Source organism: Thermosipho sp. 1244, assembly GCF_018588215.1.
Taxonomy (GTDB): Bacteria; Thermotogota; Thermotogae; order Thermotogales; family Fervidobacteriaceae; genus Thermosipho; species Thermosipho affectus.
Genome location: NZ_LNGA01000023.1, coordinates 226,665 through 284,335, shown reverse-complemented (window position 1 = coordinate 284,335; position 57,671 = coordinate 226,665). Strand labels below are relative to the sequence as shown.

Annotated in this window: 67 protein-coding genes (1 of these 67 only partly in view); 48 read left to right on the top strand and 19 right to left on the bottom strand. The window is 31.4% G+C overall.

The features are described from left to right. From AS157_RS06555 to nuoF (AS157_RS06500), 12 genes are all read left to right on the top strand, one after another. On the top strand, nt 1-638 hold the 3' portion of the coding sequence (locus tag AS157_RS06555) for an elongator complex protein 3 (RefSeq protein ID WP_077289639.1). 313 nt of this gene lie to the left of the window's left edge; the window shows 638 of its 951 coding nt (coding positions 314-951); its start codon lies off the left edge, out of view; it ends in the stop codon at nt 636-638. Then, on the top strand, nt 631-1,272 hold the full coding sequence (locus tag AS157_RS06550) for an IF-2B domain-containing protein (RefSeq protein WP_077289637.1): 642 nt from the start codon (nt 631-633) through the stop codon (nt 1,270-1,272). The genes AS157_RS06555 and AS157_RS06550 overlap by 8 nt, the downstream gene beginning before the upstream one ends. Beyond that, the gene (locus AS157_RS06545; protein WP_077289635.1) at nt 1,269-1,769 is read left to right on the top strand and encodes a hypothetical protein; all 501 of its coding nucleotides are present in this window, start codon (nt 1,269-1,271) and stop codon (nt 1,767-1,769) included. Before AS157_RS06550 ends, AS157_RS06545 begins: the two co-directional genes overlap by 4 nt. A gap of 5 nt (nt 1,770-1,774) precedes the next feature. Next, the gene (gltX, locus tag AS157_RS06540; protein WP_077289633.1) at nt 1,775-3,157 is read left to right on the top strand and encodes a glutamate--tRNA ligase; all 1,383 of its coding nucleotides are present in this window, start codon (nt 1,775-1,777) and stop codon (nt 3,155-3,157) included. Next, nucleotides 3,147-4,751 (top strand): penicillin-binding transpeptidase domain-containing protein, encoded by a 1,605-nt coding sequence (locus AS157_RS06535; RefSeq protein WP_077289631.1) that lies wholly within the window; start codon nt 3,147-3,149, stop codon nt 4,749-4,751. Before gltX ends, AS157_RS06535 begins: the two co-directional genes overlap by 11 nt. Further along, complete coding sequence (locus AS157_RS06530; RefSeq protein WP_077289629.1) at nt 4,744-5,511, top strand: inositol monophosphatase family protein; 768 nt, start codon at nt 4,744-4,746, stop codon at nt 5,509-5,511. The genes AS157_RS06535 and AS157_RS06530 overlap by 8 nt, the downstream gene beginning before the upstream one ends. After that, nucleotides 5,508-6,413 carry a glutamate formimidoyltransferase gene (ftcD, locus tag AS157_RS06525; RefSeq protein WP_077289627.1) on the top strand — a complete coding sequence of 302 codons (906 nt, stop codon included), beginning with the start codon at nt 5,508-5,510 and terminating at the stop codon, nt 6,411-6,413. The genes AS157_RS06530 and ftcD overlap by 4 nt, the downstream gene beginning before the upstream one ends. 171 nt (nt 6,414-6,584) lie before the next feature. Continuing rightward, nucleotides 6,585-7,079, top strand: a complete 495-nt coding sequence (locus AS157_RS06520) for an NADH-quinone oxidoreductase subunit NuoE family protein (protein WP_197023249.1) — start codon at nt 6,585-6,587, stop codon at nt 7,077-7,079. After that, nucleotides 7,079-7,456, top strand: a complete 378-nt coding sequence (locus AS157_RS06515; protein WP_077289626.1) for a (2Fe-2S) ferredoxin domain-containing protein — start codon at nt 7,079-7,081, stop codon at nt 7,454-7,456. The genes AS157_RS06520 and AS157_RS06515 overlap by 1 nt, the downstream gene beginning before the upstream one ends. Before the next feature lie 15 nt (nt 7,457-7,471). Next, nucleotides 7,472-9,280, top strand: a complete 1,809-nt coding sequence (gene nuoF, locus AS157_RS06510; protein WP_077289624.1) for an NADH-quinone oxidoreductase subunit NuoF — start codon at nt 7,472-7,474, stop codon at nt 9,278-9,280. 20 nt (nt 9,281-9,300) lie between these two features. Beyond that, a complete protein-coding gene (locus AS157_RS06505) occupies nt 9,301-9,783 on the top strand; it encodes an NADH-quinone oxidoreductase subunit NuoE family protein (protein ID WP_077289622.1) in 483 nt (160 codons plus the stop codon). Then, entirely contained in the window at nt 9,780-11,390 is a 1,611-nt protein-coding gene (gene nuoF, locus AS157_RS06500) for an NADH-quinone oxidoreductase subunit NuoF (RefSeq protein ID WP_077289620.1), read from the top strand. Before AS157_RS06505 ends, nuoF (AS157_RS06500) begins: the two co-directional genes overlap by 4 nt. Before the next feature lie 89 nt (nt 11,391-11,479). Here nuoF (AS157_RS06500) and AS157_RS06495 read toward each other — a convergent pair whose 3' ends face one another. The 4 genes from AS157_RS06495 to AS157_RS06480 form a co-directional block, all read right to left on the bottom strand. Then, complete coding sequence (locus AS157_RS06495) at nt 11,480-11,851, bottom strand: S1 RNA-binding domain-containing protein (protein WP_075666203.1); 372 nt, start codon at nt 11,849-11,851, stop codon at nt 11,480-11,482. 63 nt (nt 11,852-11,914) lie between these two features. Then, the gene (gene rpmE, locus AS157_RS06490; RefSeq protein WP_075666202.1) at nt 11,915-12,124 is read right to left on the bottom strand and encodes a 50S ribosomal protein L31; all 210 of its coding nucleotides are present in this window, start codon (nt 12,122-12,124) and stop codon (nt 11,915-11,917) included. Nucleotides 12,125-12,198: 74 nt separating this feature from the next. Beyond that, nucleotides 12,199-12,753 (bottom strand): TetR/AcrR family transcriptional regulator, encoded by a 555-nt coding sequence (locus tag AS157_RS06485; RefSeq protein WP_077198475.1) that lies wholly within the window; start codon nt 12,751-12,753, stop codon nt 12,199-12,201. Nucleotides 12,754-12,795: 42 nt separating this feature from the next. Next, nucleotides 12,796-14,244, bottom strand: coding sequence for a radical SAM/SPASM domain-containing protein (locus AS157_RS06480; protein WP_214494999.1), 1,449 nt, complete (start codon nt 14,242-14,244; stop codon nt 12,796-12,798). Nucleotides 14,245-14,385: 141 nt separating this feature from the next. Here AS157_RS06480 and AS157_RS06475 point away from each other — a divergent pair, with 141 nt between their 5' ends. Both AS157_RS06475 and AS157_RS06470 read left to right on the top strand, forming a co-directional pair. Then, nucleotides 14,386-14,640, top strand: coding sequence for a type II toxin-antitoxin system Phd/YefM family antitoxin (locus AS157_RS06475; RefSeq protein ID WP_231450360.1), 255 nt, complete (start codon nt 14,386-14,388; stop codon nt 14,638-14,640). An 11-nt stretch (nt 14,641-14,651) separates the two neighbouring features. Then, nucleotides 14,652-15,755 (top strand): ABC transporter ATP-binding protein, encoded by a 1,104-nt coding sequence (locus AS157_RS06470; RefSeq protein WP_077289617.1) that lies wholly within the window; start codon nt 14,652-14,654, stop codon nt 15,753-15,755. A 23-nt stretch (nt 15,756-15,778) separates the two neighbouring features. Here the strand turns inward: AS157_RS06470 and rny are convergent, their stop codons facing one another. From rny to AS157_RS06420, 10 genes are read right to left on the bottom strand one after another with little or no spacing between them, the layout of a single operon-like run. Beyond that, nucleotides 15,779-17,311 (bottom strand): ribonuclease Y, encoded by a 1,533-nt coding sequence (gene rny / locus AS157_RS06465; RefSeq protein WP_075666197.1) that lies wholly within the window; start codon nt 17,309-17,311, stop codon nt 15,779-15,781. 1 nt (nt 17,312) lies between these two features. Next, on the bottom strand, nt 17,313-17,702 hold the full coding sequence (locus tag AS157_RS09725; RefSeq protein ID WP_077289615.1) for a regulatory protein RecX: 390 nt from the start codon (nt 17,700-17,702) through the stop codon (nt 17,313-17,315). Then, on the bottom strand, nt 17,680-18,729 hold the full coding sequence (gene recA / locus AS157_RS06455) for a recombinase RecA (protein WP_077289613.1): 1,050 nt from the start codon (nt 18,727-18,729) through the stop codon (nt 17,680-17,682). Before recA ends, AS157_RS09725 begins: the two co-directional genes overlap by 23 nt. After that, nucleotides 18,722-19,291 carry an RNA 2',3'-cyclic phosphodiesterase gene (gene thpR, locus AS157_RS06450; RefSeq protein WP_077289611.1) on the bottom strand — a complete coding sequence of 190 codons (570 nt, stop codon included), beginning with the start codon at nt 19,289-19,291 and terminating at the stop codon, nt 18,722-18,724. The genes recA and thpR overlap by 8 nt, the downstream gene beginning before the upstream one ends. A gap of 6 nt (nt 19,292-19,297) precedes the next feature. Then, nucleotides 19,298-19,819, bottom strand: coding sequence for a CDP-diacylglycerol--glycerol-3-phosphate 3-phosphatidyltransferase (gene pgsA, locus AS157_RS06445; protein WP_077289609.1), 522 nt, complete (start codon nt 19,817-19,819; stop codon nt 19,298-19,300). A 4-nt stretch (nt 19,820-19,823) separates the two neighbouring features. Then, nucleotides 19,824-21,107: a 30S ribosomal protein S12 methylthiotransferase RimO gene (gene rimO, locus AS157_RS06440; RefSeq protein ID WP_077289608.1), complete on the bottom strand. Its 1,284-nt coding sequence runs from the start codon at nt 21,105-21,107 to the stop codon at nt 19,824-19,826. Between the two features lie 4 nt (nt 21,108-21,111). Beyond that, complete coding sequence (locus AS157_RS06435) at nt 21,112-21,651, bottom strand: DUF4416 family protein (protein ID WP_077289606.1); 540 nt, start codon at nt 21,649-21,651, stop codon at nt 21,112-21,114. Then, nucleotides 21,639-22,166 (bottom strand): hypothetical protein, encoded by a 528-nt coding sequence (locus AS157_RS06430; protein WP_077289604.1) that lies wholly within the window; start codon nt 22,164-22,166, stop codon nt 21,639-21,641. Before AS157_RS06430 ends, AS157_RS06435 begins: the two co-directional genes overlap by 13 nt. A 7-nt stretch (nt 22,167-22,173) precedes the next feature. Beyond that, nucleotides 22,174-24,255: an efflux RND transporter permease subunit gene (locus tag AS157_RS06425; protein ID WP_250880072.1), complete on the bottom strand. Its 2,082-nt coding sequence runs from the start codon at nt 24,253-24,255 to the stop codon at nt 22,174-22,176. After that, a complete protein-coding gene (locus tag AS157_RS06420; protein WP_077289602.1) occupies nt 24,256-25,182 on the bottom strand; it encodes a DNA polymerase III subunit delta in 927 nt (308 codons plus the stop codon). Between the two features lie 63 nt (nt 25,183-25,245). Here AS157_RS06420 and AS157_RS06415 point away from each other — a divergent pair, with 63 nt between their 5' ends. The 21 genes from AS157_RS06415 to AS157_RS06315 all read left to right on the top strand — a co-directional run bounded on the left by AS157_RS06415 (nt 25,246) and on the right by AS157_RS06315 (nt 44,643). Then, a complete protein-coding gene (locus AS157_RS06415) occupies nt 25,246-26,226 on the top strand; it encodes a CheR family methyltransferase (RefSeq protein WP_077289600.1) in 981 nt (326 codons plus the stop codon). Nucleotides 26,227-26,231: 5 nt separating this feature from the next. Then, entirely contained in the window at nt 26,232-26,915 is a 684-nt protein-coding gene (locus tag AS157_RS06410) for a hypothetical protein (RefSeq protein ID WP_077289598.1), read from the top strand. A 4-nt stretch (nt 26,916-26,919) separates the two neighbouring features. Next, nucleotides 26,920-28,683, top strand: a complete 1,764-nt coding sequence (locus tag AS157_RS06405) for an ATP-binding response regulator (RefSeq protein WP_077289596.1) — start codon at nt 26,920-26,922, stop codon at nt 28,681-28,683. Then, the gene (locus AS157_RS06400; protein WP_077289594.1) at nt 28,676-29,227 is read left to right on the top strand and encodes a chemotaxis protein CheB; all 552 of its coding nucleotides are present in this window, start codon (nt 28,676-28,678) and stop codon (nt 29,225-29,227) included. The genes AS157_RS06405 and AS157_RS06400 overlap by 8 nt, the downstream gene beginning before the upstream one ends. 24 nt (nt 29,228-29,251) lie before the next feature. Next, the gene (locus AS157_RS06395; RefSeq protein ID WP_077289593.1) at nt 29,252-30,511 is read left to right on the top strand and encodes a chemotaxis protein; all 1,260 of its coding nucleotides are present in this window, start codon (nt 29,252-29,254) and stop codon (nt 30,509-30,511) included. A gap of 1 nt (nt 30,512) precedes the next feature. Further along, nucleotides 30,513-31,370 carry a radical SAM protein gene (locus tag AS157_RS06390; protein WP_077289592.1) on the top strand — a complete coding sequence of 286 codons (858 nt, stop codon included), beginning with the start codon at nt 30,513-30,515 and terminating at the stop codon, nt 31,368-31,370. After that, nucleotides 31,364-32,125, top strand: coding sequence for a radical SAM protein (locus tag AS157_RS06385; protein ID WP_077289591.1), 762 nt, complete (start codon nt 31,364-31,366; stop codon nt 32,123-32,125). The genes AS157_RS06390 and AS157_RS06385 overlap by 7 nt, the downstream gene beginning before the upstream one ends. Next, on the top strand, nt 32,122-33,051 hold the full coding sequence (locus tag AS157_RS06380; RefSeq protein ID WP_077289590.1) for an ROK family protein: 930 nt from the start codon (nt 32,122-32,124) through the stop codon (nt 33,049-33,051). Before AS157_RS06385 ends, AS157_RS06380 begins: the two co-directional genes overlap by 4 nt. After that, entirely contained in the window at nt 33,029-33,856 is an 828-nt protein-coding gene (locus tag AS157_RS06375) for a carbohydrate kinase family protein (protein WP_077289589.1), read from the top strand. Before AS157_RS06380 ends, AS157_RS06375 begins: the two co-directional genes overlap by 23 nt. 13 nt (nt 33,857-33,869) lie before the next feature. Then, nucleotides 33,870-34,706, top strand: coding sequence for a sulfide/dihydroorotate dehydrogenase-like FAD/NAD-binding protein (locus tag AS157_RS06370; protein WP_077289588.1), 837 nt, complete (start codon nt 33,870-33,872; stop codon nt 34,704-34,706). Beyond that, a complete protein-coding gene (gltA, locus tag AS157_RS06365; RefSeq protein ID WP_077289587.1) occupies nt 34,697-36,073 on the top strand; it encodes an NADPH-dependent glutamate synthase in 1,377 nt (458 codons plus the stop codon). The genes AS157_RS06370 and gltA overlap by 10 nt, the downstream gene beginning before the upstream one ends. A 143-nt stretch (nt 36,074-36,216) precedes the next feature. Then, on the top strand, nt 36,217-36,867 hold the full coding sequence (locus AS157_RS06360; protein WP_077289586.1) for a CoA transferase subunit A: 651 nt from the start codon (nt 36,217-36,219) through the stop codon (nt 36,865-36,867). Further along, on the top strand, nt 36,864-37,508 hold the full coding sequence (locus tag AS157_RS06355) for a 3-oxoacid CoA-transferase subunit B (protein WP_077289585.1): 645 nt from the start codon (nt 36,864-36,866) through the stop codon (nt 37,506-37,508). The genes AS157_RS06360 and AS157_RS06355 overlap by 4 nt, the downstream gene beginning before the upstream one ends. Nucleotides 37,509-37,527: 19 nt before the next feature. Next, nucleotides 37,528-38,730 (top strand): acetyl-CoA C-acetyltransferase, encoded by a 1,203-nt coding sequence (locus AS157_RS06350; protein WP_077289584.1) that lies wholly within the window; start codon nt 37,528-37,530, stop codon nt 38,728-38,730. Nucleotides 38,731-38,837: 107 nt separating this feature from the next. Further along, nucleotides 38,838-39,206, top strand: coding sequence for a GntR family transcriptional regulator (locus tag AS157_RS06345; protein ID WP_077289583.1), 369 nt, complete (start codon nt 38,838-38,840; stop codon nt 39,204-39,206). Further along, on the top strand, nt 39,184-39,969 hold the full coding sequence (locus AS157_RS06340; RefSeq protein ID WP_352039429.1) for an ABC transporter ATP-binding protein: 786 nt from the start codon (nt 39,184-39,186) through the stop codon (nt 39,967-39,969). Before AS157_RS06345 ends, AS157_RS06340 begins: the two co-directional genes overlap by 23 nt. Next, complete coding sequence (locus tag AS157_RS06335; protein WP_077289582.1) at nt 39,966-40,709, top strand: ABC transporter permease subunit; 744 nt, start codon at nt 39,966-39,968, stop codon at nt 40,707-40,709. Before AS157_RS06340 ends, AS157_RS06335 begins: the two co-directional genes overlap by 4 nt. Before the next feature lie 2 nt (nt 40,710-40,711). Then, nucleotides 40,712-41,911 (top strand): esterase EstD, encoded by a 1,200-nt coding sequence (estD, locus tag AS157_RS06330; protein ID WP_077289581.1) that lies wholly within the window; start codon nt 40,712-40,714, stop codon nt 41,909-41,911. Nucleotides 41,912-41,925: 14 nt separating this feature from the next. Beyond that, the gene (locus AS157_RS06325) at nt 41,926-42,258 is read left to right on the top strand and encodes a YbjQ family protein (RefSeq protein ID WP_077289580.1); all 333 of its coding nucleotides are present in this window, start codon (nt 41,926-41,928) and stop codon (nt 42,256-42,258) included. A 149-nt stretch (nt 42,259-42,407) separates the two neighbouring features. Next, a complete protein-coding gene (gene dnaK / locus AS157_RS06320; RefSeq protein ID WP_077289579.1) occupies nt 42,408-44,198 on the top strand; it encodes a molecular chaperone DnaK in 1,791 nt (596 codons plus the stop codon). A gap of 16 nt (nt 44,199-44,214) precedes the next feature. Beyond that, the gene (locus AS157_RS06315) at nt 44,215-44,643 is read left to right on the top strand and encodes an Hsp20/alpha crystallin family protein (protein ID WP_077289578.1); all 429 of its coding nucleotides are present in this window, start codon (nt 44,215-44,217) and stop codon (nt 44,641-44,643) included. A 31-nt stretch (nt 44,644-44,674) separates the two neighbouring features. On the opposite strand, the gene fliE is transcribed toward AS157_RS06315, so the two are convergent. Genes fliE through AS157_RS06290 form a run of 5 tightly spaced genes read right to left on the bottom strand, consistent with a single transcriptional unit; the run spans nt 44,675 to nt 47,321 of the window. Further along, nucleotides 44,675-44,962 (bottom strand): flagellar hook-basal body complex protein FliE, encoded by a 288-nt coding sequence (gene fliE / locus AS157_RS06310; RefSeq protein ID WP_077289577.1) that lies wholly within the window; start codon nt 44,960-44,962, stop codon nt 44,675-44,677. Between the two features lie 5 nt (nt 44,963-44,967). Further along, nucleotides 44,968-45,381, bottom strand: coding sequence for a flagellar basal body rod protein FlgC (gene flgC / locus AS157_RS06305; RefSeq protein WP_077198458.1), 414 nt, complete (start codon nt 45,379-45,381; stop codon nt 44,968-44,970). A gap of 11 nt (nt 45,382-45,392) precedes the next feature. Next, on the bottom strand, nt 45,393-45,776 hold the full coding sequence (gene flgB / locus AS157_RS06300) for a flagellar basal body rod protein FlgB (RefSeq protein ID WP_077289576.1): 384 nt from the start codon (nt 45,774-45,776) through the stop codon (nt 45,393-45,395). A 25-nt stretch (nt 45,777-45,801) separates the two neighbouring features. Continuing rightward, nucleotides 45,802-46,635 (bottom strand): DMT family transporter, encoded by an 834-nt coding sequence (locus AS157_RS06295; RefSeq protein WP_077289575.1) that lies wholly within the window; start codon nt 46,633-46,635, stop codon nt 45,802-45,804. Next, on the bottom strand, nt 46,632-47,321 hold the full coding sequence (locus AS157_RS06290) for a metallophosphoesterase family protein (protein ID WP_077289574.1): 690 nt from the start codon (nt 47,319-47,321) through the stop codon (nt 46,632-46,634). The genes AS157_RS06295 and AS157_RS06290 overlap by 4 nt, the downstream gene beginning before the upstream one ends. Nucleotides 47,322-47,381: 60 nt before the next feature. Here AS157_RS06290 and AS157_RS06285 point away from each other — a divergent pair, with 60 nt between their 5' ends. From AS157_RS06285 to meaB, 13 genes are all read left to right on the top strand, one after another. Beyond that, a complete protein-coding gene (locus AS157_RS06285) occupies nt 47,382-47,660 on the top strand; it encodes a hypothetical protein (protein WP_077289573.1) in 279 nt (92 codons plus the stop codon). 4 nt (nt 47,661-47,664) lie between these two features. After that, complete coding sequence (locus AS157_RS06280) at nt 47,665-48,318, top strand: HesA/MoeB/ThiF family protein (protein ID WP_077289572.1); 654 nt, start codon at nt 47,665-47,667, stop codon at nt 48,316-48,318. Between the two features lie 32 nt (nt 48,319-48,350). Beyond that, nucleotides 48,351-49,394 carry a YfbR-like 5'-deoxynucleotidase gene (locus tag AS157_RS06275; protein ID WP_077289571.1) on the top strand — a complete coding sequence of 348 codons (1,044 nt, stop codon included), beginning with the start codon at nt 48,351-48,353 and terminating at the stop codon, nt 49,392-49,394. A 12-nt stretch (nt 49,395-49,406) separates the two neighbouring features. Next, nucleotides 49,407-50,024: a septum site-determining protein MinC gene (minC, locus tag AS157_RS06270; protein ID WP_077289570.1), complete on the top strand. Its 618-nt coding sequence runs from the start codon at nt 49,407-49,409 to the stop codon at nt 50,022-50,024. Continuing rightward, nucleotides 50,021-52,588 (top strand): preprotein translocase subunit SecA, encoded by a 2,568-nt coding sequence (secA, locus tag AS157_RS06265; protein ID WP_077289569.1) that lies wholly within the window; start codon nt 50,021-50,023, stop codon nt 52,586-52,588. The genes minC and secA overlap by 4 nt, the downstream gene beginning before the upstream one ends. Nucleotides 52,589-52,592: 4 nt before the next feature. Next, the gene (locus tag AS157_RS06260; RefSeq protein WP_077289568.1) at nt 52,593-53,309 is read left to right on the top strand and encodes a hypothetical protein; all 717 of its coding nucleotides are present in this window, start codon (nt 52,593-52,595) and stop codon (nt 53,307-53,309) included. Continuing rightward, the gene (locus AS157_RS06255) at nt 53,296-53,613 is read left to right on the top strand and encodes a cyclic nucleotide-binding domain-containing protein (RefSeq protein WP_077289567.1); all 318 of its coding nucleotides are present in this window, start codon (nt 53,296-53,298) and stop codon (nt 53,611-53,613) included. The genes AS157_RS06260 and AS157_RS06255 overlap by 14 nt, the downstream gene beginning before the upstream one ends. A gap of 64 nt (nt 53,614-53,677) precedes the next feature. Further along, nucleotides 53,678-54,085, top strand: coding sequence for a methylmalonyl-CoA epimerase (gene mce, locus AS157_RS06250; RefSeq protein ID WP_077289566.1), 408 nt, complete (start codon nt 53,678-53,680; stop codon nt 54,083-54,085). A gap of 14 nt (nt 54,086-54,099) precedes the next feature. Next, entirely contained in the window at nt 54,100-55,638 is a 1,539-nt protein-coding gene (locus AS157_RS06245; protein ID WP_077289565.1) for an acyl-CoA carboxylase subunit beta, read from the top strand. 10 nt (nt 55,639-55,648) lie between these two features. Next, complete coding sequence (locus tag AS157_RS06240; protein WP_214494997.1) at nt 55,649-55,972, top strand: OadG family protein; 324 nt, start codon at nt 55,649-55,651, stop codon at nt 55,970-55,972. Continuing rightward, nucleotides 55,945-56,352, top strand: a complete 408-nt coding sequence (locus AS157_RS06235) for a biotin/lipoyl-containing protein (protein ID WP_077289563.1) — start codon at nt 55,945-55,947, stop codon at nt 56,350-56,352. The genes AS157_RS06240 and AS157_RS06235 overlap by 28 nt, the downstream gene beginning before the upstream one ends. A 10-nt stretch (nt 56,353-56,362) precedes the next feature. Continuing rightward, on the top strand, nt 56,363-56,764 hold the full coding sequence (locus AS157_RS06230) for a cobalamin B12-binding domain-containing protein (RefSeq protein WP_077289562.1): 402 nt from the start codon (nt 56,363-56,365) through the stop codon (nt 56,762-56,764). Then, nucleotides 56,761-57,639 carry a methylmalonyl Co-A mutase-associated GTPase MeaB gene (meaB, locus tag AS157_RS06225; RefSeq protein WP_075666153.1) on the top strand — a complete coding sequence of 293 codons (879 nt, stop codon included), beginning with the start codon at nt 56,761-56,763 and terminating at the stop codon, nt 57,637-57,639. The genes AS157_RS06230 and meaB overlap by 4 nt, the downstream gene beginning before the upstream one ends. Nucleotides 57,640-57,671: the final 32 nt, after the last annotated feature.

Sequence of the window (57,671 nt, the reverse complement as noted above, 5' to 3'; positions counted from 1 at the left end):
AAATTGGAATTCAAAGCATGTTCAATGATGTTTTAGATGCTTCAAACAGGGGACATACTGTGGAAGACAACGAAAGGTCTATACACCTTTTAATGGAGCGAAATTTTAAGGTTTCTGCACATTTAATGATCGGGCTCCCGAAAGATTCAAAAGAAAAATCTATATTGTCTTTGATGAAACTACTTAAACTGGGAGTAAACATTTTTAGAATACATCCCACTCTAATTTTTAAAAATACTGAATTAGAGAAAATGTACGAAAAAAATTTGTATACTCCATTAACTTTAAAAGAGGCACTGGATATATCTTCTGAAATGTTACTTTTAATTTATTCAAACAATGCAAATGTAATTAGGATGGGATATTTTGTTCCTGAACATTCAAAAAACCAAATTGTAGCAGGACCATATCATCCGTCATTTGGAGATATGGTAAAAGCAAAGGCAATTTACAAAATAATTACAAGGTTAAATATTAGAAAAGTACATTTTCCCAAAAAATATGAAAGCTGGTTTTTTTCATATGGAAACAAACAATTAAACGTGGAAAAAATTAGAGATAACGTATTGTTATTTGATGATATAGACCTTGCAAGAGCTTCTTTTTACGCTTTTAGAAAGGGGCAATTTAATGGATGAACTACTAAAAAATGCCGGATCAGTTGAAATTGGATTCTGGATTTTAGAAAAGATGGAAGAAGATAAATATATTTTAGACAAAATTTCACATTTGAAAAAAGAAATGGGAGTTATAAAATGGATTAAAAAGATGGTACAAAATGGTTACACAATAAAAGAAATTAAAAAGATTTTAAAAAGTTCCTTTAATAGTACCATATCTTATGCCCAAAAATTTTTAAACTTTGATGCTAGGGTAGTTACGATAAGCAACAGTAAAACATTGGAAGTTTACTTTAAAACCCATCCAAAAAATTTGGAAATAGTAGTTCCCGTATCTAATCCCGGTGGCGAGGGTAAAATACTATATGATAAACTAAAATCAACCTGCAATGTAAAATTAATCAATGATTTTGAAGTAGAAAAATACATTAAAGATGCAGACTATATAGTAACAGGTGCTGACTCGGTATGTGAAAACGGAGTAATAAATAAAATAGGTTCAAAAACATTGGCTATATTATCAAAATATTATGATAAACCATTTTTTGTTATAGCTGATAAAACAAAATTTTTCGATTCAAAAATAGAAAATAAAATTTTTGAATTAATTCCTTTTAAACTAATAACAGCTATAATAAGTGGTGAAACATGATTTTCTTTAATAAAAAGAAGAAGAATATAAATTTTTCCATATGCTATATAAAGAACTTAGAGAGTTTTAAAAAAATACCAAAATCTTTGAAATATTCAGATGAAGTCTTTTTTATTATTTCAAAAGATATTTCTGAAAACATTTTTAAGAAAATAAAAAAGATGATGAAGTTTAAAAATTACTCCATTATATACAACAACTACGTTAAATTGTCAAAGAATATATATCAAATAAAGGAATTAAACGTAAAAAGATTGAGAAATTTGGAAAACAAGAGGAATATTCTCTTTTCCAATAGCTATATGCTTGCATGGAAAATCGCACAGATGTTTCCTTTCTATACAATAGCTGTAGAAAATAATTTTTTATATTTTTGTACACCAATTCCGTTAACAAAAGATGCTTCAGGTTTTCTATTAAAAAAAGAATTAGAAAAAGATTTTATTTTCAACGTCAAACTTGATTTTAAAATTCTAAAAGATATTCTGGGAGGATGATCATATTGTTCAGGCTAAGATTTGCACCAAGTCCAACAGGCTATCTACACGTAGGTGGTGCTAGAACTGCACTTTTTAACTGGCTTTTTGCAAGAAAAAACAAAGGAAAATTTATACTCCGTATTGAAGACACAGATACAGAACGTTCCACAAAAGAATATGAAGAAAAAATCTTAAATGCTTTAAAATGGTTGGAGATAGATTGGGACGAAGGACCAGATATTGGAGGAAACTTTGGACCATATAGACAAAGTGAACGGCTAGATATATACAATAACTTTGCTCAAAAGTTAATAGATAAAAAGTTGGCATACTACGCCGTATATTCTGACAATAAAGAAATATTCACATCGTACGAATTTCCAAAAAAATTTAAAGACTATTCTATAGTTGTAAAATTTAAAGCACCAAAAGAAGGAAAAACAAAATTTCAGGATCTCTTAAAAGGCGAAATGAGTTTTGAAAATAACCTATTTGAAGATTTTATAATAATAAAATCAAATGGATATCCAACTTATAACTTTGCAGTCGTTGTGGATGACCATTTAATGGAAATTTCCCATGTATTTAGAGGAGAAGATCACCTTTCAAATACACCCAGACAAATTATGATCTACAACGCATTTGAATGGACTCCTCCAGTATTTATGCATATCCCACTTATACTTGGAAATGATAAAACTCCATTAAGTAAAAGACACGGTGGCACATCAGTTAATTACTTTAAAGAAATAGGTATTTTAAATAATGCTTTATTAAACTACCTTGCAATATTGGGTTGGAAAACAGAAGAAGAAATATTTGATATAACAGATAAAATAAAAGCTTTTGATCCGTTTAATATATCCAATAAATCAGTAGTTTTCAACTATAAAAAATTAGAGTGGATCAACGGTCAACACCTAAGAAGGTTACCAATAGAAAAGGTGATTGAAAAATTTAAGGAATATCTAAGCCTAATAAATGTGAAAATAGATTTAGATAGTATGTATGCAAAAAAAGTTATATCCATTTGTAGGGAAAAGGTTAATACACTAGAACAATTATTTGACATATCATACCCTTTCTTTGACGATAATTACACTTATGATGAAAAATATATAGATAAGTTCTTAAAAAAACCAGAAGCAGAAATAATACTTGTATATGCCATTGAATCCTTTGAAAAATTAGACAATTTTGATATATCATCTATTGAAAATACTTTAAGAGATATATCAAAAAATACAAATTTATCCACAAAAAAAGTCTTTCAAACAATTAGAGGTGCTTTATTGGGGAAACTTGTCACACCGGGTTTATTTGAATCAATTGAAGTTTTAGGAAAAGAAAAAACACTTATTAGGCTTAAAAAAACCCAGTTATTAAGGGGGAAACATGAGGTATAAATCTACTCTAGTAATTTTTTTAATAATGTTTAGCATTTTGGTGTTTTATCTTACAAAAATTCAAATACTTGAATCAAAAAATCACAGAGCATTTTTAAATTCCTTGTTAACACAAACTATTTTAACAAAGGGATTAAGAGGAACTATTTATGATAGAAACGGTATAAAACTTGCTTGGAGTGAAAAAATCCCTTTTTTAATTTATTCTAAAAATATGGAGATGGATAAATTAAAAAATATTTTGACAGAAAAACAATTATCAGAGTTAATTAGTAGTGGGAAAGTAAAACTTGAAAATCATCAAATCTACGGTATTGAAAAACTCGGGTATTATATCCAATACAAAGAAATCAGAAGGTACTTACCAGAAGTATTACATATAATAGGATATTTAAATTCCAATGGAAAGGGAAGTTTTGGACTTGAAAAAACGTACAATAACATACTTGATGGAAAATTAGGAAGTGAATTAGTTTTTTCAACTCCAAGCGGAAAAATAAAACAACGAATCATACAAAGAATCCCAGAAAATGGGCAGGACTTACATACTACTATTGATTTTAATCTTCAAAAGTTCATTTACTCTAAATTGAAGGAAATCGACATACCTGCTTCTGTCATTGTAGAAGATACAAAAACAGGCGAAATTTTATCCATGGTTTCATATCCTGGAATTGAAGAAGAATTCTACAGTATTGATACATATACCTGGCGAAAAATAATAAATGATCCAAAAAATCCACTCTTAAATCGCTCTACAATGGGATTATATTCCCCAGGTTCTTCTATAAAACCTCTCATTGCTGCTGCGTATCTTTTAAGTGAAAGCACACCGGCTACTGTAAATTGTAAAGGAAGATTCGAGTACAAATCAAGTTCTGGAAAAACCATTGCAATATTTAATGATTGGCTTTTAAGTGGCCATGGTGAAACAGATCTTATTAAAGCTCTTCGTGTTTCTTGCAATGTATACTTTTATAACATTGCATTAAAATTGGGAATTGATAAAATTAAAAATGTAGCTGATATTTTTAAAATAGATAAGAAAACAGGTATTGATATTGAAGAAAAAGAAGGAATTTTTCCCTCTAGAGAATGGAAACAAAAAAAGTTGAAAGAAATATGGTATCCAGGTGATACCATATTAACGGGGATAGGTCAAGGATATATATTACTTACTCCATTACAACTATTAAATTTTTACACAACAATAGCCAATAATGGAAAAACACCTATTCCACATATAGCAAAGTCACAAACAACTTATTCGAATATAAATCTTCCAAAAGAAATATGGGCAACAATCAAAGAAGGGCTTTTGGAAGTTACATCACATAGTGGTTCAATCCAAGATAGGGGTACAGCATATAATAGTTTTAAAGATGCAAAATACAAAGTTGCCGGAAAAACGGGAACAGCGGAAGTGGGTAAAAATAAAAAATCTCATTCCTGGTTTGTAGGGTTTGGTCCTTTTGAGTCTCCAAAGTATTCTATTGTAGTGCTTTTTGAAAATGGTGGAAGTGGTGCTGAAATGGCTGCACCCTTTGCAAGAAAGATATTTGATTATCTATTGGGAGATGAGTATAATGAATAGATTAAATTTAGCAGTTGAAATTTCAAAAACAGTTGGCTTTTATCTTATGCAATTTTTCGGAAAAGCAAAAAATATTGAAGAAAAAGAAAATTTCCAGGATCTTGTAACAGAACACGATAAAAAAGCACAAGAAATGATAATACAGGAAATAAAAAAGTATTTTCCAGACGATAATATTTTAGCAGAAGAAAACAACACAAAAGATATGGGGAAAAATCAGTGGGTAATTGATCCAATTGATGGAACTTTAAATTACATCCATGGTCTTCCAAATTTTTGCATATCAATTGCATATTATGAAAACAAATCACCACTAATTGGTGTAGTATATAATCCATTTACTGAAGAACTGTTCTTATCAATTAAAAATCATGGAGCGTATTTAAACCACTCAAAACTTGAAATAAATGATATAAATGATCTTAAATTTGCCATTGGAAGTGTTGGATTCTCCAGAAAATTTACAGGAAAATTTATTGAAAAAGTTGAAAATAAAGTTCAAAGAATTAGAATTCTCGGAAGTGCCGCTCTTTCTGCATGTTACGTTGCGGCAAACAAATTTGATTTTTTCATTGCAAAACGTGCAAATCCATGGGATATAGCCGCTGCATATTTGATTGTAAAGGAAGCTGGGGGAGAAATTATAAATTTTCAAGATAATACACCCGAAATTTTTGAAAGAGAAAGTTATATATTTTCAAAGCCATCAATCTTAGAGGATATAAAAAACATCACTAATGAAATAGGAGGGGGAGTATGAAATTAATCGAAAGTGTACCAAACTTTAGCGAAGGAAGGGATATAGAAAAAATCAGAATGATAATCGAAGAAGCGGAAAAATACAAAAAAGTCAAAGTCCTCGATTGGTCCATGGATCATGATCACAATAGATCTGTTGTTACGCTTGTAGGTGAACCAGATGAAATAGAAAACGCATTATTCGACATGGTAAAAAAAGCTACCGAGCTTATTGACCTTAGAATTCACAAAGGTGAACACCCACGAATGGGTGCAACGGACGTTATCCCTTTTATTCCAGTTATGAATACAAAAATGGAAGAATGTATCGAAATTTCCAAAAAATTAGGAGAAAGAATTGGAAAAGAATTAAACATTCCTGTGTATCTTTACGAAAAATCAGCTACTTCACCTGAAAGAGAAAACTTGTCAAAAATTAGAAAGGGAGAATTTGAAGGATTTTTTGAAAAAATCAAAAATCAAAATTGGAAGCCAGATTTTGGCCCCGACAAAGTACATCCTACCGCAGGTGTAGTTGCAGTAGGTGCAAGAGAGTACTTAATTGCATTCAACGTCAATTTGGGAACAAATGATATAGAAGTAGCAAATAAAATAGCAAAAGCTGTTAGACATATAAGTGGTGGTTTTAGATATGTAAAGGCAATGGGCGTGGAATTAAAAGAAAAAGGAATTGTTCAAGTTTCCATGAATTTGACAAATTACAAAAAATCTCCAATTTTTAGAGTGTTTGAGGCAATAAAACGAGAAGCACAAAGATATGGTGTTCCTGTATTAAATTCAGAAATTATTGGAATGATTCCGCTAAGAGCTGCAATTGAAACTATGAACTGGTATTTACAGATTGATGATTTTGATGAAGGTAGGGTAATAGAAAATAAAATATTGAATACATTTTTTGAATAAATTCATATTATTTTGAACAATCCCCTGATATCTCAGGGGATTGTTTATTTTAAGTAATTAATCGGAAATAATTAAAAAAATGTTATCTTAAAAATAACATTTCACAAGTGAATTTTTTTACTTTTAATGTTATAATATTATCTGGATGGTAATACTAAATAGGAGGTGGCCATGTTGGCAGTTTGTGAAAAACATATCGAGCTTTACAAGGAGCTCGATGCGTATATTGAAAAATTAAAAGGAAAAAAAGGTATTTTAATTAATGTCCTTCACAAAGCCCAAGAATTGTTTGGTTGGCTTCCAGAAGAAGTTCAAAACCATGTTGCTGAAAAGCTTAAGATCCCTCCATCAACTGTCTATGGTGTGGTAACATTCTACAATTTCTTTTCTACGAAGCCCAAAGGAAAGAATCAAATTAAAATATGTTTGGGCACTGCATGTTATGTTAAAGGTGCAGATAAAGTTATGGAAAGGTTTCTTAGTGAACTTGGAGTAAATGAAGGCGAAGTAACTAAAGATGGTAACTTTTCAGTCCACGGTGTAAGGTGCTTAGGAGCATGTAGTATGGCACCTGTTGTCCTTATAGGTGAAAAAGAATTTTTTGGTAAAGTCACACCCGATATGGTTCCAAGTATTATTAAAAAGTTCCAAGGGGAGGGGAAATAATGGGTAAAATAAAAAGCTTAGAAGAACTTATGAAAATAAAAGAAGATACATTAAAAAAAGTTAAAATGAGAGAAGAAGGAAAAAGGGGAAAAATAACAGTCGCAATGGGAACATGTGGAATAGCTGCAGGCGCAAAAGATACTTTAAATGCAATAGTAGAAGCGTTAAATGAATTAAACATTGACGATATATCAGTTGTCCAATCTGGGTGTATGGGGTTGTGCGAAGTCGAACCAACTATAAAAGTGGAAATAAATGGGGAAGTCCCCATTACTTATGGACACGTAAATCCCGAAAATGCAAGAAGAATTATAAAGTCCCATATAGTTGCCGGCGAGCTTGTAGGTGATTTGATAGTAAAAAAAGGAGAAGAATAAGGAGGTAGAAAAATAATGCCTTTGGAAACAAATACAATTCTTATTTGTGCTGGTGGAGCCTGTATTTCTGCAGGCGAAGAAAGTGTAAAAGATGTATTAGAAAGAAAAATTAAAGAATACAATTTACAAGATAATATAAAAATCGTTGAAACTGGTTGTATGGGTGCTTGTAGTTTAGGGCCAATAATGGTAATACATCCAGAAGGGGTTTACTATCAAAAATTAACGCCAGAAGCTGCAGAAAAAATCGTTGAAGAACATCTTCTAAAAGGTAGAATTGTAGAGGAATACCTTTACCAAGGTGATAAAGGGAAAATAGTCCCACAACCACAAAAAGAAATTCCTTTCTTCTCAAGGCAAGTAAAAATAGCAACTAGAAATGTGGGAATTATTAATCCGTTAAATATTGATGAATATATAGCAAGAGATGGTTATTTTGCATTACACAAAGCACTAAAAGAAATGAAACCGGAGGAAGTTATACAAGTTGTTAAAGATAGCGGGCTTCGTGGAAGAGGTGGTGCAGGTTTTCCAACTGGCTTAAAATGGGAGTTTGCAAGGAAATCTCCTGGTGATGAAAAGTATATGATATGTAACGCTGATGAAGGGGACCCAGGCGCCTTTATGGATAGATCAATTCTCGAAGGAGATCCACACACCATAATTGAAGCTATGACCATAGCAGGATATGCAATCGGAGCAACAAAAGGTTTCGTCTATTTAAGAGCTGAATATCCAATTGCAATTGAAAGATTAACAGTGGCCTTAAATCAAGCAAGGGAATATGGTTTCTTGGGAGAAAATATTCTAGGAACGGATTTTTCGTTCGACATAGAAATAAGGATTGGGGCAGGGGCATTTGTGTGTGGGGAGGAAACCGCTTTAATGCACTCAATTGAAGGAAAAAGAGGACAACCAAGGGTAAAACCTCCATTCCCTGCACAAAAAGGATTGTGGGGAAAACCAAGTAATATAAATAACGTTGAAACATTAGCATGTGTTCCACCGATTATATATCACGGCGCAAATTGGTTTAGACAATGGGGAACAGAAAAATCACCTGGAACAAAAGTTTTTGCGCTTGCTGGTAAAGTTAAAAATACAGGTTTGGTTGAAGTACCTATGGGAATTACATTAAGAGAACTTATATACGAAATTGGTGGAGGATCTCCTACTGGTAAAAAGATTAAAGCAGTTCAAACTGGGGGACCAAGCGGTGGTGTCATACCAGAAGAGTATTTCGATACACCAGTTGATTACGAATCACTACAAAAACTGGGGGCAATAGTTGGTTCTGGTGGTTTAATAGTTTTAGATGAGGACGATTGTATGGTCGATGTTGCAAAGTTTTTCTTAGAATTTACTGTAGATGAATCATGTGGAAAATGTACACCTTGTAGAGAAGGAACAAAAAAGATGTATGAAATTTTGGATAAAATAACAAAAGGCGAAGGAACAGAAGAAGATATAGAAATCTTGGAAAATCTAGGTAATGTTATTAAAGACTCTTCACTTTGTGGCCTTGGACAAACTGCGCCAAATCCCGTACTATCTACTTTAAGATACTACAAAGATGAGTATCTTGCACATGTGAGAGAGAAAAAATGTCCTGCTAACAAATGTAAAGCACTTATTAGTTACGTTATAGATCCAGAAAAATGTGTAGGTTGTACCGCTTGTGCTAGGGTATGTCCTGCAAGTTGTATTTCTGGCGAAGTAAGGAAAGTCCATGAAATAGACCAATCAGCTTGTGTAAAATGTGGAAGTTGTATAGAAGTCTGTAGATTTGGCGCAATAAGCAAAGTAACACCTGCAATTGAATAAAGAAAAAAGGGGGTCGCACTATGCTCACTGAAATCAAAAAAATTATTTCACATGCAAAATCAGAAAGATTGGAAGAAAGAGATATTTTAATTTATACACTTCACAAGATTCAAGAAACAATAGAAGGTAACTACATACCAGAGAAAGCAGTAAAACTAGTAAGTGAAGAATTAAATATTCCCTTATCCAAAGTATATGAAGTTCTCACTTTTTATTCAATGTTTTCCATCAAAAAAAGAGGTAAGTATTTAATCAGAGTATGTACTAGTTTACCATGTCATGTTGCAAATGGAAGGGAAATAATCAAAACATTAAAAGAAGAATTAAAAATAGATTTTAATCAAACAACAGATGATGGTTTATTTACACTTGAAGAAACAAGCTGTTTAGGCCTTTGTGGTGTTTCTCCTGTCATAATGATAAACAACGAATACTATGGTGATCTCACCCCAAAAAAAGTAAGAGAAATAATAAATAAATTAAAAAGGGGTGAGAATATATGAAACCTATCACTATATTAATTTCTGTTGATAGTAACAGTGTATTATTGGGTGCAAAAGAATTCTTAAAACTTTTAAAATCATTAGTAAAAGATTATAACTTTGATAATATTGTAGATATTCTTGAAACTGGTACACTTGGCAATTACAATGGTGTAACTATTGCAGTTATGCCAGATAATGTATTTTATTCTGCAAAAACAAAAGAAGATGTTGTAAAAATTTTTGAGGAGCACATTTTAAAAGGGAGAAAAGTCCTGGATCTTGAAATTAATCACAAAAATTTAATTACAAAAAAGGAATCATTAACAAAAGAAATAAAAATCGTAACAAGAAACATTGGAAAAATAGATCCTAAAAATATAGAAGAATATATAGCAAACAACGGATACTTTGCACTTGCAAAAGCTTTAGAAATGAAGCCAGAAAATATAATAGAGGAAATAAAAAAAAGTGGTCTTCGTGGTCGAGGCGGTGCAGGTTTTCCAACAGGTTTGAAATGGGAATTTACATTTAAAACAAATTCTGATCAAAAATATATAGTTTGTAACGCCGATGAGGGTGAACCTGGAACGTACAAAGATAGGTTAATAATGGAAGGTGATCCACATAGTATAATTGAAGCAATGGTAATAGCAGGATATACCGTTGGGGCAACCAAAGGCTATATTTACATAAGGGGCGAATATTACGGTTCAGTTGAAAATATTAAAAAGGCTATCCATGATGCATATGAATATGGTTTTTTGGGCAAAAATATACTAAATAGTGGCTTTAACTTTGATCTATCAATAAGACTAGGTGCAGGTGCGTATATTTGTGGAGAAGAAACTGCTTTATTAGAATCTATTGAAGGACATGCTGGAAGACCTAGATTGAAACCTCCATATCCACCGCAAAGTGGTTTGTTTGGTAAACCAACAGTAATAAATAATGTTGAAACACTGGCAAATATACCACAAATAATATTAAACGGTGCAGATTGGTTCAGACAATTTGGTACTGAAAATTCACCGGGAACAAAAGTTTTCTGTTTTGCTGGGAACTTAAACAACAGAGGTATCGTTGAACTCCCCATGGGCGTAACAGTCAAAGAACTGTTGGTATACGCAGGCGGTGTATCAGGTGAAAATCTTAAAATGGTTCAAACTGGTGGTATTGCAGGTACATTTATTGATGAAAGCAAATTTGACACACCATTAGACTATGATTCATTTGCAAAATACGGAGTAAGTTTAGGTTCAGGTGTAATCTTAGGTGTAAATGATACCCACTGCGTTATTGATATTGCAAAAAATGTAATGGAATTCTTTAGACATGAATCTTGTGGAAAATGTACACCTTGTAGAGAAGGAACAAAAATGGCAGTAAAAATTTTGGAAAAAATGGGACAATTTCAAGCAACTAAAACAGATCTTGAGAACTTGATTGAAATTGCAAATACAGCAAGAGAAACAGCACTTTGTGGTCTTGGTCAAAGTTTCCCAGTACCTTTACTCTCATTGATTAATAATTTTAAAGATGAATTTTTAGACCATATTGAAAACAAACACTGTGTGGCAAATATATGTAAAAGAGTCCCTAAAAAGAAAAAATCAAAAGTAAAATAATAAAAAATATGGCTCCAGATAATTGGAGCCATATTTTTTTAACACAAACTCATGAAAACAAACAAAAGGGCGGAAAAACGCCCTTTTACTTATCTTCTATTCTTTTTTCCTCTTTTTTTGTCTAATCTCTTCCTATATTCTGAATGCTTTCTGTCACTATCTTTCATAAATTTAGCTAACTTCCTTTCAAAATCGCTATTTGACTTTTTTCCTTTTTCCTCATCATTTGAATTTGAAGAAGATTCTTTAAGTGTTAACTCCCATTTACCATCTCTTGTTTTTCCCAAAATTTTTCCCTCTACTTCTTGACCAACTTTCAAATAATCGTTCACAGACCTCACATACGTTGGCGCAATCTTTGAAATATGAATAAATGCCTTCTCACCATCTTCTAGCTCGACATTTGCTCCAAATTTTAGTATCTCTACTACTTTACCTTTTACTACTTGCCCAACTTCCATATACACAAAACCTCCCTATGGTTTAAAAAAATAATTTGGGAGCAATGCTCCCGGCAATTGCAATTATTTTAAATTATATTTTTTCTTAAATTTTTCAATTCTTCCTTCCGTGTCAACTATCATACCAGCAGCACCAGCACCCTTGTAAAATGGATGACAACTAGAACATACATCGATTCTTATATTTTCCTTTGCACTATAAAACTTGTGTTCAGCACCACACGCACATTTTACCGTAATCAACTTCATTTCCGGGTGAATTCCTTTTTTCAATTTTCTCACCTCTCCTAGATTTTCCTAATTTAATATCATCAATATTATACCATTATAAATATTTAAAGTAAAGTCTAAGTGTTATCTTTAAGTAAAATTTTTATTAACATATTTTCAACTGCTTTCAATAAACTCTTTCTTGGAACAGAATCAACACTTGCAATCATCTCAGTAGCTGCTTTTGGATCAACATCTTCTTTTATTACATTCTTATTTTTACCTTCAATAATTAACATCTCTATCTTCTTCAAAAATCCCTCGTACCTATCCTTTGCATTCACCCAATTATCTTGATCAAGTACCTTCGCTTTTTCTTTTCTCAACAATTCTGATATTTCTTTTTTACTAGTCAAAAAGTCAATGTACCTTCTTAAAAAATTTTTTATTTTTGAAATATAAGTCGGTTCATCTTTGCTAACACCAAAAATCTCATTTTCCAATTCTTCAATGGAATTAACCCAAACTTCTTCAAAGAGCGCTTCCTTGCTGGGAAAGTAATAATAAATAAGAGATTTTCGCACCCCAGCAATTTGTGCTATTTCATCTATACTTACTGCATCATATCCTTTTTTAGAAAATGCTTCCTTTGCAGCTTTTAATATCAATTGTTTTGTATTTCTTTTAGACACATACTCACCTCATAATGTAAGGGGAGTACCCCCCTTACAAAATTAAATCTCTAATTTTTTATCTACTTTCAAAGCTTCTTCTCTATTTGCATACCTTTTCATTCTCGTTTCGTAATTGTAAATTCCCCTATTAACAGGATATCTCTCAACATAACCTCGTTCATACCAAAGTTTATCCGCATACTCTTTCCATTCTTCAGCTAATTTATCAATTTCTGGAGCAAGTTCTGTTACAACTCTTTCGGAACCCTCATGTTGTGGTATAGCATCAAAATGTTTAACCATTGCTCTAAATACTTTTGGATTATCAATAATTGGACATGGCCTAAACAAATTATTTGAAAATGGAATCATTCTCTTGTACGCCTCAAAGAACGGAGATTTAAATATTTCAAGCAATGATTTTTCTCTGATACTATCCTTTGCAAATTGTTGGAAAACACATGGTTCAACATATCCTTTTGCATTTACGTGGAAATATTTTGAACCAGAAGAGAGACAACCATGTGTTAAAAATCCGTGATTCCAGAAATCTGCAACAAATGCAAATCTTCCACTAAGTCTTATTTCATCTGTTTTAAAGAATCTTTCATATCTTTGCTTTGGAGTTGGAACAAGATCCATAGTAGGATTCATACCAACTGGCATAAACTGGAACACCCAAACATATTTAACCTCATTTTCTTCCAAGAAATTCCAAAATTCATCTTTCATAATTGTATCATGATTAACTTTTGTAGCAGTCACACTTGCTCCAAATGGAACGCCATATCTTCTCAATCTTTCCCAAGTATTTTGAATTGATTTAAATACTCCTTTTCCTCTTCTCCAATCAGTTTGTTCTTCAAATCCTTCAACAGAAATTGCAATAGTTGCATTACCAAGTTCTGCTAACCTCTTTGCTTTTTCCTCGGTAATTAATATACCATTTGAGTAAATCATGAAATAATGTTGATCAAATTCTTCCAAAATATCAAATAAATGTGGCCAATAGAAAGGCTCTCCACCTGTAATTATCCAAAAGTAAATCCCAAGTTCTTCTCCTTGTCTTAACACGCTCCTTACTTCATCTTTTGAAAGTTCGTATTTTCTTCCGTAAAGTCCTGCATAACAACCAATACATTGTAGATTACACGCATAAGTAGGGCTTATGACCCCTAATTTGGGTAAAACAACTTTTTCTTTCTCCATTATTTTTTGTCTCAAGGGCTCTCCTATTGCAAATTCATTTATAATAAGATTGTTAATAATCTTTTCGGTACACTTTGGACTTGACTTTTGGAAAATTTCAATCCACTTCTTTATCATAGGATGATCTTCTTGAGCCATTAATCCCAATTTTTTAAGCCCACTTTTTGCCGGTTCTTTACTTAATGCACCAACAGTAAATAACAATTTTGAAAAGGCTTTTGTATCTGCTTTTCTTACAAATGAATTAATCATCTTACCAGCTTGCCTATAAATCATACCCTTAATTCCACCTACAGCCATATTTCCACCTCCATTTTTTATTGACCGTTCAGTCAAATTTTACACCTATAATATTTCTTGAAAGTTTCAAAAATGTTACGTTTGAGTTCTACATCAAAATTTTGCAAAAAAATGACTATAATTATAGTCAGGGGTGTTATTTTGTTAAAAGACAAAAATTTGTATTATAATCTTGCAGAAGCAAAGGCAAAATTTTCAAAGGTTATAGAAGAATCCACGAATAATAATGTAATAATAACAAAAAACGGAAAACCAGTCTCAGTAATCATAAACTATGAAAAATTTGAAAAAATATTGACTTTTTTAGAAAACATATGGGAACTTTATTTATTAGAAGTTGGTGATCCTTCATTACATACCAAATTAAAACCTGAAGATATATTTGATGATAAATAGGAGGTGCCCGTATGGCTAAAGTTGAATTAGAACACGTATGGAAGATTTACGATGGTAAGGTCGAAGCAGTTAAAGATGCTACTTTTACAATCGAAGATAAAGAATTTGTTGTACTTCTTGGTCCATCTGGATGTGGGAAAACAACTACATTGAGAATGATAGCAGGTCTTGAGGAAATCACAAAAGGTACATTAAAAATCGCTGGAAAGGTTATGAACGATGTTGAACCAAAAGATAGAGACATTGCAATGGTTTTCCAAAATTACGCTTTGTATCCACACATGACAGTCTATGATAACATGGCGTTTGGTCTAAAACTTCGAAAAGTTCCAAAAGATGAAATTGAAAGAAGAGTTAGAGAAGCTGCCAAAATTTTAAGTATTGAAGAGTACCTTGATAGAAAGCCAAGACAACTTTCAGGTGGTCAAAGGCAAAGAGTAGCAGTTGGTAGGGCAATTGTTAGAAATCCAAAAGTGTTCCTCTTTGATGAACCTCTATCAAACTTAGATGCAAAATTAAGAGTCCAAATGAGATCTGAATTAAAGAAATTACATCACAGATTAGAAGCCACAATAGTTTACGTAACCCACGATCAAATAGAAGCTATGACAATGGCGGACAAAATTATTGTTATGAAAGATGGAGTAATTCAACAAATTGGAACACCACATGAAATATACAATAAACCGGCAAACACATTTGTTGCAGGCTTTATTGGAAGTCCTGCTATGAACTTTATTGACGCAAAAATCATAAGGGAAAATGGTCTTTGGATTAAATCAAGTGGTTTAAAATTAAAAATCCCAAAACAAATTGCTGAAAAATTGGAAAAATATATTGACAGCGATGTTATCTTTGGTATAAGACCTGAAAATATTTATGACAAAATGTTCGCCATGGCTCCAAAAGAAGGAGAAAACACGGCAAGAACGAAAGTAGATGTTGTTGAACCACTTGGAAGTGAAACAATACTACATCTTGTATCTGGAAATGACAAGTTTATAGCAGTTGTTGATCCCAAAACAGAGGCAAAAGAAGAACAAGAAATCGACGTAGTATTTGATATGAATACCATGCACATATTCGATAAAGAAACAGGCAAAGCTATTATATAATAAAAGGCTCCACAAGGAGCCTTTTATTTTGCATAAGCTACACTTCTTTTTTCTCTAATAACTACCACTTTTAAAACACCGGGATATTGTAATTCTTCTTCAATTTTTATTGCAATATCATGGGATAGTTTATCTGCCAATGCATCATCAATTTTATCCGGTTGAACAATAACTCTGACTTCTCTTCCTGCTTGAATTGCATACGCATTCTCCACATATTTAAAACTCTTTGCTATTTCTTCAAGTTTTATAAGTCTTTTAATGTAATTTTCCACATCTTCTCTTCTTGCACCTGGACGTGCTGCTGATAGAGCATCTGCAGCAGCAACTATAACCGCTTCTGGTGTCATTGGTTCTTCTTCTCCATGATGTGCCATTACCATGTTTATTATTTCTCGGCTTTCGCCATACCTTTTTAGAATTTCTGCACCAATTACTGTATGTGAACCCTCTACTTCGTGATCAAGAGCCTTCCCAATATCGTGTAATAGCCCTCCACGTTTTGCTTTTTCAACATTTACACCTAATTCAGATGCTATTAATCCCGCAATTAATGCCACTTCTATAGAATGATTCAAAACATTTTGACCGTAACTTGTTCTAAATTTCAATCTTCCAAGTAACTTAATAACTTCTGGGTGTAAACCTCCAACACCTGTAACGAATGTTGCCTCTTGTCCTGCCTCTCTTATTACCTTTTCAACCTCAGATTTTGATTTTTCATACATTTCTTCTATTCTCGTTGGATGTATTCTACCATCAGCTACTAGTTTTTCTATAGTTCTCCTTGCAATTTCCCTCCTTAAAGGATTAAAACAACTTACGGTAACCATCTCAGGGGTATCATCTATTATCAAGTCAACCCCAGTTACTTTTTCAAATGCCCTTATATTCCTACCTTCCCTACCAATTAACCTTCCCTTCATATCATCGTTTGGCAACATTATGGTACTTACCGTCACTTCACCTGCATATTCTGGCGCATATCTTTGAATAGCATCTGCTATTACTTTTTTAGCATACTTTTCAGAATCTTCTTCGTACCTTGATTTTATTTGAGAATAAACTTTTGCTATTTCATACTCATATTTTTCACGCGCCTCTTCCAAAACCATTTCTTTAGCTTGCTCAGGGGTTATACCAGCAAGTCTTTCAAATCTTTCAGTTAATTCTTTTTCTTTTTCAATTAGATCTTTTTGTTTTGCATCTAATTCCTTTCTCATCTCTTCAATATAACTTTCCTTTTTATCAAGAAGTTCTTCCCTTTTTGATAACATTTCTTCTCGTTTCATCAATCTATCTTCTAAATATCTAATTTCCTCTTCTCTTTCTTTCTTTTCTTTTTCCCACTCTTCTCTCATCCTGTGGAGTTCTTCTCTTGACTCAATAACGGCTTTCTTTTTGATTTCACTTGCTTCTTTTTCCGCATTTTTTATTATATGCTCTGCATCTTGCTTTGTAATCAAAAGTTGCTTTTCTATTTTTTTCTTTGCAATAACATATCCCGAAAATGCACCAATTAATAATCCTATTCCCGTTAGTATATATGTCAACATCTTATTCACCTCCAAATCCTCTTCTGTGTAGGTATTCTTTTGCTTTTCTTTCGTCTAAATTCTTTGTTATTTCCGTTTTTATTTTTTTCACATCCACTTCCTCTAATACTTTCCTTAATGCATCTTCAATTATAAACTCATCAACACCTAATTTTTGTAATTCCAATCTTATTAAAAATGGACCTTTCTTTTTTAACGTCAATGAATCATATGCATAAAGATATGCAAACTTTTCATCGTCTAAAAAGCCTTTCTCTTTTAATTGTAAAACAACTTCTTCTATTTCACACTCTGAATATCCTTTTGACTTTAATCGAGTTTTAATTTCACTTTCAGAACGTGCTCTATATTTTAAAAGTCTTAGAGCATCACTTAGGGGATTCTTCTTCACTTGCTTCACCTTTCTTTAGTAAACCATGCTTTTCCCTTATTTTTTCCTCTATTTCATTCAACAATTCAGGATGGTTCAAAAGATATTCCAACGAATTGTTCTTTCCCTGACCTAAGGAGTGTTCTGTACCAGAAGAATCCACATATGAGAACCAACTCCCTCTTCTAGAAATTAATCCTTCATCAACCGCTAAATTAAACAATTCGTTTTCTCTCACAATTCCCCTTCCATATATAACATCAACAATTGCTTCTTTAAATGGTGGCGCAACCTTATTTTTTACAAATTTAATCCTAACTTGATTTCCTATATTCTCTTTCCCTTCTGTTATCTTTCCTATACTTCTAACTTCAAGTCTCATAGTAGCGTAAAATTTCAACGCAACACCACCTGTAGTCGTTTCAGGGTTCCCATACATAACACCAATTTTCATACGAGTTTGATTTATAAATATAACCACAGTTTTAGACTTGTTTATATTTCCAGCAAGCTTTCTTAAAGCTTGAGACATTAACCTTGCCTGAAGCCCCACCTGTACATCCCCCATTGCCCCTTCAATTTCAGCTCGAGGAACCAAAGCTGCAACAGAATCAATTACAATAAGATCCACAGCATTGCTTCTTACAAGTTCATCAACTATTTCAAGTGCCTGTTCTCCATAATCTGGTTGAGCAATAAGCAAATTTTCAACATTCACCCCTAAATTTTTTGCATAAACCGGATCAAGTGCATGCTCTGCATCGATAAAAGCAGCAATACCTCCAGTTTTTTGTGCCGAAGCTATTGCATGCAATGCTATTGTGGTTTTACCACTAGACTCTGGTCCATAAATTTCTATTATTCTTCCCCTTGGATACCCTCCAACACCTGAAGCAATATCAATTGCCACAGAACCACTTGATATAGTTTCAATATTTTGAACACTACTTTCTTCTCCTAAAAACATTATTGAACCTTTTCCATACGTCTTTTCAATTTTTCCAATAGCTTTTTTTAATACTTCTTTTTTTTGCTTATTATCATTCATTTCTGTCTAAACCTCCTTCAAATTTCACCTTATACAACCATTTGTATATTGGTCCAGTAGGCGTCAAAGTAGAAGAATAAATAGTTACTTTATCAACAGGTACAATCATCTTTGGAATGTCAATATCCTTGACAAGTTCCTCCCAGTTTTCTGGACTATACTTTAACCTTCCCAAAGTAACATGCGGTACAAAATTTCCCTTATCATCAAATGAAATGCGCATTTTTTTCATCTCTGAGCGCATTTCAAGATAAAGTGTTTGTAGTATTTTATTTTGTTCCACCTTTAAGAAAAACACTCTAGGCAAATGTTTAAATCTAAAAAAGCCAAATTCAGTAACATTAAAAGAAAAACTGGGAAATCCAGCTAACCTTTTGTGAAGTTTCTCTGATAATAACTCTACCTTTTCTTTGTCGATATCTCCTAGAAAAAATAATGTAAGATGTAAATTCTCAGAAGAAACCCACGAAGCCTTAAACCCCATACGCTTTAACTTTGATATAACTTCCTCAGATACCTTTTTGACTTCATCAGTTATATCAAGTGCAACAAACGTTCGCAATTAAAATCACCCCTTCAAAACTCTAATATTTTGTCCAAGATACAAAATCCCAGAAGCAATGGTAAAAAATACTACTACATACGCCAGGATATCATCTACCATATAAACGTTATATCCTATACTTTTCAAAAATAGAACAACTATCCAAATCATTTGAGAAACAGTTTTTAACTTTCCAAAGTAATTTGCAGCAATTACTTGATTGGACACAAGAGCTGCCATTCTCACTGTAGTAACTAACGTATCCCTAAAAACTATAACTATGACTATCCAACTTGGAATTAAATTAAGCTCTACAAAAGCTATCAAAATACTCGTAATAAATATCTTATCACTCATTTGATCGAAAATTTTACCAAAGTTAGTTACCTGATTTAATTTTCTTGCAAAATATCCATCAAAATAGTCGCTAATAGCTGCAACTAGAAATAACGCAAATGCAAATAAAAAAAATCCCTTCAAAATCAAAAAAACTATGACAGCAGTTAAAAGTACCCTAGCCCAAGTAATAGTATTTGGAATATTCAAACTATCACTCCTCAATAAATTCTCCTTCTAAGTCATAAATGTCTGCAGAAGTAATCTTTACATTAAAAAAGCCCTTTTTAAAATTCCCCTTAACAAATACACTACCGTCAATCTCTGGGGCATCCATATAACTTCTTCCAACTAAAACTCCTGCTTCTTCTTCGTCAAATAATACTTTTAATACCTTTCCCACAAGTTTTTCGTTTTTTTCCAAAGAAATTTGGGCTTGAATATCCATTAATTCTTCCAATCTTTCTTCAGCCAATTTCCTTGGAACTTTTCCATCTAGTTTAAAGGAAGCTGCCTCTTCTTCATCTGAATACAAAAATGCACCCAATCTATCAAATTTTACCTCTTTTACAAACTCAAGCATTTTTTGAAACTCCTCATCTGTTTCACCTGGAAACCCCACAATTATACCTGTCCTCAAAACGGCATTGCTGTAAAAATTCCTAATTTTATTAATCAACAATAGGAGTTCTTCTACTTTTCTAGTCCTATTCATTAATCGTAGTATATTATTACTTGCATATTGAATAGGCATATCGAAATATTTTAAAACTTTTTCATAAGAAAAAGCTTCAATAATCTTATCTGTGATATGATCGGGATGCATATACATAACCCTAACCCAAAAGTCTCCAGGTATATCGTTTATCCTTTTTAAAAGCTCAGGTAATTTTTGCTCTCCGTAAAGATCTATACCATATCCCGTTGTATCCTGTGCTACCAATATTACTTCTTTTATCCCAGAATTAACTAAAAACTTTACTTCATTCAACAAGTCTTCAATTTTTCTACTCTTAAAACTACCTTTGAATAACGGAATAGTACAAAAACTACACGCTCTATCACAACCATCTGAAATTTTCACATACGCATATTGTTTGTTATCAACTCGTCCATAAAAATTATAAACCGCATTTGGCATATCGGGAATGACACTTTTTTTACCTATATTTTCCGCAATCTTTTTTGGTTCTACAACACCAAACCATCCGTCAACTTCCGGTATTTCTTTTTTCAATTCCTTTCCAAATCTTTGTACTAAACAACCTGTTACAAAAACCTTTAAATTCCTTTCTTTCTTTAATTCCACATATGTTAATATCTCCTCAATAGATTCCTTCTTAGCATTCAAAATAAAACCACAAGTATCAACAATCACCGCATCTGCTTCACTTAAATTATCCACCACGTTATTTCCCATTTTTTTCAAATGAGCCTTTAATATTGCACAATCTGCTTCATTTTTTGGACATCCTAAAACATCCACATAAAAATTCATCATTTCACCTCAAAAACTTTTTTCTCTTTTCAAGATACATTAACCTTATTCTTTCCAATTCTTTTTTGTATTCTTCTTCTTTATAATTTGGATATGTGAAATCGTAGTCCTTCCACCTTCCATTAATGTACATCAATGTAGGTTCTGCATATATTCCTTTTCCAATGTATATTCTATGTGGCCACATTTTTGTAGTTGCAAGTACAAATTGCATATGGTGAATATAACCTGGATCAATATTAAATCTTCTATTTCCATTCACCGCAAATTCATTTTCAATATTATTAGTAATATTTTTTATATCTGCAAGTTGTGCAGGATGGATAAGTCTCTCAAAACTTATTAATATTCCACGTACACCTTCCCCCATCTCTTTGTTATAATACAATGTATATTTTTCAAAATCTAAAATCTCAGATTTGTAATCAATAGGACCAAAATATTCTATCAATCTATTCTTAACTTCTTCAAACCAATATTCAACTTGAGAAGAGAAAAAAAACATGACTAAGTTAACCATATCTACCTTTCTTATTTTTCCCATTTTATCACCACCTTAAAATTATCCATATTGATTAGCTTTTTCTCGTTGTTGATTTTTAAAAGCAAAGCTTTTCCATTTACTACATGCTCTCCTATCCCAAGTGAAAATACCCTTCCGACTTTTCCATCCACAACAATCTCTTTTTGCGACCTTAAAGTCACTAAAGGAGCTTTATAAACTTCAATTAACAATTTCACAGAAATAAAAAATAACAAACCACTGATAAAAAGCAAAAAATAAATTACATATATATTTTTTAACCTTTTTAATGAAAACTCTCTTTGACTTTTTCCAAGTTCAAACAAAGTAGTGAGGTCTTCAGAAATATTAAAAAAAAACCTCAGCTTTTTTAAATCATCTTTGATAAATTCAGGCTCACCAGAAAAGTCTCCTTCAAAATATCTTCGGAGATTTTCAATATCTATTTCCAGCTTTTCTGAAAGTTTTAATAACGAAATCTTAGAGGATGCCACCTCTTTCTTTAAAATATATGATATTTCCTTCCAGCCATCCATATTAATATTATACTCCATTTCTATCCGAATTTGCAATAAACAGTAAAGTAGGTAAAAGTGTCAAACTAAAAATTGAGCTTGTAATCATAGAAACCCACATTATTCCAACTAAATATTCATGTATTTTCAAAGGAGACAAGAGTAAAACCGAAAGACCTATTGCAAGTCCTAATGCATTTGCCAAAATAGGTTTTGAAGTTACATCAAAAGATTTTTCAATGGCAAGTTTTTTATTCTTTAAAATTTTTAAATAGTAGTTATAACTCTCAATAAAGTGAATAGCATAGTCTATACCAACTCCAACCACAATACTTCCCATTGTTGCAGTAATTATACTCAATTTTATATTAAAGTAGCCCATAAACCCAAACATAACTAGCAAAGACAAGGAAATAGGTAAAATTGAAATAAAAGATTCCTTTAAGTTTTTTAATCTAATCAAGACAATCAAAAACACCAAAAGTACTGCAAGTAATAAAGACTTTATTTGCTGCGGAACTAATACCTCATTCATCTCTTTCATAATGTACGGAGTACCTGTTATCTTTACACCTGATGGAGCTTTTTTTTCTATATCAGTTAAAATTTCATTGTTAATTTCTTTTGGAAAAATCAAAATTCTCCCCGACAAGCTTTTCAAATTTATAAAATTATCGTAAATAGATGGAATTAAATTTAAAAGTACTTTTACCCGAAAAATATTCTTTGGATAACCTCTTTGCCCTAAGATTTTCTCATTTATATTTTTCATTATATCGTAAAACGAAACCGCCTTAACATTAGATAAACTCTTCTCAAAATTCAATATTTTATTTGCAAAATCCGGTAATAGCAAATCATTGGTTTTAAAATATCCGTATACAGGTACAGAAACACCTGCAACTTTACTTACAACATCTACATTTTTTTTAACGGAAGTATATTCTTTATAAAGATCCAACATATAAAAATTATTATCTACAAAATACATACCTGGTAAAAACACTAATAATATAAATATTGTAAAAATCACAGACTTTTTACCTATAAAATTCTTAAACATTACTGATATTCTGCTTTCTTCCTTTTTAGGTGTTATATCACTCTTCAATAGTACAACAGGCAAAAAAAACCAAGTGGCAATGCCTGCAAAAGTAACACCAAGTGCACTAAATTTACCCATTTGAGCCAAAGATCGAGAATCTATTATCGCAAGTGACAAAAAACCAGCAACTGTTGTTATTGTAGTTAAAACCATTGCAACACCAGTACTTCTAAATGTCTCCCTTAAAGCACCAAATTTATCACTTTTCTCTTTGTTATCCATAAAATGAGAAACAAAATGTAATCCATCAGCACTTCCCATAATTATCGTGAAAATAGGTGCAAGTATTGTCAAAATCGAAATTTCTCTCACAGTCCAACCTATAAATCCAAGAGTCCACAATGCACCCATTCCTGCTGGAAAAACTGAAAATAAAGTAGGCTTTATTCCACCTAATCTCCATTTAAACACAATAAATATGGTTAAAATTGCGATAGGCGGAATAGTAAAGATAATTAACAACAAATAATCGTAAATTTTTTCTTGCAAATATGCACTACCTGCAAAATAATGTGGTATATTAATTACCTTATCTATCTTTGACACTACCTTTTTCTCTGGAAAAATATAAAACATAACATAGTACTTCCCATCCTCTTTCAAAACCGTATTAAGTTTTTCAAGAAAAGATCTAGCCAACTTAAAATTTTCTTCCGTTATATTTGAGATATTTACCTTTCTAAATCCCACAGGTATCTCTTTTGGAAGTGGGGAAACAACCTTCCCTATTCCATCAATTCCCTCCAATTTTTCATTTAACTCTCTAATTTCCTTTAATCCTTCTAGACTTAATGGATTAAAGTCAAATTCTACTAATAAATTTAGTTGGTTTTCAGATGAAAAATCTCTTTCCATCTCATTTAAAATTTTTTCATACTTTGAATTTTCCAATTTAAAAAGTGAAAAATCTGCTTTCAACTTTATCCTAAACAATCCAATAAAGAAAGTAACATTAATTATCATTAGAAATACCATTATCTTTTTTGCATATTTTTCGTAAAACAACTACCACACCTCCTTAATAAAATTCAACAATTCAACATCCACAACACCTCCAGTTTTAACAGCTCTATCTAAAAAATACAATTTTTTTATTATAGCCTCTATTTTGTCTAAATCATAAGTAATTAAGTGGTTTACTGGTTCAAATCTTTGATTTTTAAACTTAAATCCTACAAATCTTGCTATCTTTGAGCTTGAAATTTTCAACTCTCTTGAAATTTTTGAAAGCTCGGGCCAACTAAAGCGTACCTTCCCATTTGCATAAATCGCTAATTTGTATAATGAGATAAAATGATTAGACAAACTATAAACTATTATAGGAAATTCATAATCTTTTGTTATTTCTTTTACACATTTGAACACTTCCATCCTTTTCTCAGAAATCATGAAACAAAAATCATCCAACTTTGAAGTAGTATATTTGTGTATCAAATCTTTTGCCAATTCAATAGATAAATCTTTCCCGAAAACTTTTAACTTTTTTATCTCATTATAAATTGCATATTCATTAGGCCCTACATTTTCAAATAACAAATTAATTAGATCTTCATCATTTTTCAAACCTTCATCAACTAAAAATTTTGATATCAATTTCTTCCATTTTTCTTCTTCCCAAACATTTGGTAACTTAAATTCTTCAACTTTTAATCCCTTAATCTTATTCTGTGTCCTTAAAATCAAAAAATCTTTATCTGAAACATTCAACTCCAATATTTTTTTTCTTTCACTTGTTTTAAATTTATCAAAATCAATTATATCTACTATAACGTTCTCTGAAAATAATCCCAAATTTGACAATTTCTCAATTACTACAGATATATCATATCCTGGATATATTCTTATATATTCCGATTTAACACGCTCTTTTAAACTTTCGACGTACTTTTCTTTCATAAGATCTGAGTTTCCAAAAAGATTAATTATTGGCATGTAAATCACCTCTTACGTATTATATCACACAAAATTATAGTATAATTTGCCTAGGGGGAAAAAATGAGAAAAAAACTATCAAAAATCTTAAAAGAGTTAAATCTGAAAACTTCTAAAAAACTTGTAGAAAGATTGGAAAAACAAATAAACGTAGAAAATTTAAGTGAAAACATGCTTAAAAAACTAGTAATAGACAACTTAACAATAGGAGAAACTTACTTTTTCAGAGATAGAAAAACTTTTGAGTTTTTAAAAAATATCATGAAAAAAAAGGATTCTTGGAAAATCCTAAGTGTTGGTTGCTCAAAAGGAGAAGAAGTATACTCCTTGGCGTTTTTGATTAATGATTTAAACTTGAATGCAAAAATAATAGGTATAGATATAAATCCCGATAGAATTAAAGAAGCAAAAAATGGAAAATACAAATTTTGGAGTGTACGATTTCTTACTAACACAGAAATAAGAAAATATTTTAACGTAGTAGGCAATACATTTTATGTAAAAGAAAAGTATAAAAAATATGTCGAATTTTACAATAAAAATATAATGGAAATTTCGAATGATAAATTTGATATAATATTTATAAGGAGAGTCTTAATATATATACCTGAGCAAAAAAGAATGGCTAAGAAACTTTTTGAACTAACAAAGGGAAATGGATATGTAGTTTTAGGTCAAGGTGAATATCATCCTGCGTTATACGATTTTTTCACCCCTATAGATGTTCCATACATATTGAAAAAAACAAAAAAAATAAAAGAAAAATATGTTCCAAAAATTTCCGAAAAAGAACTTGATTTTGAAGATGAAATTCACCTAGTTGAAAATTACATTGAAAACGAGGAATATGAAAAAGCTTACAGAATAATAAAGGGTCTATCTAAAAAAATTCCTCTATCCTACATAGTATTCAAATATAAAACTTTCTTAGAAATAAAACTTAATAAGATAAATGATGCGAAAAAATCCTATAAAGTGGCAATACTTTTAAATCAGAATAACGATGATGAAATATGGCAGTTAAAATATCTCCTTAAGGAGTGAAGCTTATGTTTTTTTTATGTGAAATAGAAGATAAAGACAAAACATATAAAATAGCACTTCCAAAGGAACAAATTATGGGAATAAGTTCAAAACTGATAAAAACCCCAGATAATGTAAGTTTTTGTTTGTTTGCCAATAAACTTTATCCCGTCTACTCCCACAAAAATCTCAAAAAACCTAAACTTAAATTTTTTCTCGTTTTTGAAAAATTCGCCTTTGGTATAACAAGAATAATAAAAGAAACAAATTACTCCCCTAAAAAAATAGAAAATAACGATATCTACACAGGTGTGATATTTGAGAGAGACGAATATTTTATATACAATATTAAAAAGATCTCTATTCCGCACCAAATAAGGGACTCCACTCAAAACAATAAAAAAAAGCTCAGCAAAGATAAAAGTGAATACCTAATATTAGATGGAAAATTTGCTATCTATAAAAAAAATGTACTTATAATACTTCAAAGTAAAGAAGTTATAAAATTTCCCGTGGATAAATATGTTGGATTTGTAGAACACAAAAAAATAATTCCAGTAAAAAAGATAACAGACGGTAAACACGTAGTTGTCACAAACCATACTGCATATCAATGTAACAAAATAAACCTTATAAATGGGAAAGTTTTCGAAAGTAACAATATAAAAATCTTAAAATGTGACTTTGGTAACCTGCAAATATTGGAGTGATATTATGGATTTTACAGAAATATTTCTGTCGGAACTTTTGGAAAAATCTAAAGAAGCAAAAGAACTTATTTCAAAAATAAAAGAAGAAAAAGAAAAAAGCTACATAAAAGATTTGTATAGAATCTTTCACACTTTAAAGGGATCAGCAAGTCTTGTGGAAATGAAAAACTTTTCAAAACTCTTTCATAAAATAGAAAGTTATTTCAAAGAAAAATCAGAAAATGAAGAGATACCTGATACTACATTTCTGGACAACGTCATAGCTATAATTTCCAACATTTCAAATAAAAAAGAAGATTTAACAGAAAGCGAACTTTCAAAATTTTCAGACATACTTGATGGAAAAATTTCTGTAGAAGAAGATTTAATAATTTCAGAAAAAGACATATTTGAAATTTCCGAAATCAGTGAGTTTATATCACAAATCTTGGAAATAGAAAATACTATTATAAGAAATGATTTAAAAAACGCTCTAAACCAAATTAAAAGTTTGAAGAAGCACATGATAGAAATACTTGAGAGTATTCTATTTGTAGACTTAGAAAGCGTTTTGAATGACTTCAAAGAACTTGTACAAAAAGAAGCAAAAAGATATGGAAAAAAAATAAATGTAAAACTAAACGTAAAAGGCGTAAAAATTGAAAAAAAAGATGTAAAAGATATAATAAACATACTAGTACACCTTGCAAGAAACGCCGTTGCACATGGAATTGAAACACCTGAAGAAAGGAAAAAAATCGGCAAAAATGAAGTAGGAAATATAGAAATAAAAGCATATATAAAACAAAATAAAATATTTATTGAGATTTCAGACGATGGCAGAGGAATTGACTATAATAAAATAGAAGAAAAAATAAAAAAATTAAATTTAAATATTTCACCTCAAGAAGCCATATTTCTACCAGGCTTTAGTTCAAAAGATGAAGCAGATGAACTTTCCGGTAGAGGTATAGGTTTAGATATGGTTAAAAATTTTTCTACTCTAAGAGGTGGAGACGTTAAAGTTGAAAGTGAAAAAAATAAAGGTACAAAATTTACTATTTTCTTTGAAATAAAGAATTTTATTACGAAAGTACTTATATTAAAAGACGAAGATATGGTATTTTCAATAGAAACTTCAGATATTATCCAGCTTTCAAAGTATGAAGAAGTAATAGATGGGAAAATACTATTAAGCAATAAAGTATATGATGTAACATATAATTCAAAAAAACCAAAATTTGTGGTTATAACCCAAAATGACAAAGCATTAGTTGTAGAAAATATAATTGGTATCTTTGATGGAAAGTTTGTTCCAGAAGAGCTTTCATACATAAAAGGATTTGTAAAAAATATTTTTCCATATCCCATCCCTGTAATAGATATAGAAAAATTCAATAAACACGTAAAAACATTTCAAAATCACAAAAAGATACTGATTATAGACGATTCTGTTATTACAAGAAAAATTATCTCTAACTTTCTTGAAAAATCCAAATTCAAGACTGAAACCGCAAAAGACGGAATTGAAGGGTTAAAAAAACTTGAAAACAAAGATTTTGATCTTGTCATATCAGATGTTGAAATGCCTAATTTAGATGGTTTTGAACTTACAAAAAAAATTAAAAAAACAAAAAAAAATATTCCTGTAATACTCTTAAGTACTCTTACAAAGAACAACTTATCAAAAGCACTTGAATCTGGGGCAGATGCATTTATTTCAAAAGACGAATCTCCACAAAAAATTGTAGATACAATTAATAAATTATTGGGTGATACAAATGAATAAGATTATAATAGTCGGTTCTGCAGGTAGTCCTAATAATGCAGTTGAACTAGTTAATATAAATAAAAAATTAAATGTACCAGTTATAATAAATATTCATTTTACCGGAAAATTCATGGAAAGTTTTGCAGAGCATATAAGAAATAACACGCATCAAAACGTAACGATTGTGAATAATATTACAGAATTATTACCAGGAATTTTTTTACCAACAGGAGGAAAAAGTTTGATATTTGTATCTAAAGATAAAGTTAAGAGTGCCGAAGATAAATCTACCATTACACATCCATCAATAAATACATTATTTAAATCTCTAATAAAATATGCAAGTTCAAACTTTTTTATCTTTGTTTTAAGTGGTTTGGGAAATGATGGGCAACAATACATAGAACAACTTCAAAATAAAAATGTCAAATTCTTCATACAAAAAGACGCCGATTTTGATTATTTACCAAATAGCTATATAAGAAAGAATAAGAACTTCACATTACTAACACTTGAAAAAATGAAAAGTATAATAGTTTCACTCAACAATGAGAAAAAGTAATTATTTATTTCAGGAGGGATATATATGAAAAATTTTTCTAAACTTTCATTAGCACTTAGTATATGTTTTTTGGTAATTGTTTGGTTACTGGCAACCACCTTTGTTATTCCTTTTTTCTCAAGAGCACTTAAGGAAACCGCCGTTTCTCAATTTGAAGATAAAATAAATATAATTGCTAAGACAAAAGCATATGATGTAATATTCAAACAAGATACACTGGAGTATTATTACCTAATATCTAAAGATGGTATAACTTTAAATCATAATGATAAATCAAAAATTGGAAAAGATTTTTCAAAATTTTTCCCAGACTTCTTCAAGTATATGCAAGAAAAAAAGGAAGGCACATACGAATATGTGTTCGAAAATAAAAAGAAAATAGCAGCCTTTGCATTCGATGGAGAAAATTTTATAGTAGCAGCTGTTAACGAAGATGATCTATTTCCAATGATAAAAAAATTCAAAAAGCTATTTTATACTGTTATACTTCCGTTGATATCCATAATTAGCATAACTTTGGGATATGTATTTGGTATATTTATACACAAAAAAAACCAAGAAGACTTTGAAAAAGTTAATAATCTCTTCAAAGATATACTTGAAAATATTGTTTTAACTTCATCTTCGACAGCTGAAATAAAATCAATGGCCGAAAATACAGAAAATGCCATGAATGAACTTGACAAATCTGTAGAAGATTTTGCCGCATTTATTGAAGAAACAACTGCTGAAATCGAAACATCCACAGAAAAAATCAAAGATTTCACAGCACAAATGAAAGAAATAATTCAATCCAGTGCTAAACTCGCAAACTTAACAGACGTTTTGGGAAATCTAACGGAGAAAATAACGGATATTTCAGATACTATTACTGTTCTTGCAATAAATGCATCAATTGAAACAAGCAAAGAAGCTATTGATAGAGAAGGACTTTCCAGGATTGCAGAGATGATAATGGAACTTTCAAATAGCACAAGAGAACTTGCCAAAAATTCCAAAGAATCACTCTCAAATATCGAAAAAATTATAACATCAAACATTTTAATTTCAGAAAAAGCCTCAAAAGAAATATTGGAAGTAAATGAATCACTTAACGCTATAAACGAGATAAATAATTCCACAATAGACAATATCGATAAAATTACCAAAGTTTCTAAAACAACTCGCGAAGCAACTGAAGAATTATATTCAGGTCTTGAGCAAGTTGAAGATGCTATAGAGAAGGTTAGAAATAAAATACAAGAATTTGAGAAACATTTTATAGAACTCAAAAGAGGAGGATAAAATGCTAAAAAGATGTACATTATGTCCAAGAAAATGCATGATAAATAGATATGAAAAACGGGGAATTTGTGGAACAGACTTCAAAATTAAGATCGCAAATATATTGCTTCACAAAGGTGAAGAACCACCTATTTCCGGAAAAAACGGGGCAGGAATCGTATTTTTTTCAGGCTGTCCAATGAAATGTGTATACTGTCAGAATATGGGTTTTTCACAAAAAGGTGTTGGTAAAGAAATATCAATTGAAAAACTTTCAGATGCTTTTCTAAAACTACAAGAAAGTGGCGCATATACATTGGATCTAGTTACAGCAACTCAATATGTACCACAAATAATAGAAGCATTGAATATCGCAAAATCAAAAGGATTCAAATTACCAGTTGTGTATAATACATCAAGTTATGAAAATGTAGAAACTTTAAAGATGCTTGAAGGTTATGTAGATATATACCTTGCCGACATTCGATATACAAACTCTATGTATGGTAAAATTTACTCAAAAGTTGACAATTATTGGGAAATTGCGCAAGTTGCAATAAAAGAAATGTACAGGCAAGTAGGTCCTTTTATTAAAGATAAAGGACTTATAATTAGAATACTTGTACTACCAAACAATGTATCTGGACACTTCAAAGCCTTAAGATTTGTATTGGAACTTGATCCAAGAATACCTGTTTCTCTAATGTCACAGTACATTCCACATTTTGGAGCAAAAAACGATCCACTTATTGGCAGAAAAATTACAAAATCAGAATACACAGAAGCAGTGGAATACATGGAACTTTTAGGATTAAAAGGATGGATACAAACTGATGAAAAAGAAAAATTAACTACTAAGGCGGTGAATTTTAAGTGGTAATAGTAAATCCTTCTGGAACTTTACCCATATCTGTTACAAAATCCTGTCCTATAAACTGTAAACATTGTGGAGGAGTTTATATTAAAAGTATGACATACATAGATGATATGGAAAGATACATAAAACGATATAAATCATTTCTAATAAGTGGTGGAATAATGTTTGATGGTACCATACCCTTTAAAGGTTATGTCAAAAAATTAAAAGATCTAAAAGAAAAATATAATTTAATTTACAATTTTCACATAGGCTTTCCCAAAAATCCTCCATTTGAAATAGACGAAATCGCGGATGTCATAAGTTTCGATTTTTTCTCAGATAAAGATGTGATGAAAGATATATACAAGATCTCTAGATCCCCAGAAGAAATACTAAACTCTGTTTTACCATTAAAGGCACAAAAGATACCACACATAACAATCGGAATTTTCTGTGGGGAAATAACTCATGAAATAAAAAGTTTGGAAATGTTAAAAGAATATTTCGATTCTATAGTATTAAACATCTTCATCCCAACGAAAAAAACCGAATTTGAAAACTGTAAACCACCTGCTATAAATGATGTAAAAATGGTTTTTGATATGGCACAAAAATATTTTAAAACCGTCGTACTTGGATGCATGCATCCACATGGAAAATATAGAGAAATACTTTTAAACAACATCACTCCTAATATTTTTGTAAATTCTGCAAGCAAAATCTACGACTATAAAGGATGTTGCTCACTTTATCTTGCAAAGGAGGCCACAAAATGAAAATCATAGGTGTTGATCTTGGTGGAACATATGTGAAAATCGGATTAGTAGATACAAAATCAGGAAAAATTTTAAAAAAATCATCCATAGAAACCAAAGTACATCTTGGTGGAGAAACCGTAGTCAAAAGGATTGCGGATGCAATTTTGGAATTATCAAATGGTGATTTTCACGCCGTTGGAATTGGTTCTCCTGGTTCAATTGATAAAGAGAATGGAATTGTGAGGTTTTCACCCAACTTTCCAGACTGGCATAATTTTAAGCTTGGACCAGGACTTTCAAAATTATTAAACAAAAAAGTCTACGTAGAAAATGATGCAAATTCTTTTGTCTTAGGTGAAAAATGGTTTGGAGCTGGAAAAGGAAAAAAACACATTGTGGCATTAACACTTGGAACGGGTGTAGGAGGAGGAGTTATATCCCACAACAAATTAATTACTGGAAATAACGGTATCGGCACAGAATTAGGACATGTAATAATAAATCCCAACGGCCCTTTATGTGGTTGTGGCAACTATGGTTGTCTTGAAGCCTATGCATCAGCTACTGCAATAGTAAGAATGGCTCTGGAACGAAAAAAGAAATACCCAAATTCACTGATATTTAAAGATAATGAAATTACCGCTAAATCCATATTTGATTTAGCAAAACAAAATGACAGATTGGCTAATATGATTAAAGATGAAGTTGTAGAAGCACTTGCAATAGGTATTACAAGTTTCATCCATATATTCAACCCGGAAGTTATAATTATCGGAGGTGGTGTATCAAGAGCAGGAGATATTCTCTTTAATCCACTTAAGAAAAGGGTAGATGAACTTGTAATGCCATCTTTTAAAAACACATATGAAATTATTCAAAGTCCTTTAGTCGAAAATGCTGGCATATTGGGGGCTGCTTCCATTGTTTTACAAAGAGAAAGTTGATATTGTATGTATAGGAAAAACAAATTTAGATATACTTTATTACGTAGACTCTATTAAATTAGAAAACAATAATATTTCAAATTTTACCGTTCTTTCCACAGGCGGAAAAGCTACAAATGTTGCAGTAAATTTATCAAAATTCTGTCTAAAGGTAAGGCTTATCTCATGTATTGGAAATGATATCTTTGGAGAATTCATAAAAAATTCACTTGAAAATATATTACTTTTCACCCCAAAAATCGTAAACACATCTACTGCTATTACCAGTATAATAATAGATAAAGATGGAAATAACACGATGTTTCACAACCTTGGAGCAAATAAATTTTTATCAGAAGACCAAATTCCAGAAAAAATGGAACTTTCATTTATCCAAACAGGTATTCCAGAAAACACACTTATTAGAGCACTTAAAAATTCAAAAATTTCATTTGTAGAACTTTCAGAAACCAGCCAATTTGAAATTATCAAAAAATTCAAACCTGAAATGGTATCTTTAAATCTTCAAGAAATACAACAAATATCAAAAAAACAAACTCTAAAAGACAATATACAACATCTTTTAAAATACACAAATAACGTTATCTTAAAAATGGGAAAAGATGGTGTTTTATACGCTAACAAAAAGCAAATGATACAAAAAAAGGCAAAAAAAGTAAAAGTAGTAAACACCACAGGCGCTGGAGACGCTGTTTCTGCAGCTTATTTGTATGGATACATAAAAAAATGGGACATCGAAAAAATATTGGACTTTTCCATATCATTTGCAGCAAAAAAAATCCAAAGTCATAAATCTACTATTTAAAGGAGGGCTTTTATTGTTAAATAACATAGTAAAAAAGGAAAAATTGGCATATGGTGTACATCTTCTCTGGATAGAAAACCCAATAATTTCAAAAAAAGCCAAACCTGGACAATTTGTTATCTTTAGAATTCACGAAGGTGGCGAAAGGATTCCTTTAACTATCTCTAAAACTAAAGACAATATGTTCAGAGTAATAGTAAAAGCAGTTGGTAAGAGCACGTATGAACTTTGCAAACTAAAAGAAAATGATTATATAAAGGATGTTGTAGGACCTTTAGGAACTCCCAGTGAAATAAAACATTATGGAAAAGTATTAGCAATTGGTGGTGGTGTGGGAATTGCAGCGATTGCACCAATCGTTGATGCATTAATAAATGTTGGAAATAAGGTAGATACAATTTTAGCTGCAAGAAACAAAGAATCTATAATTTTGGAAGATGAATTCAAAAATTCAGACAACTTATATTTTGCAACTGATGATGGAAGTAAAGGAGAAAAGTTATTTCCTAACCAATTAATGGAGAGGTTGATAAAGAAGGAAAAATACGATGTTGTATGGGCTATAGGTCCTGCCTTAATGATGAAAACTTGTTCTGAAGTTGCCAAACAACACAATTTAAAAATTTTTGTTTCATTAAACGCCATAATGGTTGACGGAACTGGAATGTGTGGTGGATGTCGTGTTAGAATAAAAGATACATTAAAATACACTTGCGTTGACGGTCCCGAATTTGATGGCAGAGATGTTGACTGGAACAGTTTTTTAACAAGACTTTCACAATATAAAACAAAAGAAAAGAAGGCTTTAGAAAATTACTTAAAGATTGTGGGGGAACCAACATGGCTTTAAAAGATAGAGTAAACCCTATTGAAAGAAATCCCAAAGAACGTGCAAAAGACTTCTCTGAAGTTTCATTGGGGTATACTGAAAATTTAGCAATAATAGAAGCAAAACGATGTTTACAATGCAAAATCCCTACATGTGTAAAAGGGTGTCCCGTCGGCATTGACATTCCTGGATTTATAAAACAAATTGCAAATGAAAAATTCCAAGAATCATACAAAATATTGAAAAAATACAACGCTCTTCCCGCAATTTGCGGAAGGGTGTGTCCACAAGAAGTACAATGCGAAGGTGCCTGCGTGCTAAACAAAATGGGAAAACCCATAGCTATTGGATTATTAGAAAGATTTGTTGCAGATTGGGCATCTAAAAACAATATCAAAGATGAGATAAAAATTGAAAAAAAATCAAATAAGAAAATAGCAATAATAGGAGCAGGACCTTCCGGACTTACTGTTGCATCTGAACTTGCAAAATACGGATTTTTAGTTGATGTATACGAAACATTTTCAGAGCCAGGTGGTGTTCTAATATACGGAATTCCAGAATTTCGTTTACCAAAATCAATAGTAAAAAAAGAAGTTGATCTTTTGAAAGAACTAGGAGTAAACATATTCTTAAATATTCCCGTGGGTAATGCAATTGAACCGCAAGAATTATTGGAAAAATACGATGCAATTTTTATTGGTGTTGGTGCCGGTACACCAAAATTTATGAATATAGAAGGCACAGAATTAAACGGTGTTTATTCTGCAAATGAATTTTTAACAAGAATAAACTTAATGAAGGCGTATAAATTTCCAGAATATGATACTCCAGTAAAAATTGGTAAAAATGTTGTGGTAATTGGGGGAGGAAATACTGCAATGGATGCCGCAAGAAGTGCTTTAAGACTCGGAGCAAATGTTACTATAATCTACAGAAGAAGCGAAGAAGAAATGCCTGCAAGAAAAGCAGAGATCCACCACGCTAAGGAAGAAGGTGTGAAATTCCAACTACTCACACAACCTATTAGCTATATTGGTGACAAAGAAGGAAACTTAATTGGCATAAAGTGTGTAAAAATGAAGTTAGGTCAACCAGATGAAAGTGGTAGAAGAAAACCTATTCCAATAGAAAACAGTGAATTCATTATTCCTACAGAAATTGCAATTGAAGCTATAGGAACAAACCCAAACAAACTTTTGCTTTCAAAATTTGAAGGTTTAAAGTTAAACAAATGGGGATACATACAAACAAACGAGTATGGACAAACAAGTATTCCAAAAGTCTTCGCTGGCGGAGATATAGTAACAGGTTCAGCAACTGTAATACTTGCAATGGGCGCAGGAAAAAAAGCAGCAAAAAAAATTAAAGAATTCTTAAATGATTAAACTCCAGGAAATCCTGGAGTTTTTTTTTATTAGGTTTTATAACCCAAAAACCTTAAATTTTCTGCTCTTTTCCTTTTTGAATAATTTTTAGAAAAACGTTATAATTTCTTTGAAACATTTTTACAAAAAAAGGGGGGGATTTTTTGAAAGTAATAGATATGTCAGAAATCAAGACACTAATATACGAAGGAGCTACTTTAATGATTGGTGGTTTCCTTGGAGTAGGTACTCCAGAAAAAGTTATTGACGAAATAGTAAAAAATAAGATCTCAAATCTCACTGTTATAGCAAACGATACGGCATTTGAAGACAAAGGAATAGGTAAATTAATAAAAAATAAGTTATGTAAAAAGGTAATAGTTTCACACATTGGGACAAATCCAGAAACTCAAAAACAAATGATAGAAGGAAGCTTAGAAGTTGAATTAGTTCCACAAGGAACACTAGCCGAAAGAATCCGTGCTGCTGGGGTAGGATTGGGAGGAATACTAACACCTACTGGAGTAGGAACCGTGGTAGAAAACGGAAAAAAACTATTAGAAATTGATGGAAAAAAATACCTTTTAGAACTCCCATTACACGCAGACATATCCATTATTAAAGCTAAAAAGTCAGACTACATGGGGAATTTAGTATTTAATCTTACCGCAGAAAATTTCAATCCAATAATGGCACTTGCCGCCAAAATGGTAATAGTAGAAGTAGAAGAAATAGTCCCCACAGGTTCACTCGCCCCAAATGAAATAAAAATTCCAGGAGTAGTTGTCGATTACATTGTGGGGGTGGAAAAATGAATATAAAAGAAAAAATTGCAATACGAGTAGCCAAGGAATTGAAAAATGGGCAATTGGTAAATCTTGGAATAGGATTACCCACTCTAGTGGCAAATTACATTCCAAAAAATATTCACGTGTTTTTTCAAAGCGAAAATGGTATTATCGGCATGGGACCTGCTCCAAATGTAGGTCTTGAAAACAAAGATTTGACAAATGCAGGTGGAAGTTATGTTACAGCATTGCCCGGTGCAATGACCTTTGATAGCGCTTTTTCCTTTGGAATAATCCGTGGAGGACATTTAGATATTACTGTACTCGGTGGTCTCCAAGTAGACGAAGAAGGACACCTTGCAAATTGGATGATTCCAAACAAAATGATTCCTGGTATGGGTGGTGCTATGGATTTAGTCACAGGTGCAAAAAAAGTTATCGTCGCAATGACCCATACTGCAAAGGGAAAACCAAAAATTGTTAAAAAATGCACATTGCCTTTAACTTCGGTTAGACGTGTAGATTTAATAGTCACAGAACTTGCCGTGATTGAACCCACAAATGAAGGGTTAGTATTAAAAGAAATTTCTGAAGAAACTACAATTGATGAGGTACTTAAATTAACAGATGCAAATCTAATTATTAGCAAAGAAATAAAAACATTTTAATCCAACTAGGAGGGATATAATGGTATACATACTCGGACTAAAAAGAACAGCGATAGGTACATTTGCGGGGAGTTTAAAAGATATACCTGCACCAAAGCTTGGGGCAATAGCTGCTAAGGCGGCTATTAAACAGGCAAACGTCCCAAAAGAAGATTTTGACGAAACTATCGTTGGTTCTATTCTTACTGCAGGACAAGGTATGGGACCTGGTAGGCAAGTGGGAATATATGCAGGTATTCCAAAGGAAAAACCCGGGTATACCGTCAATATGCTTTGTGGCAGCGGCATGAAAGCTGTTATGATAGGAGCAGTTGATATCGTTTCAAAAGAGGCTGATCTTGTTCTTGCCGCGGGTATTGAAAACATGTCTGCTTCTCCTTATTTACTCCCCTCAAAAGCACGATATGGGGTAAAGTTTGGAAATTTTGAAGTAATAGATCACATGATAATTGATGGACTTACCGACGTTTTTAACAACATACACATGGGACTTACCGCAGAACACTTAGCGGAAAAATACCAAATTTCAAGAGAAGAACAGGATAAGTTTGCATATGAAAGTCAAATGAAAACCAAAAAAGCAATAGAGGAAAAAAAATTTAAAGACGAAATTGTTCCAGTAGAGATAATCACAAAAAAAGAAACTAAAATTTTTGATACAGATGAACATCCAAGGCTTGACGTAACACTTGAAAAACTTTCAAAGTTACGACCAGCGTTTAAAAAAGACGGCACAATAACCGCGGGAAATGCAAGCGGTATAAACGATGGAGGAAGTGCTATAGTACTTGCATCTGAAAAATACGTTGAAAAGAACAATTTAAAGCCACTTGCAAGAATAATAGCATGGGCACAGGCAGGAGTGGATCCAATGGAAATGGGACTTGGCCCTGTCCCAGCAACGGAAAAAGTACTCAAAAAAGCAAATTTAAAGATGGAAGATATAGAACTAATAGAGTTAAACGAAGCATTTGCAGCACAAAGTCTTGCGGTAATAAAATTATGGAGCGAAAAATTTGGTGTAAGCAAAGAATGGATACTTGAGAGGACAAATGTAAATGGTGGCGCAATAGCCCTTGGTCATCCAATAGGTGCAAGTGGAAACAGAATAATAGTAACATTGTTATATGAAATGAAAAAAAGGAATTTAAAATATGGGCTTGCCACATTATGCATCGGTGGAGGTATGGGCACTGCCGTTATAATTGAAAATTTACAATAATACGCCAAAATTGTATAAATCCAAGTAATCCTTAAGGATTACTTGGATTTTTTTATTTGACTTACGCATACTGTAATATTATAATATTACAGTGTAGGAGGTGTAATATGTGGTTCAGTATAAATTTTTCATCTCACGTCCCTGTATATAAACAAATTGTTGAAAATATAAAGCTTGAAATCTTAAAGGGTAGATTAAAAAACGGTGATTTTCTTCCTTCTATAAGGAAATTAGCTGATGACCTAAATGTAAATATAAACACTGTTGCAAGAGCGTACAGAGAATTAGTCAATGAAAATGTCATTAAAGCAGTTCGCGGTGAGGGATATATAGTAATAAAGGATTCTTTGGAAAAATTTAATATGGAAATACTACAAGAACTATCTGAAATTGTTAAAAAATGCCTAAAGGCCGGAATTTCAATAAATGAAATTTGTGAATTTATTAGAGGGGGTGATTTCCTTGATAAAAGTTAAAAATTTTAAAAAAACATATGGTTCAAAAAAAGCGGTAGATAATATCTCATTTGAAGTAAACAAAGGTGAAATATTCGCACTTTTAGGTCCCAATGGAGCTGGTAAAACAACAACCTTAAAGTGCATATTAAACTTAAGGAAAAAAGACAAAGGAGAAATCATACTCAATGGAACATATACATATCTTCCCGAAAAAAAAGAATTATACAAATATTTAACAGTAAAAAAATTGTTGGAAATAACCAAAGAACTTTCTTCAAACTTTTCATTTGAAAAATCATTGTTTTTTGTTAATGAATTTCAACTTCCGCTTAATGAAAAAATTGCAACACTATCACATGGAATGACAACATTATTATACCTTGCAATTGTATTATCTGAAAACGTCGATATATATTTTTTTGACGAACCTACATGGGGACTTGATCCTCTAATGCAAAAAAAAGTAATCGAAATCATCAGAAAACTATCATTTGAAGAAAAAACTGTATTTTTAACAAGTCACATACTCTCTGAAGTAGAAAAAATTGCAGACAAAATTGCAATTATGTCCAATGGAAAAATTGTCGAATACGATTACATGGATAACATTAAGGAAAAATATGTTTTATGTATTACTAACGAAAATATAAAAGGATTCTTATACAAAAAAACCGACAACGAAAAAATTATCCTTTGCAAGAAAGAAAATGCAAAAGGGGATATAAAACCTGCAACTTTTGAAATAATATTTGAGGCTCTTGTAAAGGGGGGAAAGTTATGAAAAAAGAATGGATGGACATGAAAACTAGAAGTATTTTTACCTTTGTTGTAATGTTAATACTCTTTTTTTCACTTGCACCATTTCAGAATTTTGTGATAGATCTTCTAAACAAAAACTCAGAGGTTATCCAGAGGTTTGTAGGAAATAATTTTGTTGAAAAACTCAAAAATTGGGATTTTTACATATTATCACAGTGGTTTGGGAAAAATTTTGGTCAAATAATCCCTATAATTGGTATAATACTTTCATTTCCACTATTTTCAAGGGAATTTGAAAATGAAACAATTTCATTTTTACTTGTAAGAAAATCAAGAAAAAATATATTCTACAACAAGCTTATCGTCAGCTTTATTGTACTTTTTATAGAAATCTTTGTTCTATCTTACATTCCCTATATTTACTCTATAATCACAAATAAAACACTTTCTTTTGAGACAACTACAAAATTTTTTATACACTCTTTTATCGGTGCATTTTTCTGGTATTCCATATCTTTTATGTTCTCTGTGATTTTTAACGATCAAGTTAAACCCTTGCTAACTTCTTTTGCAATACTAGGTATTTCAACTACCCTCGGATTTTTAAGACCCATAAGTTTTCTTAACACCTATAAATATATTCTTGGCTACAAAATTTTTAAAGAATCCACAATAGACTTTACATATTCAACATCACTAACTTTAATTGGAATAATACTTTTGTCCTTTTCGTATTACTTATTTGAAAATAAGGAGGTGTAAAAATGAAAAGATGGGTAATTTCTATTGTAATCTTCTCAACTTTTTTATTTTCATCAAATTTTGAAAAAATAGCTTACAATTATTTTTATGCACTTGTAAATGAAAACTACAAAGTGGCGTACAATCTATCATCCAATACAATGAAACAACATCTTCCAATAGAAAAAATAAAAAAAATATGGCAGCAAATAACGTCAACATACGGAAATTTTGAAAAGATAGTAAAATTTCAAATAATAGAAAAACCACCATATAAAGTCTTCATATTCACATCTAAGTTTAAAAAAAGCAATTTAAATATATCTATCACTCTAAACAAAGAAGGAAAAATCGATGGCTTGTTTTTCTCCATTGCGCAAAATGTAGAATATAAAATACCACAATACGTTAAAAGTGATAAATTTTCGGAAAAAGATGTAAAAGTTGGTGATCTTCCAGGAAAATTAACAATTCCAAAAGAGCACACAAAATACGCGGTAATTTTAATACATGGTTCAGGACCACAAGATATGGACGAAACAATTGGACCAAACAAAATATTTAAAGATATAGCATATGCCTTGTCAAGTAACAATATAGCAGTATTAAGATATAACAAAAGAACTTTGTATCAAGCAAATGAAAATATAACCATTAAAGAAGAAGTAATAAACGATGTTCTAAAAGCAATAAAATTACTCAAGGATTATAACTACAAAGAGATATATCTACTTGGACATAGCCTTGGTGCATATGTAGCCCCATACATTGCAACAATAAATGATAATATTTCAGGATTAATATTGCTTGCCCCACCTGCAAGAAATTTAGAAGATGTAATAATTGATCAATTAAAATTTCTCCAAAATACAAGTAATGAAATATTACAAAAACTCCAGAAACTTAAAGAAAATAAAATACCAAATGACGAATTTGTATTAGGCGCAAAAGCAAAATATTGGTATGACTTACGCAACTATAACCCATTAAAATACTTAGGGAAGGTAAAAACTTTAATACTTTTCGGAAAAAATGATTATCAAGTAACTTTAAAAGACTACAACATATTCAAAGAACACTTAACTAACAATACCAAAATTATACTCTTTAATGGATTAACTCATTTATTTATACCAGGTGAAAAAACACCAAATGCATACTTAATCGAAAATCATGTTGATGCAAAAGTTATTGATGAAATTATAAAATTTATAAAAAATTAAAGGAGGAGAACATTATGTTAATATCTACCACAGAAAAAGTCCCAGGGTACAAAATAACAAAAATATTGGGAGTAGTCATGGGAAACATAGTACATTCCAAACATCTTGGGAAAGACATAGCCGCAGCATTTAAAACATTGGCCGGCGGCGAAATCAAATCCTATACAGAAATGATGACTGAAGCAAGAAACAAAGCAATAGAAAGGATGATCGACGAAGCAGAAAAGCTAGGAGCCGATGCTATAGTGTCAATAAGATTTTCCAGCGCTGCAGTAATGAGTGGTGCCGCAGAAATATTAGCATATGGTACAGCAGTAAAATTATCCTCAACAATCGATAACAATTAAAAGTTACGTTTGCTATAATTTTAAGTAAACAACAAATTAACACACAGGAAGGCATTTATTCATGCGCCTTCCTGTTTTTTAGAATTTTATATTATCACTCTTGACAACAGAGTGCTAATATCATATAATATAAACTGGGAGGTGGAAAAATGGCAAATAAGAAAGAATACGTTGTAGGTATAGACTTGGGAACAACAAATAGTGTAATCGCATGGATGAAACCAGATTCAAATGTTGAGGTTATTCCAAATGCTGAAGGCACAAGAACTACACCATCAATAGTCGCTTTTAGTAAATCGGGTGAAATATTGGTTGGCGAACCTGCCAAAAGACAATTAATCTTGAATTCTGATAGGACTTTAAAATCAATTAAAAGGAAAATGGGAACAGATTACAAAGTAAAGATCGACGACAAGGAATACACCCCACAAGAGATTAGTGCATTTGTATTAAAAAAGTTAAAAAGAGATGCTGAAGAATATTTGGGTGGCGAAATAAAAAAAGCGGTAATCACATGTCCTGCATATTTTAATGATGCACAAAGGCAAGCAACAAAAGACGCTGGAAGAATAGCGGGGTTTGAAGTCTTAAGAATAATAAACGAACCTACAGCCGCTGCACTTGCGTATGGTCTCGACAAAAAAGGAAAAGAAGAGAAAGTTTTGGTATACGACTTAGGTGGTGGTACATTTGACGTTTCGATCCTTGAAATAGGGGATGGAGTTATTCAAGTAATCGCAACATCTGGTAATAACCATCTTGGAGGAGACGACTTTGATCAAAAAATAATTGACTGGTTAGCTGAAGAATTCAAAAAACAACATGGTGTTGACCTTAGAGAAGACAAACAAGCATTACAAAGGTTAAGAGATGCAGCTGAAAAAGCAAAAATTGAACTTTCAAGTAAGTTAGAAACCGATATAAGTCTTCCTTACATAACAGCTACCGCAGAAGGTCCGTTGCATCTTGAAATGAGACTAACACGTTCAATGTTTGAATCTCTTACTAGAGATTTAGTGGAAATGACGAGAAAACCTATAGAACAAGCTTTATCAGATGCAAAACTTAGACCAGAAGATATTGATGAAATAATATTGGTTGGCGGAATGACAAGAGTACCTATGGTACAAAACTTTATCAAAGAAATTTTTGGAAAAGAACCAAATAAAGGAGTAAATCCCGATGAAGCTGTTGCAGTCGGAGCAGCTATTCAAGCAGCAATATTAGCTGGCGAAGAAGGTGCACAAGGTAAAGATATTGTCCTAGTAGATGTCACTCCATTAACATTGGGAATTGAAGTAAAAGGCGGATTATTTGAGCCAATTATTCCTAGAAATTCCACAATACCAATCAAGAAGAGTAAAGTATTTACAACAGCAGAAGATGGTCAAACTGAAGTAGAAGTTAGAGTATATCAAGGTGAAAGACCAATTGCAGCAGACAATATATTGCTTGGTAGCTTTAGATTAGTTGGAATTCCACCTGCTCCCAGAGGAGTTCCTCAAATTGAAGTTACTTTTGACATTGATAGCGACGGTATAGTACATGTCTCTGCAAAGGATTTAGGGACTGGGAAAGAACAATCTATGGTTGTCTCTGGAAGACATAAACTTTCCGAAAATGACATTAACAAAATAATAGAAGATGCAAAGAAATTTGAAGAACAAGATAAAAGAAGAAGGGAAGAAGTGGAATTAAAGAACAAAGCAGACGACCTTGCATACTACATAGAAAAATCTCTAAAGGAATATGGTGATAAGATTCCTCAAGACGAAAAACAAAAACTTGAAAACTTAGTAAAAGACTTAAGAGATGCTATAAACAAAAACGATATACCAAGAATAAAGATGTTGTTTGACGAGCTTGATAGGGAGAAAAACAAAATAGGTGAATATATATACAAACAAAATGGTAATCAACAATCAGAAAATAGTAAATAAAAAAGGAGGTGAAACTATGTTAGCAAGAAGAGGTTACTTTGATCCATTTGTAGAGCTTCAAAGGGAAATTGATAGATTATTTGAAGATTTCATGGAACCTTCAAGAAATTCCAGAATTCACTTCCCCAAAGTGGACATATATGAAACGGAAAATGAAGTCGTAATTGAGGCAGAACTTCCTGGAATGAAAAAGGATGATGTAAAAATAACAATAGAAGATGGAGTCTTAATAATAAAGGGAGAAAGAAAATTTAACAGAGAAGATAAAAACAAGAACTACAGAGTTATCGAAAGAGTCGAAGGTCAATTTGAAAGGGCATTTGTATTACCAGATTATGTAGATGTAGAAAAAATAAGCGCTAAATTTAACGATGGTGTTTTAAAAATTGAACTTCCTAAAAAAGTAGAAAAAGAAAAGAAAATTATAGATATAAAGGTAGAATAAAAAAAGGCTTCGGGAATTTCCGAAGCCTTTTTTAAAATTGCATCCTCATTATCTCTTTATACGCATCTACTATCTTATTTCTTACCTCAACAGTAAGCCTAAGTGAAATTGATGCCTTTTCAGCTTCCACAATTACTTCGTGTATATTACTTATCTTTCCTGTGGCAAAATCGTCTGCCATTTGTTCTGCCTTTCTTTGCTGTTGATTAACACTTTTTATAGCATCATTCAATATTTTTGTAAAATCACTATTTTGCTTTTTCAAAGAATTTGGTTTTAGATTTCCATAATTTCCTATTCCATTTACCTTATCTATCATTCAAATCACCTCCCAATTTGGAGCGCACTATTAATCATCGCTTTAGTGGTATTAAAAGCAGTAACATTTGCCTCATACGCACGTTGAGCATTTATCATATCAACCATTTCCCTTACTACATTAACATTTGGTAATTTCACATAACCATTTTCATCCGCATCCGGATGAGTAGGATCGTAAACTATTCTAAAAGGAGATTGATCTTCGTATATTTTTTTAACAATAACTCCTCCATTTTCCACCCTACCTTTAATATTCCTAACTAATTCTTGAAAGACCGGAACCTTCCTTCTATACGGTTCCCCATTTTTTGTACGTGTAGTTTCAGAATTTGCAAGATTATTTGTAATAACATCTATTCTCAATCTTTGAGCTGACATACCTGTTGCAGCAATTGTCATTATATTAAATTCGTTCATACAAATCCTCCTTATCTAATATTTCTTACAACTGTGTTATACCTTTCAATATTCGCACTCATAAGTCTAGAAAGTGTTTGATACTTTAAAGCATTTTTAACCATCTCAGCCATTTCGACATCAATATCTACGTTATTCTTATCATTAGTTAAGGATGTGTTTTTCTGTATCTTCAAGATAGGATTTATATTTTCCTTAATATTAGTTATATGACTAGTAGAAGTAGTTTTTAATTTTAACTTCATCTTCGATTCACTTAATAATTCTTCAAATACTATATATTTTCTTTTATAATTTGGAGTTTCTGCATTTGCAATATTTTGTGAATGTATTTCTTGTCTTTTCAAGGCCACATCCATTGCAATCTTTAATGTATCAAAATTCGTATTAAACATCTTTTCCCTCCTCATTCTAATCATTCTACATTTCTCTTAAAAATCCTAAAAATTTCTTGGGGATTATAGTCAAAATCAAAGCCAATAAAGTTAAAATCATCCCAAATACTTGCATTAGTGAAAGTTTTTCAGATAAAAGTAAAATTGAAAAAAGCGTTGTGAAAATCGGCTCACCAACAAAAATTAATGCAGCTGTATTACTTCCTACAATTTTTTGGTATTTTGCTTGTGCAATCAACGCATATATAGTGGCAAAAACTGCAGTAAACAAGGCAACAGACAAAACGTTTAAACTAAAATTCCAAGTACCTTTTATTCCAAATAAAGTATTTAACAAAGCTACCATAAAAAACTGAGAAGTTAACAAGTCCTTTTCATTAGACTTTTTGGAATAGTGTGTTACTAAAACAACATGTAAAGCATAAAAAATAGCACAGAAAAACGTAAGAATATCACCAATATTTATACTATTAATACCTCCAGAAAGAAGATATTCACCAACAATAGCAATCAAAAATGAAAAGACTTGAATTTTTGATGGTTTCTTTTTTTCTATGTAATACGAAAACACTGGAATAAGCATTATGTAAAATGCGGTAATAAATCCACTTTTTGAAGATGTAGTTATTGAAAGTCCCCAAGTTTGAGTTGCATATGATATTCCTAACACAACACCTAAAATTATACCGTATTTATTCCCTCTTCCAAAAATAAAATACGAAAGTAAAGTCGCAATCCAAAATCGAATCGCATTATACGCAAAAGGAGAAATATTTGGTAAAATCATCTTTTGTATGGGAAAAGTTAATCCCCAAATCAAAGTTACAATCAATAAATTTATTATTGCAACAACTCTCATATTCTCCCCTCCAAATATTTAAGATTATCGTTAATAAACGTTATATTTTCTTCAATAATCATAGCCGTCAAATTGCCGCCATAAACACATCCTGTATCTATATTAATATCATAAATTTTTCCATCCTTCTTCAAAACAACAGGTTCATTTACGGGGGTATGACCGTGCACAACTACATATCCATCTATATATTCTGGTACTCTATACCATATATTGCTCCCCTTTAAAGATACATTATATTCTTTTAAAAACTCACAAAAATTTCCTTCAAAACTTAAGGCTTCTTTTAGCGGAAACGACATTGATATATTTGCATGAGAGAATACAAAATTAAAATCTTTTATCTTTTCAAAGTGTATAAAACTAAGTTCCTGGAAAAAAGGAATATAATTGTTTAGTTTTTTGCCAAAAGATTTCAATGTCTTTAACCCACCATTGTTTTGAGAAAGCCAACTAGACGGTTTCCCTTGCATGTATCTTAACATCATTTCTTCATGATTACCCAAAAGTACCACTTTATTTTTTATCTCTAAAACCAAGTCCACAACTTTCTTAGAATCATTACCTCTATCAATAAGATCACCTAAGAATATATACTTTATATCACTGTAAACTCTTTCAATATAATTAACTAACCTTTTAAATTGTTCGAAACAACCATGGATATCACTAAAAACAACTATCATATAAATCACCAGAAAAATTATATAATATTAACAGGAATATATCAAATAAGGAGGAAAAGTATGAAAATAAAATTTTCAGGAGCTGCCAGAAATATAATTGGAGTAAATACAATCGAAGTAAATTTTGGTACACTCGATGAAATTTCGAAACAAATTAGCCGAAAAATACATAAGAAAATATCGTTTTTGATAGAAAATGAAAAAACTTTCTTACTATTAAACGACAAAATAAAAACTAAAGTATCTGTTGTAATCCTAAATAATGGTGAAAATATCCTAAACAAAGAAAGCATAGAAGACGGAGAACTAATAATATTAATACCAGTTGGAGGGGGATAATATTATGAAAAAATTAATTTCAAGACATGAAAAACTAATTGATAAAAACATATTAAGTAAAAAAATTTTGGTTGCAGGTGCAGGTGGGTTAGGTTCAACCAATTTGGAATTGCTAGTTAGACTCGGTTTTAAAAACATCGTTGTATACGATCCAAAAAGTATAGATCCACCAGATTTAAATCGTCAAATACTATTTGATTATTTCGACGTAAACAAACAAAAAGTTATAATCGCAAAAGAAAAATTAAAAAGGATCAATCCAAATTGCAACGTTGAAATCTTTGCACAAAAAATAACAAAAAACTTTTCCAAAAAAGTTGATTTGATATTTGACTGTCTAGATAATATAGAAGGAAGACTTATACTGGATGATTTATCACACAAATTAAATATTCCTCTAATACATGGCGCTGTAGAAAGATTTTCTGGACAAATAACCGTAATCTTACCAAATGTTACAAAGTCTTTATCAAATATATTAAAGGGGTATGTTTTTCCGACAACGCCACAAGTATTTCCACCTGCCGTTTCAATTACCGCATCATTTCAAGTTTCGGAAGCAATAAAAATTTTATCTGGAAATCTTGAAGATGCACTCGTAAATAAATTACTTTTTTTTGATCTTAAAGACAATTATTTTGAAACAATAAGAATTTAATGTGTTACAATATTTTCAAAGGAGGGAGAATATTGGGAATCGGTAAATTAATATTTATGATGGGAAATTTATTTACAATACAAAGATGGAATAATAAACCAGCAGTTATAAAATTTTCCGAAGCTGACAATGCTTATTCTACTCTTTTAATTTCATTCGCCTTAAGAGAATACTACAATATGGAAATCGAAAAAGCGGTAAAATGGAGAATGAGTAGAATACTACCCAAACTTGTACTTTCAGATGTTTCACTTGAACTTAAAGAGCGCGTAGAAAGACTTTCTCCAGATGTCTGGGAAAAAGTAAGAAACAGAGCATTCAAAGATCTATACAACATAGTAGAAAAAGACCAACTAGATAACATTACAGACGAAAAATTTGAACCAATTGATAAATTTGCAGATATTTACACAAGTCTTTTTGAAGCAAAAGTAAACGATAAAGTTTTTGATTTTAAAAAACCCATTTTTGAACTTGAAGAAAAACTTAATAAATATAATAATAACTTCCCAGATGATATACCAAAAATATTTTTTTCAATTGCACTGAATATGGTATCCATGGTAAGGTGGAATAGGATATATAGAAACATAAAAACAACCGTTGCAGGACATTCTTTCATTGTTGTGGCAATTTCATTTATAATAGCAAAACTGTTAAATCTTGAAAAAGATAGTGTTGAAAACATAATAAAAAGAGCACTATTACACGACTTACCAGAAGCTTTTACTGGAGATGTTATAACTCCAACCAAGAAAAAAACAAAAGAATTAGACATGTTGGTATCCATGGTAGAAAAAGAAATGTTCAATGAATGGTTAAAGGAAAATCCAAAAATTTCATATTTGAAAAAGTACGAAAATATGGTTTCAGACCCTTTTTCTACCTTTGAAGGTCAAATAGTTAGAATTGCAGATTATTTTGCCGCTCTATTAGAATGCTCACTTGAAATATTTTCAGGTAACAAAGAAATAACATTTAGAAACGTATTTTTTGATCTAAAAAAACATTTGAAAACATTTGAAAAATTAGATTTAGGAGAATGGATTGATGAAATAGAAGACATTGTCTTCTAAGGGGGGAGTGTTTTGTCATTTGACTTAAAAGCATTTAAATCCGATATTGTTTTCTACATTGATGAGTACGATAAAATTCAAAATTTACTCTCAAATATTGATTCAAAAATGAAAGAAATCAAACACTTTTTTGATGGCAGAGAAAAAGTACTTTTAAAAGTGAAAAATTTAAAGGAAAAAATTTGCGATGTTCCAAAAATAATAGAAAAATTAGAAGAATATAATATCAAAACTAAAGCTATAATAACTGATGAATTCGATGAAAAAAATATAACTGTAGAAAATAAAGAAGAAGAAAAAGAGAAGACTATCATTCTCATTAAAAATCTAAGATCCGGTCAAAAAATAACTCACAATGGAAATATTATTTTAGTTGGAAACGTACATGTGGGTTCAGAAATAAATGCAGGAGGTTCTGTTGTAATTTTCGGTTCTTGTCACGGACTAATTAAGGCCGGTTTAAGGATAACACCTGCATATATACTTACACTTTCTTTAAATAGCCCACTAATTCAAATAAATGATATAAAACATCAATTATCAAAAATATATAATAATCCCACTTTTATCTATTCAAAAGGTGGGAAATTGATATTTGATGAAATCGTTCAAAGGGAGGAAAAACTGTGAAATTATTTGATAAGAATGAAAGAGTTTTAAAAAAATATTGGAAAAATGTAAAAAAAATCAACGAAATAAACTTAGAAAATTCAAAATTTAGTGAATTAATTGAAAGAATAAACAAAATAAAAAAGGAAATTACCCAAGAAACCATAGATGATTATCTATATGAAGTTTTTGCAATAGTAAGAGAAGTTGCAAAAAGAACCATTGGATTAAGACCTTTTGATGTGCAGCTTATTGGTGGAATGGTATTACACGATGGTAAAGTTGCCGAAATGAAAACCGGCGAAGGAAAAACACTTGTAGCAACTATGCCAGTTGTACTAAATGCCCTTTTGGGAAAAGGTGTACACCTTGTAACTGTAAATGATTATCTTGCCAAAAGAGATGCTATGTGGATGGGACCTATATATCTTGCTTTGGGACTAAGAGTAGGAATAATAAACACACAAAACAAATCGTACGAAATTATCTGGAAAAACAAAGAAGCTTTTGAAAATGCTGTTAAAGAAAACTTAAGTGTATGGCCATTAGATTTTTCCGATGAATTTTTACCAGAAGAAAAGAAAGTAAAAAATGCAACCCTTGCATTTGAGATAGAAATAAAAGAAATAAGTAGAAAAGAATCATACCAATGCGATATTACATATGGAACAAATACGGAATTTGGTTTTGATTACTTGAGGGACAATTTAGTCATAGACCTCTCCGATAGAGTTCAAAGGGGACATTTCTACACCATTGTCGATGAAGTAGATAGCATTTTAATAGACGAGGCAAGAACTCCCCTAATAATTAGTGGCCCATCCAAGACAAAGGCCTCAGATTATAAAAGATTTAACCAAATTGCCAAAAAACTAATTAAAGACAAACATTTTACAGTAGATGAAAAGAAAAAAACGGTTATATTGACCGACGAAGGAATTGAACATGTGGAAAAATTGTTAAATATCAACAACCTATATGACCCTGAACATGTAAACAAGATGTATTTTTTACTAAACGCATTAAAAGCACAATATTTGTTTAAAAAGGATGTAGATTATATTATCCATAAAGGAGAAGTTATAATTGTCGATGAATTTACAGGAAGACTTCTTCCAGGAAGAAGGTATAGCGGAGGTCTCCACCAAGCTATCGAAGCAAAAGAAGGTGTTTCTATAAAAGAAGAATCAATAACTTATGCAACTATAACTTATCAAAACTACTTTAGAATGTATGAAAAACTTGCCGGTATGACCGGGACTGCAAAAACAGAAGAGGAAGAATTCAAGCAAATTTATGGAATGGATGTTGTTGTAATTCCAACACACAAACCTATGATAAGAAAAGATAGAGACGATTTGATATATAGAACACAAGAAGAAAAATTCCAAGCAGTTGTTAATGAAATTAAAAAGAGGTACGAAAAGGGGCAACCTGTACTTGTAGGAACTACCTCTATAGAAAAAAGTGAAAGACTTAGCAAAATGCTAAAAAAAGAAAACATACCTCATAACGTTCTTAATGCCAAACATCATGAAAAAGAAGCAGAGATAATCTCGAAAGCCGGTCAAAAAAATTCAATAACAATTGCAACGAATATGGCAGGAAGGGGAACAGATATCAAACTTGGCCCAGGCGTTAAAGAACTTGGCGGACTTTTAATAATTGGAACAGAAAGACATGAAAGTAGAAGAATCGATAACCAACTAAGGGGTAGAGCTGGAAGACAAGGTGATCCAGGTGAATCCATATTTTTCTTATCACTCGAAGATGATTTAATAAGGATATTTGGTGGTGAAAAATTAGAAAAAATAATGAACATAGTCAAAATAGAAAAAGGAGAACCAATCTACCACCCAATGCTCACAAAACTCATTGAAAAAGTACAAAAGAAAGTAGAAAGTATAAATTTTGGTATCAGGAAAAATCTTCTACAAATGGATACTGTATTGGATGCCCAAAGAAAAGCCATTTATAGCTACAGAGAATATTTACTCTCAGGAAATATAGATGAGCACTTTAAAGATGCCATTGAAGATTTTACAGAAAGAAGATTAGAAGAATTTTGCGAACAAAGTGTTTGTGATGTCAACAAAATAAAAGAAAGTCTAAAAATTGTAAATATAACGGGAGAGATACCAGACACAAGAGAAGAATTAAAAGAATTTTTGAAAAACAAAATAATCGAAAAGTTTGAAGAAAAGAAAAAAGAATTTGGTGAAGATTTCCACAAAATAGGAAAATTTATTGCATTAAGGGTAATTGATGAAAACTGGAGACAATACCTTGAAGAAGTTGAACATGTAAAAGAAGCAGTAAGTCTCAGGGCATACGGACAAAAAGATCCGATAATAGAGTTTAAAAAGGAAACATACAGAATGTTTGACGAAATGATGTCAAGGATCTTTGAACAGACAATAATCTATACGTTAAACATTCAAAGGCTTTCAGATGAAACAGAAAGACAATCTAAAAAAGAATTGGAAAAAATCAACACCCAACACGATGAATTTAGTTTGGTTAATAGGCGTAAACGAAGATCTGTAGACAAAAAAGGAAAAAAAAGATTAAAAGTAAAGAGGTGAAAATTTGAAAGTCCAAGGAATAATATTTACAGTAAATGAAATCCCAAGAAAACTATACGTATTAAAATCGGGTAAAGTAAGAGAAATGAAAAAATCAGGACCTGTAATATTAGAAGCAGGAGATTATATAGCAGTTTCAGAATATCTACTGGAAATTCCATTGTCCGGTGATATTTCAGCAATAGAAGAATCTGAAATTGAAGAAGTATCTTTATCGGAAGAATTTGAAAATATTCTAAGAAAGTTAATAAACTTGAGGAAGGAAAACACGGAAAAAAACTTTTCTCTTGAAGATTTCATAATAGAAGATGAAAATCTGGATAATGTAATTGAACATATGGAAACGTTATTATCGCTAAGTGTGGGTGAACTTCCAGATGATGAAGAAGCAGCCTTACATTTAATAGAAAATATAGACGATTCGAAATTAATAACAAAGGTGAATTATATAAAAAACTTTATAAAAAAATTCCCAGATTCAAAATCTGGAGCAGAATTAATTTTGGATACAGCCAAAAAAGTTTATTCAACAATTGGTGATAGATATATAACAAAATTATTATGTAAAAAGATATTACTACATTATTCCGACAATTTACAAATTTGTCATGATGCACTTAATTTACTTGCATTAGTATACAAAGAAGAGGGAAATATAATGTGGATATTTTACTCAGATATCGCTAAATACGTTGGGGTGATGCAAAATGAAAACAATTGAATTAAATCAAGAAAGTAAAATTTTTGAAAAAGGAGAAAATGGAACATATATTTATGTAATTAAATCAGGTGAAGTGAAAATAATATACAATGAATTTGAAGAAATCCTTCAACAAAACGAAGTTATAGGAATAGAATCCATACTAAACGAGTCATACACTGAAACTGCCATTGCAAAAACAAAAGTAAAACTAAATCAACTCTCACCAGATGAATTCAAAGAATTATACAGCGGAACTGATGTTGAAAAAAAAGCTCTTAAATCATTTACTAAAAGGACTATGAAAATACTTGGATGGCTTTAATCAATAATTTTGAAATTTGATAATATAAAAAACCGGTGTTACAATTTAACCGGAGGTGATTAGTTTGAAAACAAACAAAATAGATCATATTGGTATTGTTGTCAAAAACGCAGAAGAAAGATTAAATTTATATAAGAATTTTTTGGGGCTTGAAGTTACACATATAGAAACAATACCAGAAAGAGGATTAAAGATTTATTTTGTGAAAATAGGAGAAACACGCTTTGAACTCTTAGAACCAATAAATGAAAATTCGGAAGTTTCTAAATTTTTAGAAAAGAAAGGAGAAGGTATACATCATATAGCTGTAAATGTATCCGGTATAAATGAAGCTATATCCCTTGCAAAAGAAATGGGATTAAAACCTCTATCAGAAGAACCACAAAAAGGAGCAGGAGGAACAAAGGTTCTTTTCATTCATCCAAAAACCACTGGTGGAATATTATTGGAATTAGTTGAAGGTAATCACTAAAAGGAGGAAAAAACATGGAAGAATTAATTAAAAAACTAAAGGAAATGGAAGAAAAAATAGAAAAAGGTGGAGGAGAAAAACAAATTGAAAAACAACACAAAAATGGAAAACTAACAGCAAGAGAACGATTACAACTCTTATTTGATGAAGGAACATTCGAAGAAATTGACAAGTTCGTCAAACATAGAAACACACAGTTTGGATTAGATAAAAAAGAATTACCTGCAGATGGAGTTATAACAGGTATTGGAAAAATTAACGGAAAACCAGTCGCCGTATTTTCACAAGATTTTACCGTTATGGGTGGTTCCTTAGGTGAGATGCACGCAAAAAAAATTGCCAAAATAATGGATCTTGCCCTTAAAATGGGAATCCCGATAATTGGTATAAATGATTCAGGTGGTGCCAGAATACAAGAAGGTGTAGATTCGCTATATGGTTACGGAGAAATATTCTTTAGAAATACACTCGCTTCTGGTGTAATACCACAAATAACTTTAATAGCGGGACCATGTGCCGGTGGTGCTGTTTATTCACCTGCCATTACAGATTTTGTTATAATGGTGGATAAAGTAGCCCAAATGTTTATAACCGGACCAAATGTTATCAAAGCCGTAACAGGAGAAGAAATCTCAAAAGAAGATTTAGGGGGAGCTTTTATTCACAACTCAAAAAGTGGAAACGCACACTTCATTGCAAAATCTGAAGAAGATGCCATCCTACTAATTAAAAATCTTTTGTCATACCTTCCGCAAAACAACATGGAAGAGCCAGAAATATCAAGTGGCGGTAACCTTGAAATTGATGATTCAATACTTAATATAGTATCTTCCGATTCTAAAAAAGGTTATGACGTAAAAAATGTAATCAAAAAAATAGTGGACAATGGAGAATTTCTTGAAGTTCACGAACACTTTGCCAAAAATATAGTGGTAGGCTTTGCAAGAATTAATGGATATCCAGTCGGTATAGTTGCAAACCAACCCAACGTATTTGCCGGTGTTCTAGATATAGATTCTTCAGACAAAGCTGCACGGTTTATAAGATTCTTAGATTCCTTTAATATTCCAATTATCACATTTGTAGATACACCTGGATATCTCCCAGGAACAAAACAAGAACACGGTGGAATAATAAGACATGGTGCAAAGATGTTATACGCATATAGTGAAGCCACAACATTGAAAATTACCATAATATTGAGAAAGGCATACGGTGGTGCCTATATTGCAATGGGTAGTAAACATCTAGGTGCAGACTTTGTAGCCGCATGGCCTACCGCAGAAATCGCAGTAATGGGGCCTGAAGGAGCAGCAAATATAATTTTCAAAAAAGAAATAGCAAATGCCGAAAATCCAGAGGAAATGAGAATTAAAAAGATAGAAGAATATAAAAACGCATTCTCAAATCCATACGTTGCCGCGTCAAGAGGTTACATCGATGCAATAATTGATCCAAGGAATACAAGAAAATGGATAGCTAAATCAATTGAATACGGCAAAACAAAAGTTGAACCAAGACCAAAGAAAAAGCATGGAAACATTCCATTATGAGGTGAAATGAATGCTTATAATAACCATTATAGGATTAGTAACAGTTTTTTTGGTTTTTACGATACTGTACTTTGTCTTTTTACTATTTGGATTTTTCTCAAAAAAAGCTGCAATAAAATTGCCTCAAAAAATAGAATCACACGAGGACTTAACTTTAAATAATGAAGAAGAAGAAGAAGAAATAGCAGCAATTATGGCTGCAATATACAGCATGTTAGGTTCAGTAACAATAAAGAAAATATATAAAAAAAATGAAAATAGAGGTTGGACTATCTGGAAAAAAACTGGATGGAGAGGTGTAAAAGGATGGTCAAAAAGTTCAAAGTTAGGGTAAATGGAAAAGAATACATAGTAGAAGTTGAGGATTTACAAGCTCACACACAAATTTTGCAAGAAAAAACACCATCAAATGTAGAAAACGTAAAAACACCAACAGTAGAGGAAAAAACGCAATCTAAACCTGAAACTGAAAAAATTGAACCAAAGAAATCATCTTCAGGTAGTCATACTATTAACGCCCCTATGTCTGGGCTTGTCTTAAAAGTGTTAATCTCCCAAGGCCAAAATGTAAAACCTGGTGACAAAGTTGTAATTTTAGAAGCCATGAAAATGGAAAATGAAATTATAGCCGAGGTAGGAGGAACTGTAAAAAATGTCCTCGTAAAAGAAGGAGATAATGTCGACACAGGACAAGCATTAATCGAACTTGAATAGGAGGGGGAAAATGGAAAAAAAAATAAGGGTACTTATTGCAAAACCAGGACTTGATGGTCATGATAGAGGCGCAAAAGTTGTTGCAAAAGCATTAAGAGACGCTGGTATGGAAGTTATATATACGGGATTAAGACAAACTCCAGAACAAATTATTCAATCTGCTATACAAGAAGACGTGGATGTAATCGGGCTTTCCATATTATCCGGAGCACATATGAGTATCTGTAAAAAAATACTAAAATTAATGGAAGAAAATGATTTTAACGTACCTGTTTTTGTTGGTGGTATAATTCCAGCAAACGACGCAGTTGAATTAAAGAAGATGGGGATAAAAGAAGTATTCGGACCTGGGACACCCTTAAACACAATCGTTGAAAAAATACAAAATTTCTTTACGGAGGTTAAAAATTGAAAGAACTCTTAGAAAAATTAAAACAAAAAGATCAGAGAGCACTTGCAAAGCTTATAACTTACGTTGAAAATAATACTGAAAATAATTTTGTCGACGATTTATGGACAAATGATTCATTTGTTATTGGAATTACTGGAAGCCCAGGAGCGGGAAAAAGTTCTTTAGTAAATGCTCTAATTTCAGAAATTAGAGCAACAGAAAAAACCGTTGGGGTAATTGCGGTAGATCCTACAAGCCCTTTTACCGGCGGTGCATTTTTGGGTGACAGAATAAGAATGAAAAAACACTTCCTTGACAAAGGTGTTTTCATAAGAAGTATGGGCAGTGGAAATAGTCTTGGAGGTCTTAACGAAAGTATTTTTGACGTGATAAAACTAATGGATGCATTTGGATTTGATTATATATTAATTGAAACTGTAGGAGCCGGCCAAAGTGAAATTGATATAGTAAACGTATCTGATCTAGTTACACTCGTACTTTCGCCAGGAGCAGGAGATGAAATTCAACTGTTAAAAGCTGGAATAATGGAAATTGGTGATATTTATGTTATAAATAAAGCAGATTTAGACGGAACAGCATCTTTAAAGATCCAACTTGAACATATCTTATCACTCTCAAATTCTAAAAAAACAATCGTTGAAACTATTGCTACTTCTGGAAAAGGAATTAAACAGCTTTTAGAAAATATAAATGATTTATTAAATAAATTCAAAGAAAATGGAGAGCTAAATACAAGAAAAAAACAAAGACAAAAAAGGCATGCAGAAACAATAGTAATTAGGAAGGTAAAAGAGATAATTTCCAAAATTGAACCCGAAGAGAGAGTCTCAACTTTGGTAGAAAAAACTCTTAATAAATTATGTGGTATAATTTAAAAAAGACACTTGGGGGATAGGGAAATTTTTTA

Coding starts and splice junctions, on each gene's coding strand:
- AS157_RS06400 (WP_077289594.1), top strand. CDS start 28,676: ATGAATAAGATTATAATAGTCGGTTCTGCAGGTAGTCCTAATAATGCA.
- AS157_RS06415 (WP_077289600.1), top strand. CDS start 25,246: ATGAGAAAAAAACTATCAAAAATCTTAAAAGAGTTAAATCTGAAAACT.
- AS157_RS06515 (WP_077289626.1), top strand. CDS start 7,079: ATGGGTAAAATAAAAAGCTTAGAAGAACTTATGAAAATAAAAGAAGAT.
- AS157_RS06240 (WP_214494997.1), top strand. CDS start 55,649: ATGCTTATAATAACCATTATAGGATTAGTAACAGTTTTTTTGGTTTTT.
- recA (WP_077289613.1), bottom strand. CDS start 18,729: ATGAATGATAATAAGCAAAAAAAAGAAGTATTAAAAAAAGCTATTGGA.
- gltA (WP_077289587.1), top strand. CDS start 34,697: ATGGCTTTAAAAGATAGAGTAAACCCTATTGAAAGAAATCCCAAAGAA.
- AS157_RS06530 (WP_077289629.1), top strand. CDS start 4,744: ATGAATAGATTAAATTTAGCAGTTGAAATTTCAAAAACAGTTGGCTTT.
- dnaK (WP_077289579.1), top strand. CDS start 42,408: ATGGCAAATAAGAAAGAATACGTTGTAGGTATAGACTTGGGAACAACA.
- AS157_RS06380 (WP_077289590.1), top strand. CDS start 32,122: ATGAAAATCATAGGTGTTGATCTTGGTGGAACATATGTGAAAATCGGA.
- AS157_RS06230 (WP_077289562.1), top strand. CDS start 56,363: ATGGAAAAAAAAATAAGGGTACTTATTGCAAAACCAGGACTTGATGGT.
- AS157_RS06235 (WP_077289563.1), top strand. CDS start 55,945: ATGGTCAAAAAGTTCAAAGTTAGGGTAAATGGAAAAGAATACATAGTA.
- AS157_RS06325 (WP_077289580.1), top strand. CDS start 41,926: ATGTTAATATCTACCACAGAAAAAGTCCCAGGGTACAAAATAACAAAA.
- rny (WP_075666197.1), bottom strand. CDS start 17,311: ATGTTGACATATATACTAACGGGAATAGGATTATTAATTGGTGCATTT.
- AS157_RS06290 (WP_077289574.1), bottom strand. CDS start 47,321: ATGATAGTTGTTTTTAGTGATATCCATGGTTGTTTCGAACAATTTAAA.
- AS157_RS06245 (WP_077289565.1), top strand. CDS start 54,100: ATGGAAGAATTAATTAAAAAACTAAAGGAAATGGAAGAAAAAATAGAA.
- AS157_RS06430 (WP_077289604.1), bottom strand. CDS start 22,166: ATGGATGGCTGGAAGGAAATATCATATATTTTAAAGAAAGAGGTGGCA.
- AS157_RS06295 (WP_077289575.1), bottom strand. CDS start 46,635: ATGAGAGTTGTTGCAATAATAAATTTATTGATTGTAACTTTGATTTGG.
- AS157_RS06410 (WP_077289598.1), top strand. CDS start 26,232: ATGTTTTTTTTATGTGAAATAGAAGATAAAGACAAAACATATAAAATA.
- AS157_RS06315 (WP_077289578.1), top strand. CDS start 44,215: ATGTTAGCAAGAAGAGGTTACTTTGATCCATTTGTAGAGCTTCAAAGG.
- AS157_RS06345 (WP_077289583.1), top strand. CDS start 38,838: ATGTGGTTCAGTATAAATTTTTCATCTCACGTCCCTGTATATAAACAA.
- AS157_RS06505 (WP_077289622.1), top strand. CDS start 9,301: ATGCTCACTGAAATCAAAAAAATTATTTCACATGCAAAATCAGAAAGA.
- AS157_RS06480 (WP_214494999.1), bottom strand. CDS start 14,244: ATGGCTGTAGGTGGAATTAAGGGTATGATTTATAGGCAAGCTGGTAAG.
- AS157_RS06435 (WP_077289606.1), bottom strand. CDS start 21,651: ATGGGAAAAATAAGAAAGGTAGATATGGTTAACTTAGTCATGTTTTTT.
- flgC (WP_077198458.1), bottom strand. CDS start 45,381: ATGAACGAATTTAATATAATGACAATTGCTGCAACAGGTATGTCAGCT.
- AS157_RS06390 (WP_077289592.1), top strand. CDS start 30,513: ATGCTAAAAAGATGTACATTATGTCCAAGAAAATGCATGATAAATAGA.
- AS157_RS06280 (WP_077289572.1), top strand. CDS start 47,665: ATGAAAAAATTAATTTCAAGACATGAAAAACTAATTGATAAAAACATA.
- rimO (WP_077289608.1), bottom strand. CDS start 21,107: ATGAATTTTTATGTGGATGTTTTAGGATGTCCAAAAAATGAAGCAGAT.
- estD (WP_077289581.1), top strand. CDS start 40,712: ATGAAAAGATGGGTAATTTCTATTGTAATCTTCTCAACTTTTTTATTT.
- AS157_RS06495 (WP_075666203.1), bottom strand. CDS start 11,851: ATGGAAGTTGGGCAAGTAGTAAAAGGTAAAGTAGTAGAGATACTAAAA.
- ftcD (WP_077289627.1), top strand. CDS start 5,508: ATGAAATTAATCGAAAGTGTACCAAACTTTAGCGAAGGAAGGGATATA.
- flgB (WP_077289576.1), bottom strand. CDS start 45,776: ATGTTTAATACGAATTTTGATACATTAAAGATTGCAATGGATGTGGCC.
- AS157_RS06420 (WP_077289602.1), bottom strand. CDS start 25,182: ATGCCAATAATTAATCTTTTTGGAAACTCAGATCTTATGAAAGAAAAG.
- AS157_RS06470 (WP_077289617.1), top strand. CDS start 14,652: ATGGCTAAAGTTGAATTAGAACACGTATGGAAGATTTACGATGGTAAG.
- AS157_RS06335 (WP_077289582.1), top strand. CDS start 39,966: ATGAAAAAAGAATGGATGGACATGAAAACTAGAAGTATTTTTACCTTT.
- AS157_RS06550 (WP_077289637.1), top strand. CDS start 631: ATGGATGAACTACTAAAAAATGCCGGATCAGTTGAAATTGGATTCTGG.
- AS157_RS06255 (WP_077289567.1), top strand. CDS start 53,296: ATGAAAACAATTGAATTAAATCAAGAAAGTAAAATTTTTGAAAAAGGA.
- fliE (WP_077289577.1), bottom strand. CDS start 44,962: ATGATAGATAAGGTAAATGGAATAGGAAATTATGGAAATCTAAAACCA.
- AS157_RS06285 (WP_077289573.1), top strand. CDS start 47,382: ATGAAAATAAAATTTTCAGGAGCTGCCAGAAATATAATTGGAGTAAAT.
- AS157_RS06350 (WP_077289584.1), top strand. CDS start 37,528: ATGGTATACATACTCGGACTAAAAAGAACAGCGATAGGTACATTTGCG.
- nuoF (WP_077289624.1), top strand. CDS start 7,472: ATGCCTTTGGAAACAAATACAATTCTTATTTGTGCTGGTGGAGCCTGT.
- AS157_RS06395 (WP_077289593.1), top strand. CDS start 29,252: ATGAAAAATTTTTCTAAACTTTCATTAGCACTTAGTATATGTTTTTTG.
- nuoF (WP_077289620.1), top strand. CDS start 9,780: ATGAAACCTATCACTATATTAATTTCTGTTGATAGTAACAGTGTATTA.
- AS157_RS06405 (WP_077289596.1), top strand. CDS start 26,920: ATGGATTTTACAGAAATATTTCTGTCGGAACTTTTGGAAAAATCTAAA.
- AS157_RS06355 (WP_077289585.1), top strand. CDS start 36,864: ATGAATATAAAAGAAAAAATTGCAATACGAGTAGCCAAGGAATTGAAA.
- AS157_RS06535 (WP_077289631.1), top strand. CDS start 3,147: ATGAGGTATAAATCTACTCTAGTAATTTTTTTAATAATGTTTAGCATT.
- AS157_RS06545 (WP_077289635.1), top strand. CDS start 1,269: ATGATTTTCTTTAATAAAAAGAAGAAGAATATAAATTTTTCCATATGC.
- AS157_RS06520 (WP_197023249.1), top strand. CDS start 6,585: ATGTTGGCAGTTTGTGAAAAACATATCGAGCTTTACAAGGAGCTCGAT.